Source organism: Rhodococcus sp. NPDC059179, assembly GCF_042754885.1.
Lineage (GTDB): Bacteria > Actinomycetota > Actinomycetes > Mycobacteriales > Mycobacteriaceae > Rhodococcus_G.
Genome location: NZ_JBHZBV010000011.1, coordinates 1 through 56673, shown reverse-complemented (window position 1 = coordinate 56673; position 56673 = coordinate 1). Strand labels below are relative to the sequence as shown.

Here is a 56673-nt window from a genome sequence, read left to right as displayed (position 1 = left end):
CTTCAGGTATGCCTCGGCGACCTTGCGCAGCTCCTCGGCGGTGAACTTCTCGCGCAGCTCGGCAAGCTCCTCGGGCAGCTCGGACGGCAGGCCGGCCAGCTTCTCGCGCAGGTCCTGCACGCCCTCGGTGAGGTCGCCGGTCAGCTTCTCGAAGCGCTCACGGGCGGCGTCGACCGTGAGGGCGTCGTCACCGGTTGCGGTGGCGCGGCTGCGCACCTGGGCGACAACGTCGGCGACGGCCTGGACGACGACATCGCCCGCGCCGACGGCGGCGTACAACGGGGTCTTCACGCTGTCGAGACCTTTGAGATCAGTCATTCTTCGTTCTCCTGTTCGTCGGGCTGGGTATCGAGACGCGGGTTGTTCTCGCGTCGAAACGATTCGTAGATTTCAAGGAGGACCTGCTTCTGCCGCTCCGTGACGGAGGCATCGGAGAGCAGGGCATCCCGCACCGGACTGGCTGGGCGATCTTCGAGAAATCCAGCCCGCATGTACAACACCTCCGCGGATACGCGGAGTCCCTTCGCGATCTGCCCGAGCACCTCTGCCGAGGGCTTGCGCAACCCACGCTCGATCTGACTCAGGTAGGGGTTGCTGACGCCTGCGAGCTGCGAGAGCTGCCGCAACGAAACCTGAGCGGCCTCTCGCTGCGACTTGATGAAGCTGCCGATGTCCTGCGCCGCGGAGCTGACCACCCGCGCGGCCACATCACCTGCGCCGGTGGGTGTTTCGTCGGACATCATGCTCCCTACCTGGTGGGTGCATCCCACGGTACGGGAGAGTGCTAACTATTGCAAGCACCACAGTTAGCACTGAGTTGCGGTCAGGTGAACAGCAGTTGCGAGACCGTGTGGATCGTCAGCCCGGCGAGCGCACCGACCACGGTGCCGTTGATCCGGATGAACTGCAGGTCCCGGCCGACCTGCAGCTCGATCTTGCGGCTGGCCTCCTCCGCGTCCCAGCGCGCCACCGTGTCGGTGATGACCCCGGTGATCTCCTCGGTGTAGTTGGCGGCGACGTACCGCACCCCGCTGTCGAGCCAGCCGTCGACCTTGGTGCGCAGTTCGTCGTCGTCGCGCAGCCGCTCCCCCAAGCGGATCACGGTGTCGCGGGTCTTGGCCCGCAGCGTGCTGTTCGGGTCGTCGACCGACTCGAGGATCATCCGCTTGGCCACCTTCCATGCGGCCTCGGCGGCGCCGGTGACCTCCTTGCGGCCCATGATCTCGGCCTTGACCTTCTCGGCCTTGGCCATGGTCGCCGGGTCGTTCTGCAGGTCGTTCGCGAAGTCGACGAGGAACCGGTTCGCCGCCAGCCGCACCTCGTGCTCCGGATTCGAGCGCACCTTCCAGGTGAACTCCACCAGCTCCTTGTAGATCTTCTCGCCGAGCAGCGCGTCCACGAACTTCGGCGTCCAGGCGGGGCTGTCCCTGTCGATGATCCGGTCGATCGTCTCCTGGCTGCCAAGCGCCCACTGGTGCGCGCGCTCCGCGAGCAGGTCCAGCAGCGGCAGCTGACGGTTCTCCTTGAGCAGCTCCGCGAGCACCTTGCCGATCGGCGGACCCCAGGCCGGTTCGGCGAGCCTGCGGACGATGGTGCTGTCGATGATCTGCTGCACGTCCTCGTCCCGGAGCACGGAGACGAACCCGCGCAGGATCGTCGCCGTCTCGGCCGCCACCCTGCTCGCGTGCGCCGGCTGCGCCAACCAGGTGCCGACACGCAGCGGGATCTGCGCGGCCTCCACCTTCTGCGACACCACGTCAGGCGCGAGGAAGTTCTGCCCGACGAAGCTGCTCAGGTTCGAGCCGAGCTGGTCCTTCTTCTTCTTGATGATCGCGGTGTGCGGGATCGGCAGCCCGAGCGGATGCCGGAACAGCGCCGTCACGGCGAACCAGTCCGCCAGCGCACCGACCATGCCCGCCTCGGACGCGGCCCGCACGTAGCCGACCCATGCAGGCGCGCCCCTGGTCTCCTGCCAGCGGGCCACCAGGTACACCACGGTGGCCAGGACGAGGAACCCCGTGGCGAGGGCCTTCATCCTGCGGAGGTCACGCTTCTTGGCGGCGTCATCGACGGTGAGCAACTGCACCAGGCCCATTGTGCCGAATGTCGCGGCCACGCCGGGGCAATCGTCGGCTCCCGCCCGGGCCCCCGCCTAAACTGTGCAGGAGATCAATCGAACGGATGTGGCGAACCCAGTGCCCAAGAACTCAGTGCCAACAGCACAGGATCCCGACCAGACCGAGGCCGCGACCCAACCCGACAAGACCGAGGCGGCGAAGACCGAGAAGCCGGACGGTCGCAAACGCCGGTGGCGCGAACACAAGATCGCGCGCCGCGAGGAGCTGGTCGACGGCACCATCGCGGCCATCCGGGTGCGCGGACGCGAGATCGGCATGGACGAGATCGCGTCCGAGATCGGCGTCTCGAAGACCGTCCTGTACCGGTACTTCAACGACAAGAACGACCTCACCAGCGCCACCATGATGCGGTACGTGGAGACGGTGCTCGCGCCGCGCATGTACGCGGCCATCGGCGGCGACATGGACGAGTACGAGCTGGTCCGGGTGGCCATCACCGCGTACGTCGAGACCGTCGCCGAGGATCCGGAGGTCTACCTCTACGTGATGGCGAACAGCGCGGGCGGCAACCGCGACGTCGTCGCCGAATCGGAGCGGATGATCGCCGAGCTGCTCTCCACCGTCCTCGGTGAGCGGCTGCGCCAGATGGAGATGGATTCCGGCGGGTCGTTGCCGTGGGCCTACGGGATCGTCGGCGCCGTGCAGCTCGCCACTCACTGGTGGATCTCGAACAAGTCGATGACCGCGGAGAATCTCATCGACTACCTGACGATGATGACCTGGGGCGGCATCACCGGGATCGCGGAGGTAGCCGGCTCCCCGGCCCGGTTCAACACCTCCTCGCACCCGCTGCTGCGAGGAGACGACCCAGACGGCCTCTGAGCAGTCTTGTGTAACCGAAAGTAACAGGTATTCTGGCGGGGTGAGTGACTTCGAGACCGAGCCCACCGAGGACCACGACGAGCCGGACGGTTACTCCGGCAAGGCGCTGGTCACCGTGGGAGAGCACCCCACCCTCACGCTCGATGTCCAACTCGTCGGCCATTTCGAGCCGATCAGTGGCCGCTACCTGTGGCAGGGACGGGTCCGCCGACTGGCGGAGTCGCTGCCCGACGGCGTGACGGCCGCGCCGGGCGCCGAACTGGAGATCGAGACCCCGGAGGGCTCGGGCATCGCGAAGGTGTCCGCGATCGACCTGTGGGGCAGCCACATGATCGAGGGCTTGTCGGGCCGGCCGTTCTCCGCGATGGAGGACACCGAAGGCCTGCTCTGACCGGGCCGGTTTCCCGTCAGGTCCCGACCCCGAGACCCGAACGCAGGAAGTCGACGAGCGGCGCCGCCAGGTCCTCCGCCGTGTCCGTGCCGTGCAGCGGGAACACGGCCGAGGCGAGCAGGATCGAGCCCATCGCCTCGCCTGCCACCTCGAGGTCGACGGCGCCGTGCAGGGCTCCGCTCCGCGCCCCATCGGCGAGGAACCCGACGGCGACGTCACCGAACTGTCCGAACACCCCGAGTAGCCGATCGATCAGGACCGGATCGATGGACGGCGCCTCGAACACCACAAATCGGATCAGTTCCGGTTCCTGCCGCACCAGTTCGTGCAGGCGATCGACGATGAGCCGATACCGGTCGAAGAACTCGTCGAGGTCCGCGGAGCGTCCGAGCGCGTCCTCGACGATCCGCTCCCGAATCAGTTCGAATCCGCGGTCCACGACCGCATCCAACACATCGCGCTTGCTGGTGAAGTAGTTGTAGAACGTGCCGTGACCGACGCCGAGTGCCGCCACGATGTCGGCGACCCCGCAGTGCGCGTAGCCGTCCGCGACGAACACCTGCGCGGCCGCCTGGATCAGCTCGCGGCGCCGCTCGGCGCTGCGCCCGCCCTCGGTTCGGTCGGCGACGCCTTCGCTCACGTCGCGGGTCCGTCCGCAACCGGACGTCGCAGGCCGAACGACACCAGGGCGACGATCGTGTCGGTGTACCGGGCCCGGTCCGCGGCGCCCTGGCCAACGCGCAGTCCGCGCAGCAGTCCGGGCCAGGTCAGGGCGATGATCGAATGCCCGACCGCGTTCGTGTCGAGGTCCTTGCGCAGCAAGCCGCCGAGGATCCCCAGGTCGAGCACCTCCGCGACGAGTCCGGCGAGCACCTGCTCGCCGCGCATGACCCGGCGGCCGAACTCATCCTCGATGGCGCTGGCCTCGACCATCAGCAACTTCAGCACGTTCGGGGAGTCCTCGACCAATCCGAACAGCGCGTCGGCGAGGGACCGAATCCGGGCGATCAGGGACTCCAGCGTCTCCAGCGGCTCCAGCAGCGCGGGCGCGTCGACGACGTCGATCAGTTCCCGCAGGCAGCGGTCCATGACGTGGTCGAGGATCTCGCGCTTGCTGTCGAAATACCGATACATGGTGCCGAGTCCCACGCCCGCACGCTTGGCCAGTTGCGCCGCCGTGGTCGCCTCGTAGCCACGCTCGGCGAACTCCTCGATCGCGGAGGAGAGGATCTGGTCGCGCCTGGCCTCGGACAACCCTGGCTGCGGCGGCCGCCCACGGCGAACGGGGGCCTCCGCGAGCACGACGGGCGGCGCCACATCGGTGTGCGTCGACGACAAACCTGGCTCCTTCGGCGTCACGGAGCCGCCGCGGCCAGGCGACAATGTCACCGGCCGCCGCGGCCAGGCGACAATGTCACCGGCCGTCGCGGCCATGCGACGGTGACGCGGGCTCGGCAACTCACGACAATGCGCCCGCGGCGGCGGACGCATTCAAGGACCGGCCAGTTACCGATCCATGATCAGGATATTACCAACTTCCCGGGTTCAACCGGCGGTCTCGATGACCTCCACCGCCGGTTCGTCGGTCGCGGCGCGGCGCCCGGCAACGGCCCCCGACCTGCTCCCGAGCAGCTCGAAGTCGGAGGGGTCGAGCCTGCGGGTGCGCCACCAGTATTGCCAGGTGAACCCCGGCCAGATGGTGCGATTGACCCCCTTGGCGTCGAGATACCAGCTGACGCAGCCGCCGTTGGTCCACACACCCTTGGACAGCTTGGCCTGGATGTCCGCATTGAATCGGTCCTGCGCCTCCTGGCGCACCGCGATCGCCTCCGCTCCGTTGTCGTCGACCAGTTTCATGGCCGCGAGCGCATAGCGGATCTGCTGCTCGATCATGAACACCACCGAGTTGTGTCCGAGCCCGGTGTTGGGCCCGAGCAGGAAGAAGGCGTTCGGGTAGCCGGCGGCGGTGATGCCCAGGTGGGTCTGGATGCCGTGTTCGTTCCAGTACGGCACCAGCTCCCGGCCGCCGATTCCCGCGACGTTCACGCTGTCGAACCCGTCGGTCACATGGAATCCGGTCCCGTAGATGATCGCGTCCACCTCGCGCACGGCGCCGTCCGCGGCCACCACCGCCGACTCGGTGACCCGCTCGATGCCGTCGGTGATGATCTCCACGTTGGGCTTGGCAAGCGCCGGGTAGTAGTCGTTGGACCCGAGGATTCGCTTGCAGCCGATCCGGTAGTCGGGGGTCAGCTTCCGCCGCAGCACCGGGTCGGAGATGCTGCGTGCGATGTTCTTCTTCGCGATCTTCTCCAGCGGGCCCATCAGGTTGGAGTGCCCGTTGAGGCCGAGCGCCAGCGCTTCCGACGCCCAGTAGATGCCGCCTCGGAAGGCCCTCCTGACCGGCGGCACCCGGTCGAACACCCGGCGCATGCGCTCGCCGATCGAGAAATTCGTGCGGGGTATCACCCAGGCCGGGGTGCGCTGGTAGAGCTGCAACTCGGCGACCTGGTCCACGATCTCCGGCACGAACTGGATGGCGCTGGCGCCGGTGCCGATCACCGCGACTCGCTTGCCGGTCAGGTCGTAGTCGTGATCCCACCGGGCGGAGTGGAACGCGACGCCCCCGAATGACTCGATCCCGGGCAGTGCGGGGACATTCGGGATGTGCAGCGCGCCGACCCCCGAGACCAGGTAGCGCGCGACGTACTCGTCGCCCTCCTCGGTGACGATGTGCCAGCGGTTCTCGGCCTCGTCCCAGTACCCGCCGTTGGTGGTGCGGCCGAAGTGCGTCTTGCGGCGCAGGTCGTACTTGTCGGCCAGACCCAACAGATATTCGAGGATCTCCGGCTGTCCGGACCACACCTTGGACCAGCCCGGGTTCGGCTCGAAGGAAAACGAGTACATGTGCGACGGCACGTCGCAGGCACAGCCGGGGTAGGTGTTCTCCCGCCAGGTGCCGCCGACCTCGCCGGCCTTCTCGAGGACGATGAAGTCCGGGCGACCGGCCTTGAGGAGCTGGATCGCCATGCCCATGCCTGAGAAGCCGGTGCCGATGATGAGCACATCGGTCCGGTGCACCGTCCGCGCCGACTCGACGGCGCGGCTTGCGTCGACGTCACTGGTCACGTGCCCGTCCTCAACTATCCGATACCTACGGTGATAGTAACTCGATGTGACGGCACTCACCATCGCCTCGCGCGGCCGAAACGCAGCAGTCGGAGCAGCGCGAATTCCGCTGCGCCATGACTACAGTCACGACATGGCCAAGCATTCAGAGGAATCGAACGGCACCTGGACGATCCCGGCGGCCGAGGCCCTGCGGGCGACGCCGGACACCAGGGTTGCCGACATCGACACCGACGGCACCCCGGGCTTCGTCGGCAACAAGGCGATCGGCGAGCAACTGCTCGAGGAACGCGGCTCGCGCCTGTCCGCCCTGCAGGAGTTGCTGTACGCGAACGGGCGGTCCGGCGAGACCCGCTCGATCCTCCTGGTATTGCAGGGCATGGACACCGCGGGCAAGGGCGGAATGCTCCGGCACGTGATCGGCCACGTCGACCCGCAGGGTGTCGACCACGCGGCCTTCGGGGTCCCGACCGCGGAGGAAAAGCGGCACCACTACCTATGGCGCATCCGCAAGGCCCTGCCGCGTGGGGGCCAGATCGGCGTCTTCGACCGGTCCCACTACGAGGACGTGCTGGTGGTGCGGGTGCACGACCTGGTCCCACCGGACGTGTGGGAGCCGCGCTACGACGAGATCAACGCGTTCGAGCAGGAACTGGTCGAGTCCGGCACGAAGATCATCAAGGTGGCGATGTTCGTCTCGCTGGAGGAGCAGAAGTCCCGGCTCGCGGAGCGGCTCGAGCGGCCCGACAAGTACTGGAAGTACAACCCGGGCGACGTCACCGAGCGCGGCTTCTGGCCGGACTACCAGAAGGCGTACCAGGCCATGCTCGACCGGACCTCCACCGAGCACGCGCCGTGGTACGTGGTGCCCTGCGACCGCAAGTGGTACAGCAGGCTGGCCGTCACCGAACTGCTCATCGACGCACTCGAGGAGCTCGACTTGAGTTGGCCGCCCGCAGATTTCGACATCGACGTGGAGAAGGCCCGGCTCGCCGAGTCCTGAGCGCCGGCACGAAGGGCTCGACCCTAGGGGAAGTGCGGCGTCTCGCGGCCCAGCTTGTGGTCGTGGTGGACGGTGCCGCCGACGACCACGGCGGCCGTCGTGATCACCAATACCAGTGCCGACCCGGCGACGATGGCCCAACCGGGGTGTCCGGACCCGGCCGCCACCAGGAACATCCCAAGGGTGAGTGCGGTGAGCAGGACGCAGCCGAAGCCGACCCACCCGGCAAAGATGTTCAGGCTCATCGCTGACTCCTCTCGGCCGGCGGCATCCCTGCTGTCGTCACCGCACGGGCCAGCGCTCGCCGCCGGGCAGCGGGAACCGGGGGGTGTGCTGGTGCACCTTGTGGTCGTGCCGCACGGCGCTGCTAACGATGCTCGAACCGATCAGCAGGCACGCAACGCAGACGAGGCCCGCCACGATCGCCCAGCCGGTGAAGCCCGACGCGGCCGCGACCACGGTCAGGGCGAAGGTGAGCAGGGCAACGAGCCCGAGGGCGTAACCGACCCACTCGGAGAACAGACTCAGCTTCTCGGGGAACCGACGCACCTGCCCGGGGAACTGTCGCAGCTGGTCGGAGAACATATTCAGCCTCATGTCGGCGAACAGATTCTGGATCATGTCACTCCTCCTCGTATCGAGGATCGTTCGTTGTGTTCGACGCTACGCCCGCCGAACCGACCGCGACAAGGTCAGAACTGGCCGACCGCCTCCGGATGCTGGGTGAGCTTGCCGACGAGCGCCGCACAGAACCAGTGCAGGTCCGCGGGCCCGCGGCTGGTGATCAGGTTCCGGTCCACCACGACCTTCTCGTTCACGTGGATGCCGCCCGCGTTGATGATGTCGGTGCGCAGGCTCGGCCAGCTGGTCAGCGTCCGGCCATCGACCACGTCCGCCTCGAGCAGCATCCACGGGCCGTGGCCGATCGCGCCGACCGGCTTCCCGACGTGCACGAAATGCCGCACGAACGCGACAGCATGGTCGTCGACCCGTAGCCGATCCGGGTTCATCGTTCCGCCCGGCAGGATCAGGCCGTCGAAGTCGTCGACGTTCGCCCGCGACACCACCAGGTCGACCGGGAACCTGTCGGCGGGCTGCACATCCCCGCGGCATGCCCGGATCTCACCGGGTTCGAGGGAGAGCAGCGCCACCGTGGCGCCCGCCGCCTCGACCGCACGCTGCGGCTCGATCAGCTCGTCCTGCTCGACGCCGTCCGTTGCCAGGATCGCCACCCGATGACCCTTGAGTTGCCCTGTCATGTGCCCAGACTCCTCCGCGCTCGTACCCGCAGCTCCCTGGGCGGCCTCGCTCGCGGCTACTGAAGGTCGGGCGCCGCGAGCACACCCGGGCTTGCTCCGAGTATGGACCTCGCCGGGTGGCACTGCCAGGGTCGGCCGCGACCGTGGCAGGGGCGGTCAGAAGGTCGCTGCGTCGATGACGAAGCGGTAACGCACGTCGCTGCGCACCACCCGGTCGTAGGCCTCGTTGATGCCGTCAGCGGAGATCACCTCGATCTCCGCGCCGATCCCGTGTTGGGCGCAGAAGTTCAGCATTTCCTGGGTCTGCGCGATGCCACCGACCATCGATCCGGCCAGGCTGCGCCGGTTCGCCGCGAGCGAGAATCCGCTGACCCGGATCGGCTTCTCGGGCAGGCCGAGCTCCACCAGCGCACCGCCTATCGCGAGCGTCGACATGTACAGGTCGATGTCGAGGTTCACCGAGACGGTGTTGAGGATCAGGTCGAACCTCGAGCGCAGCGCCTTGAGGGTCGCCGGGTCGCTCGTCGCGTAGTAGTGGTGCGCTCCGAAGCGCAAGCCGTCGTCCCGCTTGCTCAGCGTCTGACTCAGTACCGTCACCTCCGCGCCGAGCGCGGCCGCGATCTTCACCCCGACGTGTCCGAGCCCGCCCATGCCGATGATCGCCACCTGCGTGCCCGGGCCCGCTCCCCAGTGCCGCAGCGGCGAATACAGCGTGATGCCCGCGCAGAGCAGCGGAGCTGCGACGTCCAGTTCGAGACCCTCGGGGATGCTGAGCACGAAGCGCTCGGTGACCACGATGTGGGTGGAATACCCGCCCATCGTGTACTCACCGTCGCCGACACGCGAATTATAGGTCTGCACAACACGTTTGGTGCAGTACTGTTCGTCATTCGAGACGCAGGCGACGCAGGTGCCACACGAGTCGACGAAGCAGCCGACGCCGACGCGGTCCCCGACCCGATGCCGGGCGACGTCGGAGCCGACCGCGGTGACGATGCCGGCGATCTCGTGGCCAGGCACCACCGGATATTGGGTGCCGCCCCACTCGTTGCGTGCGGTGTGGATGTCGGAATGGCAGATGCCCGCGTACTTGATCTCGATGAGCACGTCGAGCGGGCCCAGGTCTCGGCGCTCGATGCTGACCTTCTCGAGCGGTCCATCGGCACTGGATGCGGCGTAAGCAGAAACAGTGAGCATGGCTACATGTCTATCGGCATCCCCGGTGTCGCGCAATGCCGTCGCCGGGACCGGAGTCCCCTTCACCGAAACCGCCCGCAGCCCGGGACGTCTCCCTACGATCACCCTGTTGGACAACTGTCCAAATTGCTGTACGAATCTACGGAGGAAATACATGCACCGACTGCTGGCGATCGGCTTCGCCACCGCAATATTCGGAACCCTGGTCTCCTCGGCGCCCGCGATCGCCACCGCCGACGAAGTCGAGCGACCACCGGCGAGCCAGGTTCACACGGAGGGCCGCTCGCTGGTCGACGGATTTGGGCGCACCGTCCTGCTGCACGGCGTCAACAACGTCGACAAGGATGCCCCGTACCTCAATCCGGGCGACGGGCTCACGATCACCGACCAGGACGCAGACCTGCTCACCCAACACGGGTTCAACACCGTTCGACTCGGAGTCTCGTTTGACGGGCTGATGCCCGAACGCGGCCGGATCGACGACGCGTACCTCGAGCGAATCGCGGGCACGGTCGACATGCTCGCAGCCAGGGGCATCCACGTCCTGCTCGACAACCATCAGGACGGGCTCTCGAACATATGGGGCGGCAACGGATTTCCCGCCTGGTCCATCGAGGCCCGACCCTTTCCCGGCGAGCCGAACCCCGGGTTCCCGATGAACTACCTGATGCCGACCATGAACCTCGGTTGGGACGAGGTCTGGAACAACACCCACGGCGCGCTCGACCACCTCGGCACCGCCCTCGGCGCGCTCGCCGCGAAGGTGAACGGCAAGCCGGGGGTGCTGGGCATCGAGCTGATGAACGAGCCGTGGCCCGGATCGCCGTTCCTGACCTGCTTCCCGAACGGCTGCCCGGAGTTCGACCGGAAGTACCAGGCGGCGATGCAGAAGCTGACCGATCATGTCCGCGGGGCGAATCCGACGGTCCCGGTGTTCTGGGAGCCCAACGTGACGTGGAACCAGTTGATGCCCTCGAACATGGCCAACCCGCCGAAGACTCCCGCACTGGGCGACCAGAACATCGTCTTCGCCCCGCACGACTACTGCATCCCGAGCCAACTGGCGATCTACCTCAACCTGCCGAAGGAGTTTCGGGGGCTGTGCTCCGCACAGCACGACAACACGTGGCGCAACATCGATTCGTTCATGAACCGCGCCGATATCCCGACCGTGGTGACCGAATTCGGTGACGGTGATCCCACCGTGATCGCCAACACCCTCGCGCGCGCCGACGAACGCTTCATCGGATGGCATTACTGGCACTACAGCAGCATCTTCGGGCCCAGTGGCGGGCGCGACCCGTTCCTCGGGGACCTCGGACGTCAACTGGTGCGCACCTACCCGCAGGCGACCGCCGGAATCCCGAAGAAGTTGCGGTTCAATCCCGATGGCGGCGATTTCGAGTACAGCTACTCCCCCAAGGCCTCCGCCCGGCCGACCGAGATCTACGTCTCCGACCTGCACTACCCCGGCGGCTACGTCACCGAGGTACAGGGTGGGCGGGTGACGTCCGCGCCCGGTGCCCGCACGGTGACTGTCGAGGCCGACGACTCGGCGCCCGTCACCGTCCGTATCCATCGCCCCGACTCCACCGGCAACGACCTGCCGGGTGGAACCGGGTCCGCTGAGTCCGGTTCCAGCGGTTCGGCAGGCGCTGTCGAGGGCGCTGGTAGCAGCGGCTCCTGACCGGGCCGACAACGCAGGAGGCTCCGGACCGATCACGGTCTGGAGCCTCCTGTGTCACTTGCCTACTCGGCCGCGGCGGCCGTCTCCGCGCGGCGGCGCAGGCGGCGGGCCGCCGCCACCAGGTTCCGCAGCGAGGGCTCGAGCTGCCAGTAGTGCCGGGTCTTGAGACCACCGTCGGGGTTGGCCCACAGGCGCTCCAGCTCCACCGACTCGGACGCCTCGGTGAGCAGCTCGTCGAGCTCATCGATGTCCGGGATGCGGGCCGAACGGCTCTCGTACACACCGGGACCCACGCCGTGGGTGAGCTTGCGCTCCTTGATGGCGTCGAGCACCCATGTGATCGAGCGGGTCGCCACGATGGCGGTCACGTCGCAGTCCATCCGCTCGATCGCGTCCACCACCGACTTCTGAGTCGTGTAGGTCAGGTGGGTGTGGATCTGCGTCTCCGGCTTGGCGCCGCCCGTCGCCAGCTTGAACGCGTCGACCGCCCAGTCCAGGTACTCCTTGCGTCCGCCCGCCCGCAGTGGCAGCAGCTCCCGGATCGCCGGCTCGTCGACCTGGATGATCGAGATGCCTGCGGCCTCGAGGTCGGCCACCTCGTCGCGGATCGCCAGCGCCAGTTGATCGGCGGTCTCGTGCAACGGCTGGTCCTGCCGGACGAACGAGCGTGCCAGCATGGTGATCGGACCGGTGAGCATGCCCTTGACCGGCTTCTCGGTCAGCGACTGCGCGTAGCCGATCCAATCGACGGTCATGGGCCCCCGCCTGCGCACGTCGCCGTAGAGGATCGGCGGACGGACGCAGCGCGAACCGTAGGCCTGCACCCAGCCGTTGTGCGTGGACGCGAATCCGTCCATCAGCTCGGCGAAGTACTGGATCATGTCGTTGCGCTCGTGCTCGCCGTGCACGAAGACGTCGAGGCCGATGTCCTCCTGCAGCCGGATCGTGCTCTCGATCTCGGCCTGGATGCGCTTGACGTAGTCCGCCCACTCCAGCCGTCCCTGGCCGAGTTCGTAGCGCGCCTGGCGGACGGCATCGGTCTGCGGGAACGACCCCAGCGTCGTGGCGGGCACCTTCGGCAGGTTCAGCTTCTGCTGCTGCGCGAGCCGACGGTCCTCGTACGGCGCCCGGATGCGGTCCTCGGCCTTGATGGCGTAAACCCGTTGCCGCACTTCGTGCTTCTGCTTGAAGTGCACCTTCGTCGGCTTCTTGCGCCAGCGCTCGGACGGGCCCTCGGTCAGCGCCTTGGCCAGCGAGACCACCTCGCCGACCTTCTGCTTCGCGAAGGCGAGCCGGTCCGCGACGTCACCGTCGAGATCCCACTCGGCGAGCACGTCGTAGGGCACGTGCATCAGCGAACAGGACGTGGAGACGACGAGATCCGGGATCACGTCCTTGAGCGAGGAGAGGTAGGTGAGGGTGACGAAGTTGTCCGCCCGCCAGACGTTTCGGCCGTTGACGACGCCCGCGTAGATGCGCTTGCGCTTGAGGCCGGGGATCGCGGCCAGCTCGTCGGCCGCGACCTTGCCGTAGACCAGGTCGAGTCCGAGCGCCTCGACCTTGGTTGCGGCCAGGATCGGCAGGGCCTCACCGAGATTCCCGTACGGGCCGGTGACCAGGATGCGCGGTCGCAGCGGGGCATGGGACAGCGCGGTGTACGCCCGGCCGAGCGCGGCCAGTTCCTCAGGGGTGCGGTCCTGGGTGAAGGCGGGCTCGTCCAGCTGGACGCAGGTCGCCCCTGCCTTGGCGAGCAACTCGAACAGCGCCTCGTACTGCGGCAGCAGCGAATCCAGCAGGTCGAGCACCGAGAAGTCGTCCGCCGCATCGGCGCTCGCCTTCGACAGCAGCAGCAGCGAGAGGGGGCCCAGGATCACCGGACGCAGTTCGATACCGCGGGCCTTGGCCCGTTCGAACTCGTCCATCAGGGCGTCGGCGCGCAGCGTGAACACCGTGCGCTCGTCGAGCTCGGGCTGACGGTAGTAGTAGTTGGTGTCGATGAACCGCACCAGCTCCAGCGGCGGGAAGTCAGGCCTGCCGCGGGCCATGGTGAAGTAGAAGTCGAGTTCGTTCAGCTCACCCTCGAGCGGGGCGAACCGGCCGGGCACGGCGCCGAAGAGCAGCGCGTTGTCCAGCACGTGGTCGTAGTAGGAGAAGGTGTTACCGGGGACCTGCGTCAGGCCGGTCGCGGCCAGCTCGCTCCAGGTCTGCTCCTGGAGCTCTCGACCGACGGCGATCAACTCGGCCTGGCTGGCCTGCCCGTGCCAATACGCTTCGAGTGCCCGCTTGAGTTCGCGTCGTGGCCCGATCCTGGGGTACCCCAGGATGCTGGAGCCGTAGGTGGCGGCGCTGTTGGACATCGTGTCGACCTCTCCCTCGATGCGCTTCGCGCCCGTGAGCGATCGATACCCCTGCTGGGGCGAAAATCGCGCACGGGCGCCGAAGGTGCGTACTGGTGAAGCTACCTAGCTTGCTTTCTTCGTGCTCCGACCGTTGTCGCCGTACTCGTAGAAGCCCGCGCCGGACTTCTTGCCGACCAGGCCGGCCTCGACCATGCGCAGCAGCAGCGGCGGCGCCGAGTACAGCGGCTCCTTGAACTCCTCGTACATCGAGTCCGCGATCGACTTGACCGTGTCCAGGCCGACCAGGTCCGTCAGTGCCAGCGGGCCCATCGGGTGGTTACAGCCGAGCACCATCGCGCGGTCCACGTCGTCCTTGGTCGCGAAACCGGACTCGACCATGCGGATCGCCGACAACAGGTACGGCACCAGGAGCGCGTTGACCACGAAGCCGGAGCGGTCGGCGCTGCGGACGACCTGCTTGCCGAGCACCTGGCTGGCGAACTCCTCGGCCCGCGCGGAGACCGCTGCGCTGGTCTTGAGGGTGGTGACCAGCTCGACGAGCGGGAGCACGGGCACCGGGTTGAAGAAGTGCATGCCGATCACGCGCTCGGGAGCCTTGGTGGCGATGCCCAGCTTCATGATCGGGATCGAGGAGGTGTTGGACGCCAGCACCGCGTTGGGGTCCGTCACGACCTGGTCGAGCTCGGCGAAGATCGCGCTCTTGACCTTCTCGTCCTCGAGGACGGCCTCCACGACGAGCTGCCGGTCGGCGAAGTCGCCGAGGTCGGAGGTGAAGCGCAGCCGCCAGGCAGCCTGCTCCCGCTCACGCTCGGTGATCTTGCCGCTGCTCACGCCGCGGTCCAGCGAGCGCAGGATGCGGGCGCGGCCCGCCGCGGCGAGCTCGCGGGTCTGCTCGAACACCAGAACATCGACATGTGCGCGGGCGCACACCTCGGCGATTCCGGCGCCCATGATGCCTGCGCCGATCACGCCGACGCGCTGAATCTTTTCGTTCGTCACGTCGTATCTCCCTCAACTTGCCTGTGCTCCGGTGACAACAGATTTGGCGAGCACATGGGTAACTCGCCGGGTAGTCCAAAAGCCTCGAACTTCGGAAACCGGCGGCCCGCAACGCAAATTGCGGGCCGCCGATCTGGTACGCCGAAATCAGGAGAGGCGGCTCAGCCCAGTTCTTAGTGGAACTGGCCCTCTTCGGTGGAGCCCTTCAGCGCCGCGGTGGACGTGTTGGGGTCGACCGTGGTGGCGATCTTGTCGAAGTAGCCGGCGCCGACCTCGCGCTGGTGCTTGATGGCGGTGAAGCCACGCTCCTCGGCGGCCTTGAACTCGCGCTCCTGCAGGTCGACGAAGGCGGTCATGCCCTCACGGGCGTAGCCGTGGGCCAGGTCGAACATGCCGTAGTTGAGCGAGTGGAAGCCGGCCAGGGTGATGAACTGGAACTTGAAGCCCATCGCGCCGAGCTCCTTCTGGAACTTCGCGATGGTCGCGTCGTCCAGGTGCTGCTTCCAGTTGAAGGACGGGGAGCAGTTGTAGGCCAGCAGCTGGTCCGGGAACTCGCTGCGGACGGCCTCGGAGAACTTCTTGGCGACCTCGAGGTCCGGCACGCCGGTCTCCATCCAGATGAGGTCGGAGTACGGCGCGTAGGCCTTGGCGCGGGCGATGCAGGGCTCGATGCCGTTCTTGATGCCGTAGAAGCCCTCGGCCGTGCGGGTGCCGTCGAGGAACGGGCGGTCACGCTCGTCCACGTCGGAGGTGAGCAGGGTGGCGGCCTCGGCGTCGGTGCGCGCGATGACGACCGTCGGGACGTCCGCGACGTCGGCCGCGAGACGCGCCGAGGTCAGGGTGCGGATGTGCTGCTGGGTGGGGATGAGCACCTTTCCACCGAGGTGGCCGCACTTCTTCTCCGATGCGAGCTGGTCCTCCCAGTGCGAACCGGCGACACCGGACGCGATCATGGCCTTCTGCAGCTCGTAGACGTTGAGGGCGCCACCGAAGCCGGCCTCGCCGTCCGCGACGATCGGGGCGAGCCAGTTCTCGACCGAGGTGTCACCCTCGACCTTGGCGATCTCGTCGGCGCGCAGCAGCGCGTTGTTGATGCGACGGACAACCTGCGGCACCGAGTTGGCCGGGTAGAGGCTCTGGTCCGGGTAGGTGTGACCCGAGAGGTTCGCGTCGCCTGCGACCTGCCAGCCGGAGAGGTAGATGGCCTTGAGGCCCGCGCGGACCTGCTGCACGGCCTGGTTGCCGGTGAGGGCGCCCAGGGAGTTGATGTAGTCCTCGTTGTTCACGAGGTCCCACAGGATCTCCGAGCCACGGCGGGCCAGGGTGGCCTCCTCGACGACGGAGCCCTGGAGCTTGACGACCTGCTCGGCCGTGTAGTTACGGGTGAGTCCCTTCCAGCGGGGATTGGTGTCCCAATCCTGCTGGATCTCAGCTGCGGTCTTCGGGGTGCCGGTGGTCGACATCGAGGCTCCACTCTCTTGTATCTGCTGGTCCGGTACGGATGTACTGCTTCACATCCTTGCCAGGCCCTTCGTATGTACTCAACGAGAGTGGCACAACCAAAAACTGCCGTCTACCTGTTGCTAATGCCAATCTTGGCTAGGTTTTCAACCAGTGTTGCTAACTTTGCAAATATCTCAACGGCCAAGCGAACGCTTGGCTACCGGCGAGTAGGTCAGCTAGCTACCGGCAAGTAGCTTCCGACCTGCGGGTTGTGTGGGGCACGCGGCCGACGGTGGTCGCATCGACACCGCGGCCTGGTGCACGACAGCCCGCGACGCCGATCACGGTGGACCCGACCCGGTTGTGAGGGCAATCACGTGGCCCGAGCGTTCTTGGTTTCAGGTCGAACGCCTCACTCGCGGCGAAGTCGGCGCCCGACGCCGCGGGCCGCGGATACCGTTTCGCCCATGAGACTGCGATTGGGGCGCCCCGACATCACCGCGTATGCGGACCGGTTCGACGTCACCCCGGCGACCGACGGGCTCTCGGTCACGTTTCTCGGTGTCGCGACCCTGCTGATCGACGACGGCTCGTCCGCGATCATGACCGACGGCTTCTTCACCAGGCCAGCCCTGCCGGGCCTGCTGTTCGGCAGAATCGCGCCCGACCCGACGCGGATCGACGCCGCGCTCTCCCTCGCAGCCGTCACCCGGCTCGACGCCGTCATCCCGGTGCACACCCACTTCGACCACGCGATGGACTCGGCGGTCGTGGCCGAACGGACGGGCGCGCCCCTCGTCGGCGGCGAGTCCACCGCCTCGATCGGTCGCGGGCACGGGCTGCCCGCCGACCGGATTGTGGTCGCCACCTCCGGCGACGCGCTGCGGCTCGGCGGCTTCGAGGTCACCCTGATCGCGTCGGATCATTGCCCACCCGACCGCTACCCGGGCGAGATCACCGAGCCGGTCGTGCCACCGACCCGGGCGTCGGCGTACCGGTGCGGCGAGGCCTGGTCGATCATCGTCCGCCACCCGGTCTCCGGGCGGTCCGTGCTCGTGCAGGGCAGCGCCGGATACGTGCCCGGGTCGCTCGCGGGCCTGCGGGCCGACGTGGCCTACCTCGGGGTTGGGCAGCTCGGGATCCAGTCCGAGGAGTACGTCGAGACCTACTGGCGCGAGACCGTCCGCGAGGTCGGCGCCAGGCGCGCGGTCCTGATCCACTGGGACGACTTCTTCCGGCCGCTGTCGAAACCGCTGCGCGCGCTCCCCTACGCGGGCGACGACCTCGACCGCACGATGGCGCTGCTCAGCCGGCTGGCCGACGAGGACGGCGTGACGCTGAGCTTCCCGACCGTCTTCGCCCGCGAGAACCCTTGGGCCTGAGCCTGGCAGTCACCTCTGGGCGGTCACCGCCGCTTCCTGCGCTTCCAGGCTGGCCGACGGAGTGCGGAGGGAGGCCACAGCACCCGCGTACAACGAGCCCTTGATCTCGCCGAGCGTGCGTCCGCGGGTGTGCACCAAACCCTGTGCACGACCGACCGCCTTGGGGAGCACGTCGTCGCCTGCCGCTACCTCGTCGACGAGTCCGTTGGCCTGCGCCTCGGTCCCGCCGTATCGGCGACCGCTCGTCAGCGCGGCATGCGCCGCCCGCGCAGGCAGCCGCGCGGTCAGCAGTTCGAGAACACCTGGGGTGTAGCTGATGCCAACCGTGATGCCCGGCAGACAGAAAAACCCCCGGTCACCGCGCATCACCTGATGGTCGTGCGCAGTGGCCAGGATCGCGCCGCCGCCGAAGGTGTGGCCCGGCATCGCGGCGACTGTCGCCATCGGAAAGGTCAGTATCCGCGCGAAGAGCGCGTGCACGCGATCCATGTAGGGATTGAGCTGTTCCAGGTTCTGGGCGAGCCAGACGGTGTCAAGGCCGGTGGAGTAGAACTTGCCGACCGCCGTGGTGACCAGTGCGGCCGGACCCTGACTCGCTTCGACCTCGTCGAGCAGCGCCTCGATCTCATCGAGCCACTGCGGATGAAACGCGTTCTCCTCGTCCCGTTCACCCTCGGTTCCGAGGTACAGGACGAACACATCTCCGGAGCGCTCCAGGTAAGGCATGGCGAGACGATAGCGCCGGATCGGCGCCCCGTGGGCACCGCGGGGCGTCAGACCGTACTCCGCACCGGCAGAGTCCGGGCAGGCGTCGAAACCAGCAGCACACCGACGGCGGTCACGGCCGCGCTCATTGTGGCCGCGAGACCCGCGGTCATCGCCGGGCCGAGTGGCGCCTGCAGCGCGCCGGCAATCATGTAGCCGACCGGCATGCACACGTTGGCGAGGGTCGCACCCAGTCCGGCGACGCGGCCGAGCATCGCTTCGGGCACCTGCGTCGCCACGAGGACGTCCGCCCAGACGCTGCCCACTCGAATCGCGGCGCCGACGAGGAGTGCCACCACGGCCATGACGGAAAACGGCGGATAGAGGCTCAATGCCACGAGGCCGACGCAGATCGCCCCCTGCGCCAGCAACGCCGACTGCGCTGTGCGAGTAGGAATCCGCTTTCCCAGCAGGCTCGTGCCGACAATCCCACCGAGTGCGAACAGGGCCATGATGTACCCCTGAGCGCCCGCGAACCATCGCTCGCTCGACCCCGCGTTGACGATCAGGAGCCAGGCCGGGACCGGTAGCGCTGTTTGTGCCGCAGACACAAGGATCACCGTCCGCAGCCAATGGCCTTCCTTGAGGTACCGGAAACCCTCACGCGTGTCCTGAACAAACCCCGTGGACGGGTCGGTTCTCGTCGGACTCGGGGCAACCGCAGATGCGAAAGCGGCACCCACGGCAACGGCAGCGACGAGCAGCAGTGCTGACACCGTGGGTCCGGTGGCCGAGATCAGCAGCGCCGCTGCCGCGGGCGAAACCACTTGCACGGTGAGGCTCAGCGAATGCCAGGTCGCCAGCTGACCGGCCCGATCGTCGCGTGGAACAGAAAGATAAATTGCCGTTGTTGCGGCCGGCTGCGACAGCCCGCAACACACGCCCAATGCGATCATGACGGGCAGAATTTGAGGTCCGCCCGCAGACGCCGGAAGTATGGCAATCAGCGCACAACGACCGGCATAGGTCGAAAGAATGATTGCCCGTTTGTCGATCCTGTCCGCCAATGTGCCTGCAATGATCCCCGCTCCGAGAATTCCAACGCATCGGGCGCCGAATGCCAGCGAAAGGAGCGCCGCTCCTCCCCCGGCAGAAATAACCAGCCCGGCGGTGATCACCACGATAGCGGAATCTGCGACAGGGCCTGCGAGGAGGAAGGCGAACCCCAGCCTGGACCGGAGTTTTCCCCGCATCACGTGTCTTCCGGGATGTCGAACCTCATCGAGAATCCCTCGGGGGTGAGAGTTCTGCGCTCGTTCACTTCCAGTTCGGCGCCCGACAGCTGAATTCGCATCTCGGAATTCCGCACGATCCCACCCAATACGGTCGACAGCTCCCGTTCGGCAAACTTCGCGCCCACGCACCATCGCGGCCCACCGCCGAACGGTATGAACTCGCCGCGCTGCGGCGCGGCGTCGATCCACCGCTCCGGCCTGAACTCGCCGCCGGTCGGCGCGAAGGTGGGCGATACCCGGTGGGTAACCCAGCTCGACACCATCACCACGCTGCCCGCCTTCATTTCCCAGTCCCCGAAAGGGATGTCCTCGGCCGCGTCACGTCCCAGCATCCACGATGGAGGCCACAGCCGGAGCGTCTCCGACACAACGCGCGTGAGCGCGCCGGTACTGTCGTCTCCTCGCAGCTGCTCCTGGACGGCGCGGTGTCTCCCGAGCTCGACCATTCCCCACAGGACGGCTGACGCCGGTACGCCATGCGCAGCCAAGAGTGTCGAAATAATCATCTGGACAACATCTTTGGACGGAAGGTCGGCGTGCCGCAGGTCGTCGCACAATCCGTCCGAGCCCGGCGCCTGCGCCAGCTTCGCCACGGCCGACTCGAGACTGCGCAGCGCCCTGCGGACTCGCAGATCGGACGGTCGCCAGCGCAACCACCTGGGGAGGACGAAGGGACTCGCTGTGATCGGGAATAGTGCATCGAGAAGTTCTTGTGCGAGAGAAGGGATCTCGTCAAAGTTTCGAGTTCCGAAGCAGTACCGACTGATGGACGCGGCCGTGAGGATCTGCAAGGTGTCGATCAGTTCTCGATCACCGACCGCCCGCCCCAGCCAACTCCGAACGATCGCGTCTGTGTCGTGTGCCAGTTCGATCTGGTGGTCTTCGAGACGTTCACGCGATGCCAATGCCGCGGAGGCCGCCTTACGCGACTTCATCCACCGCTGCACCGATTCGGATCCGAGGTCGCCCGACACCTTGGCTCTGAGGAAATTCTGTGTCGACAAGAACTTGCGATTCGACCCGACGAGCACGTCGTGCACCTCGCGGTGACCCGACACCAGGAAAGTTCCCGGCCAGAGTTCGACTATCGGTCCGAGTTCTGCGGCGTCGAGCAGAAAGGACAGTCGCCCGCGATCGTACGTTTCCGCCAATTCCGCTCGCGATGACCCGAGGAGTGGTGGCCGCGCCATTTACATCTCCTAATGAAAGTGCGGGCGGGCGAAACAAAAGTCGACCGCCCGCACTATCGAACATTGTCAGGACCATTCGTACATGCCCGGCGCTTTTCGCGGCACAAAGCCGACGAGCGCGGCGACGGTGAACTTGATTCGACGCATTTCCAATCCCCTCCTTTCTGTTCTCGATCTGACATGAATAAGATTGAGCCATTGGCGCGGGGGCCAGAAGGTACCCAAGGTGTGGGATGCACCCACCCATGGCAGCTGGATCCGTCAGGCCTGGCACCTCGCGGCGGCGCAACGCGCCGAGCAGCACGGAGGTTCGATCGGTGAGCTAGGCGAGAACGGTCGCCGGTTCGCCGCGAGTTTCACAGGTAGAGAACGGAATCCGCGCAGGGTGACGATCCCGGCAATGTCGGCCGCCGGGCGGGGTGAGGGTCGGGAACTCGGTCTGAGGTCGCCAAGCGGGGGCGACTACCGCGTCATCCGCCCGTAGGTCAGCGCGACGTCCCACGGCGCGATGCCCCAGGACTCGACGGCGGTGACCGCGAAGATCCCCGCCGCCGCGATGGTGTCCTCCGACGCGGGCGAGGACACCGACGTGCCTGGCCTGCCGTCCTCGGGTACCTCCGGCCAGACCCCGGTGTCCCGCGGCACCGGCGCGGTCTCGATGACCGACACCCGTTCGCCCTCGTCGTCGATGACCCCGAAGAAGCAGTACGGCTCGTGCGGCGCGTCCCAGCCGCCGAGCTCGGCCACCCAGAACTCGCCGCGCTCGACGGCGGACACCGCCGCCGCGGCCAGGAAGTGATCGAGGTCGGTCCAGGGGTTGCGTTCGGGGCGGACCGGCTCGCCGAGCCGGAACACCCGCGCCGGGATGTTCTCCGCGGACTCGGGGAAGCGTCCCTGCACCAGCAGGGTGCCGGCCTCGGCGTCGAGGAGCACCGCCTCCCGAAACCGCTCGTCGGGCATCGAGGTACGCGCGATCAGTCCGCGCCCGAGCAGTTCGCTCAGCCCGTCCGGGTCGTCGACGCTCCACAGCGCGCTGTCGGTGTCCGTCCAGGTGCGCACCAGGCCACCCGCGACCGGGCTGATCATCGCCGTGGTCAGGGTCGCCCCGACCTCAAGGCCTCCGGTCGCGTCGTTCGTCATCCGCCCAGTGTCGCAGCCCGATCCCAACCTGGCCCCGCCGAGTGCGCACCTAGCGGCGCCGCACTCGGGCGATGCGCCGGTAGATGCACTCTCGGCGTACGCGGAGCCGGCCTCACCGCCCGACGCTGCTGCAACCCGGCGGCACCGGCACCCCGGCGAGCCGGTCGTCGATCCACCGGTGCGCGATCGGTGCGCCGGACGCCGCCGCGGTGACGTGCTCGCCGGTGTACTCCTCGAGACGTACCCGTGCGCCGCGCGCACACCAGTCGTCATAGAGCCGTTCGGCTCCCTCGCGCGGAATCCACGGGTCCTGTTGTCCCTGATAGATGAACACCGGCGCGGTCGGGGCCCGCCCGGCCATCCTGGTCTCGTCCAGCACCCGTCGCGCGATCGGGTGATTCACCACGTCGGGCACATCCGACATCGCCTGCACGGGGATGGGTGCCACCACCCCGGGTGCCGCCAGCTGCGCGAAGCACAGGTCCTTGGCGAGCATCCCCAGCCGCCAGCCGTTGTCGCTGAAGAGCCCGAACAGTTCGGGGTACTCGCGTGCCAGCCCCAGCACCGCAGCCAGCAACACGGTCGACGCCCCGTTGCGACCGTTCATCGAACCCAACAGGATCCGGTAGTCGGCGGGGGTGCCGCCGAACGCGGCGCCGACCAGGTTCAGCTCCGGCGCATAGGTGGGTGCCAGCTTCGCGGCCCATCCGGAGGCGATCGCGCCGCCGGAGTAGCCGGTCACCGCGATCCGGGAGGCCGGGGACAGCCCGAGCGCGGGGGTGCGCACCGCCGCCCGCAGCGCGTCCAGCACGGCGTGACCGGCCATCCGTCCGGCCGCATAGGCCTGCCTCGGACCCTCGTGGTCGGTCACCACCACCGCGTAGTTCCTGGCCAGGAAGTCCTGCACCGCACCGATTTCCATCATCTCCCCACGCGGCAGCGTCGAGGACGGCGCACAGGCCTGCCCGAGCGAGTCGATCGCGGGGTTGTAGGCGACCACCGGTCGCGCCCCGGGCCCCGTCCAGGCCGCGGTCGGCACGATCACGGTGGTTGCCACCGGCACCGGATTGTTCTTCGAGTCGGTCGACCTGACGAGAAGTTGGGTGGACACGGCGGCGCTGCTCAACCGCCCGACGATCACCGCTCGACTGGCGAGCACGGTGCCAGGACCGCGGCCGCCGAAGCCGGGCGGCGGGTCAAACCACCGATCGCCGAGCGGCGTGGCTGCGAGCGCGGCCGGATGCCGTGGCGGAGCGGCCAGGTCCGCGATCGGATCAGCCCCGACGGCGGGCACCGTGGAGAACAGAAATAGCCCCGCGACGACCGCCAACAGCCATCCGCGGGGACGCAGGATGCCCATGTCCTCGCGCCTCTTCTAACCCGGATACACCAGGGTATAGCCAGTTTGCTAATACTGCGAACCGGTTGTTGCCAAGCCTCGACACCCCTCGTAGCCTGTAGAAATGGCGAAGACCTATGTGGGCGCGCGACTGCGTCAGCTGCGGACCGAGCGGGCCATGAGCCAGGCCGCACTGGCCCAGAAGCTGGAGATCTCGGCGAGCTATCTCAACCAGATCGAGCACGACGTGCGTCCGCTCACCGTCCCGGTGCTGCTGCGGATCACCGAGGTGTTCGGCGTGGACACCACCTTCTTCTCCTCGCAGGACGACACCCGGCTGATCGCCGAACTGCGGGAGGTCGCGCTCGACCAGGAGATGGGCATCGACGCCGACGCCCAGGAACTCGCCGAGATGGTCTCCGCGCATCCGAGCCTGGCCAAGGCCGTCGTCAACATGCACCGCCGCTACCGCAACACCACCCTGCAGCTCGCCGCGGCGACCGAGGACCGGTACAGCGACGGCAGCGGCAGCGGGTCGATCACCATGCCGCACGAGGAGGTGCGGGACTACTTCTATCAGCGGCAGAACTACCTGCACGAGTTGGACACCGCCGCGGAGGAGCTCACCTCTCGGATGCGTTTCCACCGCGGTGATGTCGCGGGCGAGATCGCCCGGCGACTCGAGACCGTGCACGACGTGCAGATCGTGCAGCGCATCGACCTCGGTGAGGGCGTGCTGCACCGCTACGACCCCGAGTCCCGCGTGCTGGAAATCTCCCCGCACCTGTCCGGCGGGCAGAAGGTGTTCAAGTTCGCCGCCGAGCTGGCCTACCTCGAGTGCGGGGACCTGCTGAACAAGATGGTCGACGAGGGCAACTTCACCTCCGAGTCGTCCCGCTCGCTGGCCATTCTCGGCCTCGCCAACTACTTCGCCGCGGCAACCGTGCTGCCGTACACCCAGTTCCACGACGTCGCCGAGGACTTCCGCTACGACATCGAGCGGCTGTCCGCCTTCTTCTCACAGAGCTACGAGACCATCTGTCATCGACTCTCCACCCTGCAGCGACCGAAGCTGCGCGGGGTGCCGTTCTCCTTCGTCCGCGTCGACCGGGCGGGAAACATGTCGAAACGGCAGTCCGCCACCGGGTTTCACTTCTCCTCCAGCGGCGGCACCTGCCCCCTGTGGAACGTCTACGAGTCGTTTGCGTACCCGGGCAAGATCATGACCCAGATCGCGCAGATGCCGGACGGGCGTAGCTACCTGTGGGTGGCGCGGACCGTCGAGCGGCGCGCCGTGCGGTACGGCCAACCCGGCAAGACCTTTGCCATCGGCCTCGGCTGCGAGCTGCGGCACGCGCACCGGACGGTGTACGCAGACGGCCTCGACCTGGACAACCAGGCGGCGGCCACCCCGATCGGCGCCGGCTGCCGGGTGTGCGAGCGGATGAACTGCCCGCAGCGCGCCTTCCCGCCGCTCGGCAAGGAGCTCGACATCAACGAGCACCGCAGCTCGGTGTCGCCGTACCTCATCCGCTGACCGACGCCACCCGCCGCCCTCGTCACCCACCCATCGCGTCACCCACCCACCGCGCCGAGCGTGCACCTTCCGTCGCGTCACCCGAGTGGCGGCGACGAGAACTGCACACTCGACGGGCTACGCGCGCGCGACGACCCGCGCGGCGGCCAGCGACTTCACCTCGCCCTTGGCGACCTTGCCGCCGGGCGCCATCGGCAACTGGTCCACGGTGACGACGTGCTCGGGGATGTACTCGCGGGTGACGCCGCTGCCGGTCAGCCAGTCGGACAGCTCCGCGGGCGACAGCTCCGAACCGTCCTTGGTGACGACGACCGCGCAGACCTTCTCACCGAAGAGCTCGTCCTCGACGCCGACGACGGCGACCAGTGCGACGGCCGGATGCGCGCGCACGAACTCCTCCACCTCGACGGCGGAGATGTTCTTCCCACCACGAATGATGATGTCCGCCTTGCGTCCGACCACCCGCACCCGGTTGTCGCGGTCGATCTCGACGATGTCGCCGAGCAGCATCCAGCCGTCGTCGGTGTACAGCTCGCGGTTGGCGTCGTCGTCATCCCAGTAGCCGTGGCACATCAGCGGGCCGTTGACGCCCGGCTGGCCGCGGCGCAGGTCGCCCCGCACCTCCGCGCCTGCATCGTCGAACACCCGCACCTGCATGTTGTCGATGACGTGCCCGCAGGTACGCAGCCGGGTCTCGGGGTCGTCCTCGACCGTGGTGACGCTCACCGCGCCGGTCTCGTTCGAGCCGTAGAACTGCAGCACCGCGGCCCCGGTCCGCTCCTCGAACGCGAGCGCCTCGGAGTACGGCACCGCCTCACCGCCGGTGAACATCGCCCGCAAGCCGCCGAGATCCGCGGTGCGCCCGTGCTCGGAGCGCAGCAGCATCTTGAACTGGGTGCTGACGCAGTTGAGCACCGTCACCCGCTCGCTGACCAGCAGGTCGATCATGGTGTCGACCTGGAAACGCTCCATCACCACGTTCGGTGCGCCGAGCAGCGCGGGCAGGAAGTGTGAGGTCCACAGCCCGAAACCGAAGGGCGCAGGCACCGCCCCGAAGAACACGTCGCTGCGGGTGATCCTTCCGGCCGCGGCCGCCACTCGGGAGAAGGCAATCCAGCGTTCCTCGGTCTGGGTGACCAGCTTGGGCAGCCCGGTGGTGCCGGAGGTGGAGTTGAGCATCGAGACGTCGGAGATGGAGAACTGCGGGCTGGTGGCGGCGAACGGACGCTCGATGACCGGCACCCGGCGCCGCGCGCCGGGCCCGTCGGCCACCTGCACGTCCACGCCGCCCCACTCGTCGAGGAACACCACGTTGTCGGGAATGCCTGCCCGGGTGGACAACTCGTCGATCAGCTCGGCGGTGGCCTGGCCCCGCAGGGTGACGGCGGTGATCAGCGTCCGGCAACCCGCCCGGCCCATCAGGTGAGCGAGTTCCTTGATGCCCGAACGCGATCCGATCCCGACCGCGATGCGCCCGGCCCGGTACGCGCCGCACAGCGCCGCGTGGAAGACCATGGTGTCCGGCAGGTAGAGCGCGACCGGCGCGTGCTCGTCCGGGAGCGCCGCAAGCGCCGCCGCGACGCGGTCCGCCGCGGCGTCGTACTCGGCCCAGGTCACGCGCGCGCCGGGGCTGACGAAGGCCACCGCGTCGGGCGTCGTCAACGCCCAGTGCCGCACCATCTCGCTGATGCTGACGCCCAGGAATTTCTCCGGGGCGGTGGTGAACTCGCCGACCTCGATACCGGCGGTCGTCGTCTGCTGGTCCATTCGGTCAGATCCCCCTTGCGGCGTCGACGACGCCCATTGACTGCTTGTAGGCGGCGTCCAGTTCGGCGGCGGAGTCGCAGGCGACGATGATCTCGCCGCGCTGCATCACGTAGCCGCGCTCGACGATCGGCCCAAGCGCTGCGAGCGACGGCTCGGCGATCAGGACGGTCACCCCCTCCGCGGCGAGGTCCGCGACCAGAGTCCGCAGTTGCCCCACGATCTTCGGCGCGAGTCCGGTCGTCATCTCGTCGAGCAGCAGCACCTTCGGCGTCGCCAGCAGCGCCCGGCCGAGCACGAGCATCTGCTGCTCGCCGCCGCTGAGCACGCCCGCGAAGGAGTGCGCGCGCTCGCGCAGCACCGGAAACCGGTCCAGCGCGGAGTCGACGGAGTCCTTGCTCAGTCCGAGCAGGTCCGCACCCACCCGCAGGTTCTCGAGCACCGACATCTTCATGAACAGCTGCCGCCCCTGCGGCACATAGGCGAAGCCCTCGCGCGCCCGACGTGCCGCGGGCAGGGTGTCGACCCGCCGTCCGTCGACGGTGACAGTGCCGGTGGCGCGGGTGGAGCCGTAGACCGCGCCGAACAGGCTGGTCTTGCCCGCTCCGTTGGGACCGACCACCGCGGTGACGGTGCCCGTCGGGGCCGTGAAGGCGGCCTCGTTGACCGCCACCGCCGAGCCGTAGCGCACGCAGAGGTCGCGCACCTCGAGCGTTGTCATGAGATCTCCTCTCCCGCACCGAAGTACACCTCACGCATGGCGTCGCTCGCCAGGCATTCCTCGGGACTGCCGTGGAATGCCACCGCACCGAAGTTGAGCAGGACCACGGTGGTGGCGAGCTCGGCGATGAGGTCGACGTTGTGGTCGACGAGGACCACCCCGCGCCCCTGCTGTTGAATCTGACGGACCGCCCCGGCGATGGCCGCGATGCCGTTGTGGTCAGCGCCCGCGAACGGCTCGTCGAGCAGCAGCACCTGGGGGTCGGTGGCCATCGCCCGCGCCACCTCGACCAGCCGCTGCCCACCCAGGCTCAGGTCGCCGCAGTTGCTGGTGGTGTCGGTGATCGAGTACTCGGCCGCGACGGCGCGCGCCCGACGGTCCGCCACCGCCGGGTCCTCGAACGGGCCCTTGAGCGCCCACCACAGCGAGTGCAGCGGCGAGCGCATCCGATGTCCGTAGATGCCGGGCACGATGTTCTCGACCGCGGTCAGCTCGAGCGCCAGCTGCGGATGCTGGAAGGTGCGCGAGAGCCCCTGACGCGCACGCCGGTCGCTGCCTCCGGTCAGGGCACGACCGGCCAGTCGCACGCTGCCCGCATCGGCCTGCTGCGTGCCGAAGATGCAGTCGACGAGGGTGGTCTTGCCTGCGCCGTTCGGCCCGACGAGGCCGATCACCTCGCCCGGCGCGACGGTGAAGGAGACGTCGTCGACCGCGCGAAGTCCACCGTAGGACTTGGTCAGCCCCCGGACCTCGAGCAGCGCGGTCCCGATACCCTGGCTCACAGCTGACCCCTTTCGTGCGTGTTCGATCGCGGCCTCAACCGCGTCAGTGCGGACGCGGCCCAGCCGATGACCCCACCGGGGGCCGCGATCAGGATCACCAGCACCGCGAGAGCCAGCAGCAGTTCGCCGCTGCCCTGGTAGCCGGGCATGTTCAGCGTCACCACCACCACGATCACCGCGCCGAGCGGGGCACCCCACGCCGAGTTCCGGCCGCCGATGATGGGCATGAAGATGGCGAGGAAAACGATGCTGAGGGTGAAGGTCTCGGGCGTGACGGCCTGGACGGACACCGTGAACAACGAGCCACCGGTGGATGCGATGGCGGCGCCGATCGCGAGGGCGACGACCGTCAGGTGCGCCGGGTTGACGCCCGAGGAGCGGGCGAGGTTCTTGTTGTCCCGCGAGGCCCGCAATGTCAGCCCCCACACCGACTTGCGCAGCCGGTCGACCACCACCGCGATCAGACACACGAACACGATCGCCAGCACCACGAGCGTGTAGCGCGGTGGCTGCCAGCCGAACATCGTCACCGCCTCGACGCCGGAGATTCCGGCGGATCCGCCGGTGAAACCGGGCCCGTCGATCAGCCAGTGCTCGAACGCGATGCCGAACAGCAACGTCACCGCCGCGAGGTAGAACCCGGACAGCTTCTGGGTGGCCAGGCTCAGCACCACCGCGACCACCGCCGCGACCAGCGCGCCGATGATCCAGCCCCACCACATCGACAGTCCGGTGCGCACCGAGATCAGCGCCACTCCGTAGGCGCCGATGGCGGCGTACGCGCTGTAGGCCATCGACAGCGACCCCGCCATCACGAACGGGATGTACATCCCGAGGGCGATCAGGGAGTAGGTGGCGGCCAGGAACACCAGGTCCTGCCGGTAGAGGCTCGGCCCCATCCATGCCAGCACGACAGCAACCACGATGACGGTGATGGCGGCCTCGACCGCGATCGGGTGGATCGCCCGCCTGCCTGCGCGGACGGCACCGGCGTCGGGCGTCCGGCCGGTGTCGGACGAACGTGTTGTGACGGTCATCAGACGCGCACCTTCCTCGAGAACACGCCCTCCGGCCGGAAGGCGAAAAAGACAAGCGCGAGAACGAGAATCGCCGTCTGCGCGGCGCTCGCACCGAAGTAGAACGGCGCGAACACCTGGACGAAGCCGAGCAGCATGCCGCCGATCAGGGGTGCCCAGCTACGGCCGGTACCGCCGATCACCAGGGCCAGGAAAGCCGTCAGCGTCCAGGAGAGACCACTGGTGAACTGCACACCGGCCTTGGGCGCGAACAGCAGTCCCGCGATCGCGGCGATGACGCCTGCGGCCGTGAACGCCACCAGCCGAACCCGGGCCACCGGCAACCCGAGCACCCGCGCGGCGTCCGGGTTGTCGCCGACCGCGCGCAGCAGGCGACCGGTCTGCGAGGTCTGCAGCCAGATCCCCACCACCGCGAACACCAGCAGGGTGCCGCCGATCAGGGTGACGGAGGCACTGTCGACGGTGGCGCCTGCGACGGTGAAGGGCTCGGCGTCGAAGAGCTTCTGCCCGGGCAGCGGCGTGCGCCCGAAGATCGTGCCGGAGAGCTGCTGCACCGCGAACAGCACCGCGGTCACCGCGACCAACGCCGGCAGTTCCCCACGGCCGGAACGCTTCTGGACCTGTTGTACGACCAGCTTCTCGGTGACCACCGACAGCATCACGGCCACGGCCACACCGAGCGCGAGGGCAAGCCACAGGGGCACACCGTAATTGACCACCACCGCGCTGCACGCCATGGCGGCGGCCATCGCATACGGCCCCATGGCGAAGTTGAAGAAGTCTGCTCCCACGACGACCAGGTACATGCCAAGGGCGATCAGGGAGAAGAAGGCGCCGATCTCGACGGCGGCGAGCCAGAGTTGTGCGTCAGTCATCTGCGGACTCCTTCGTCAGCTGCACGGCGGTTGGTAGGAATCCCAGGGGCCACTGGGTCGGTTGTCCGGACCGAAACCGACCAGAACCAGGCCGCACAGGCTGTCCGGCGCCAGGTGGTCCCCGGCGCTGAACGACAGGGTCAGTCGCTCCTGGCCGAAGGACGCGGGCAGGCCCGAGACCTGTCGCAGGCCGTCGCGCACCTTGTTGCGATCGGTGTGGTCGCCTGCGATCTCGATGGCGCGGGCGAGCATCATCACCGCGTCGTACGCCTGAGCGTCGTAGGCGGTGAGGATGTAGTCGGGGCCCTTGACCGCGCGCAGCTTCGCGGTGAGCTCGGCCGTGCGCGGGTTGCCGGAGCTGAGGCTGCCCATGTAGACCATCCCGTTGAGCGCGCCGGGGTCGGCCAGCGCCCAGGACTTGGGCTGGTTGCCGATCGAGGCGAGCGAGAATCGCTGGGCGTCAGGGGCGACCTTGGCGAGGGTGTTGTGCGCGAGGATCTCGAAGTGTCCGCCGATGCTGGCCACCAGGATGGCGTCGGGGTCGGCCCCGACCACCCGCGAGGCCTGTGCGGTCAGGTCGGCTGCGTCGACCGGGGCCTTCTCGACCGCGGTCACGGTCGCGCACTTCTCCAGTGCCGGCCGCAGCGTCTTGATGATGCCGTCGATCGAGGCACTGGCGTCGCCGAGGATCCCGAGCGTCTTGTAGCCCAGCTTCTCGAAGGCCCCGCAGTACACCTCGGCGTACTGCTTGAGGGAGTTCGGGATCATGAACGAGTAGTCGTTGCCCGGCGCCGAGGCGAAGGCGTCGCTCAGCACCACCGGAGCGATGGCGGGGATCTGCGACTGCGTCAGCACCGACTTGGCCTGCAGCACAGAACCACTGCCGGTGGCGAGCAGCACCGCGCTCGCACCCTGGTCGACGAGCTTGCGGATGATCGACGGGGTCTTGGTCGGGCTGCTCTCGTCGTTCTCCACGGCGAGTTCGACTCGCTTGCCGTCGATCCCGCCCTTCTCGTTGAGCAGGTCGACCGCGATCCGGACGGTCTGCCCGGCGATGGTGCTGTAGGACGCCCCCGGCCCGGTCGAGTCCTCGTCGAGGCCGATCACGATCGTCTCCGGCGACATCGCGGTCACCGACGCGCAGCCCGTCAACCCCAGGGCCGCGGCCACCACCAGCGGTGCGGCCTTTCCGATTCTCACAGTCGACTCCTGTCGTCGCCACGAACCTTCACCCGTTAGGCGAATCAATCAAGCGCTTGATTGAGCGCTTGGCGTGAGCGAGTATGCCGTGGGTCACATGGGAAGTCAAAGCCGAGGTCCGCCGACGCAGCGGACGGGCGGGTAGGCAGGCAGCGGCAGGTGGGGCTGGGCCTGATGCGGCTTCTGCGCTAGTCGCGGCCGTGCTGGAGCGCTCGCACGGCGTCCTTGAGCTCGCGGATGTCGCGCCGCAGGTCGGCCAGCTCGTCACCGCCGGAACCGGCGCCCTCGCCGCCGACGCCCTCGGGTTCGGTGCCCGCGGGTTCGGCGGTCACCGCATCCGCGTCAGCATCGACCTGGCGCGGCACGGCGAGCCGACCGGCACCGCCTGCGCTGGCGAACCCGTCCAGGAACACGGCGATCAGTTCGTGGCGCAACTGCTCAGCGGACGCGCGCAGGGTGGCCCGGCACAGGCGCACCGTCGACCACACCGACTCACGGATCATTCGGTGGAAGTGCTCGGGGTCGATGTCGTCGCGCAACTCCCCCTCGGCCACACCGAGTCCGATCGCCGACCGCCAGAAGTCGTGGGCCCGTCCGACCGCGACCGCGATCCGGCTCTCCGGCGGCTGCGCGGAAAGCCAGCCCTCGTTCTGGTAGATCTCGGTGGCGAACGGATGGTCCGACGCGGCGGCGAACGACTGCGAGATCATCTGCGAGAGCCGTTCCCGCGCTGACAGCGCCGGGTCGGCCGTCGTCTCGTAGCGCTCGTTGAGGTCGTCGAGGAAGGTCACCACGATCTCGAGCGCAATCGCGTCCTTGGAGCCGAAATAGTGGTACAGGCTCCCGGACAGGATGCCGACCGCATCGGCGATGTCCCGGACGGTGGTGCCGGCAACACCCCGCTCGCAGAACAACTGCGCGGCGTGAACGAGAATCTCGTCGCGGCGGGCGGTGCTCATCGGTCCCCCTCATGGCGCCGCCACGGTTGGACGTCTCGCCGGGCGACACCGTTCGGTCCGACGCCGCCGATCGAACGCTTGATTGATCGTTCGGGAGCGTACACGTGCCGTCCCGGCACAGTGATCCTTCGAAGGATTCGCCTGCGCGGGGGCGCCTGCGATGGCGGTGTTCACGCGACCGTAATCCGGGACACAAACAAGTCACGCAGTGACATTCAGCCGCAATAACTCACCCATATCGTCTGCGCTCACACGAATACAGCCCTGTATACGCGCCGCGGATACAGGGCGTGTTCGCTGTGCGGCCCGCACTGCTCGGACGGCCGCCTCCCCGACGAAGGAAAGGCTCGTACATGTCCAACTCTCGTAGGACCACGATCTCCAAGCGCGCCCTCGTGGCCCCGGCGGCCCTCGCCGCGGTCGGCCTGGTGCTCACCGGGTGCGGCAGCAAGGCGGGCGACGACACCGCCGCGGCCGGCTCGGCCGAGTCCTGTGTGGACACCTCGGGCGACACCATCAAGGTGGGCTCGCTGAACTCGCTGTCCGGCACGATGGCGATCTCCGAGGTCACCGTCCGCGACTCGATCGCGCTGGCCGTCGAGGAGATCAACAACTCCGGCGGCGTGCTGGGCAAGAAGATCCAGATCGTCGCGGAGGACGGCGCCTCGGAGCCGACCGTCTTCGCGGAGAAGGCCGAGAAGCTGATCAGCAGCGACTGTGTCGCAGCGGTTTTCGGTGGCTGGACCTCCTCGAGCCGCAAGGCCATGCTGCCCGTGTTCGAGGACAAGAACTCGCTGCTCTACTACCCCGTCCAGTATGAGGGCCTCGAGGACTCGAAGAACATCTTCTACACCGGCGCCACCACCAACCAGCAGATCATCCCGGCCCTCGACTACCTGAAGGAGAAGGGCGTCAAGTCGCTCTACCTGGTCGGTAGCGACTACGTGTTCCCGCAGACCGCGAACCGCGAGATCAAGGCCTACGCCGCCGCCAACGGCATCGAGATCAAGGGCGAGGACTACACCCCGCTCGGATCGACCGACTTCTCCACGATCGTCAACAAGGTCCGATCGGCCGACGCCGACGCGGTCTTCAACACGCTCAACGGCGACTCCAATGTCGCGTTCTTCCGCGAGTACACCAACGCAGGCCTCAAGGCCGCCGACATGCCCGTCGTCTCGGTCTCCATCGCCGAGGAGGAGGTCGCAGGCATCGGTGCGCAGAACATCGCGGGCCAGCTCACCGCGTGGAACTACTACCAGACCATCGACACCCCGGAGAACAAGAAGTTCGTCGACGCATACAAGGCCAAGTACGGCGCCACCAAGCCCACCTCGGATCCGATGGAGGCCGCCTACACCTCGGTCTACCTGTGGAAGAACACGGCGGAGAAGGCCAACTCGTTCGCCGTCGAGGACATCCAGAATGCCGCTGACGGAGTCACTTTCAACGCTCCCGAGGGTCTCGTGACGATCGACGGCGACAACCACCACATCACCAAGACCGCCCGCATCGGCGAGATCCGGCCCGACGGCCTCATCTACACCGTCTGGGACTCGGGCAGCCCGATCGAGCCGGACCCGTACCTGACCAGCTACCCGTGGGCCGAGAGCCTGGCCAGTAAGTAGCCGACCCGAAGCCGACGACAGAGAGTAGAGAGGACGGACATTCGATATGGATGTCGTGATCGGACAGTTGTTCACAGGCCTGAGTATCGGGTCGATCCTGCTGCTGGCAGCGCTGGGACTGTCGCTGACCTTTGGCCAGATGGGCGTGATCAACATGGCCCATGGTGAATTCATCATGGCCGGGTCATATACCGCCTACGTTGTGCAACAAGTGTTCTCGACGGCAGGGGTGTCCCTGCTCGTCTCTCTGCTCGTCGGCTTCCTCGTCGGAGGAGCCATGGGCGTGCTGCTCGAGGTGACCCTCGTGCAGCGGATGTACCACCGCCCGCTCGACACCCTGCTGGTGACCTTCGGCGTCGGATTGATCCTGCAGCAGCTCGCCCGCGACATCTTCGGGGCGCCGGCGGTCAACGTGGTCTCTCCGGAATGGCTGGCCGGCGGCGTCGACATCCTCGGCGCCGTCGTCCCGAAGACCCGCATCTTCATCCTGGTGCTCGCCATCGTCTGCGTCGCGGTGCTGTCGGTCGCGCTCAAGACCACCCCGATGGGACGGCGGATCCGAGCCGTCGTGCAGAACCGCGACCTCGCCGAGACCAGCGGAATCTCGAGCCGCAGAACCGATATCACCACGTTCTTCATCGGCTCGGGCCTCGCCGGGGTCGCGGGCGTGGCACTGACCCTGATCGGGTCGACCAGCTCCACGGTCGGCCAGTCCTACCTGATCGACGCGTTCCTTGTCGTGGTTGTCGGCGGCCTGGGACAGGTCAAGGGCGCGGTGATCGCGGCCTTCGCCCTCGGAATCCTCAACTCCTACATCGAGTACTCGACGACCGCCTCGATCGCGAAGGTCATCCTGTTCGTGATCATCGTCGTCTTCCTCCAGGCGCGCCCGCAGGGCCTGTTCGCCGTGAAGACAAGGAGCTTGGTATGACCGGCTACCTCACCACTCGCTGGCGACCGCTGGCCGGGTTCGCACTCGCGGCCCTGGTGCTGTTCGGCCTCGCGCCCGCGGTGCTCAGTGACTTCCGGCTGAACCTGCTCGGCAAGTTCCTCTGCTTCGCGATCGTCGCCGTCGGCATCGGATTGGCCTGGGGCCGAGGCGGAATGCTCACCCTCGGGCAGGGCGTCTTCTTCGGTCTCGGCGCCTACATCATGGCGATGCACCTCAAGATCGCGGACGCCGAGCTCAAGGGCAACGACGTGCCGGACTTCATGCAGATCGCCGGTATCCGCGAACTGCCCGGCTACTGGACGCCGTTCACGTCGCCGCTCGTCACCATCCTCGCCATCCTGGTGGTGCCCGCGCTGGTCGCGTTCGTGCTCGGCCTCGGCGTGTTCAAGCGCCGGGTCAAGGGCGCCTACTTCGCCATCCTGTCCCAGGCGCTCGCCGCCGCGTTCGCGATCCTGCTCGTCGGTCAGCAGACGATCGGAGGCAGCAACGGGCTCAACAGGTTCCGCACCTTCTTCGGATTCAATCTGAACGACCCCGCGAACAAGCGGATGCTGTTCTTCATCGCCGCGGGGGTGCTGCTGCTGGTCGTCGCGTTGACCCGGCAGCTGATGTACAGCCGCTACGGCGAACTGCTGGTCGCGGTCCGCGATCAGGAGGAGCGGGTCCGCTTCCTCGGCTACGACCCGGCGAACATCAAGGTCGTCGCCTACGTGGTCGCCGCGTTCTTCGCAGGCATCGCCGGCGCCCTGTTCGTGCCGATCGTCGGCATCATCTCCCCCGCCGACGTCGGCATCGTGCCCTCGATCGCGTTCCTCATCGGCGTCGCGATCGGCGGCCGCGCCACCCTGCTCGGCCCGGTGCTCGGCGCGATCGGCGTCGCCTGGGCGCAATCCACCCTGTCCGAGAATTTCCCGTCCGGCTGGATCTACGCCCAGGGTCTGCTGTTCATCGTCGTGGTCGGGTTCTTCCCCGCGGGCGTCGCCGGACTGATCGCCCTGATCCGGCGCCGCAAGCCGCGCGAGGACGCCCCCCGCGACGAAACCCCCGACGCCCTACCCGAACTCGAGGTGGCCCGATGACCAGCGCGACAGTGCCCGTGTTCGGCGGCAACGCCGGAATGTCCAGCCAGTACCTCGAGGTCCGGGACCTGCGGGTGACGTTCGACGGGTTCACCGCCGTCGACGGGGTGGACCTGACCCTGATGCAGGGCGACCTTCGATTCCTCATCGGCCCCAACGGGGCAGGCAAGACCACCCTGGTCGACGCGATCACCGGCCTGGTGCCCGCGACCGGCTCGGTCACCAAGTCCGGGGTCGAGCTGATCGGCAAGAAGGTACACAAGATCGCTCGACTCGGCGTCGGCCGAACCTTCCAGACCGCAAGCGTCTTCGAGCAGCTCAGCGTCCTGCAGAACCTGGACATCGCGGCGGGCGCCGGCCGCTCCGCGTTGACCCTGCTGCGCCGCCGCGGCTCCGTCAGCCCACAGATCGAGGAGGCGCTCGAGATCACCGGCCTCGGCCACCTCCGCGACAAGCAGGCGGGCATCCTCGCGCACGGACAGAAGCAGTGGCTCGAGATCGGCATGCTGCTGGTCCAGAATGCCGACGTGCTGCTGCTCGACGAACCCGTCGCAGGCATGAGTCACGACGAACGCGAGGAGACCGGAAACCTGTTGCGGCGCATCGGCGGTGAGCGAACGGTGGTCGTGGTCGAGCACGACATGGACTTCATGCGCGCGTTCGCAACCTCCGTCACCGTGCTGCATGCGGGCAAGGTCCTGGCCGAGGGAACGGTGGAGGAGGTCCAGGCCGACCCGAAGGTGCAGCAGGTGTACCTCGGTACCGCCTCGGCCACCGAGGTGGCCGAAACCACCGTCACGAAGGAGACCGAAAATGCTTGAGTTGAGGGATGTTCACGCCGGATACGGGCGGACCGAGGTCATCCACGGGGTGACCGCCCTGGTGCCGGCCGATGGCGTGGCCGCGGTGATGGGCCACAACGGCGCGGGCAAGACCACCCTGCTCCGCGCCGCGGTCGGGCTGCTGAAGATCAACTCCGGCCAGGTGCTCTTCGACGGCGAGGACATCAGCAAGCTTCGCCCCAGCGCCCGGGTGGCCCGCGGCCTGGCGTACGTCCCGCAGGGGCAGCAGTCCTTCGGGCAGCTCACCACGGCGGAGAACCTGCAGGTCGTGGCCGACGGGCGTAAGCGCGGTCGGGCGCTGATCGACGAATCGCTCGACCTGTTCCCGGCACTCAAGGGCCTGCTCACCCGCCGCGCCGGGCTGCTCTCCGGCGGTCAGCGCCAGCAACTGGCGATCGCCCGCGCCCTGATCACCGAGCCGCGGATGCTCATCCTCGACGAGCCGACCGAGGGCATCCAGCCGTCCGTCGTCGCCGAGATCGAAAGCACCATCGTCGAACTCACCGGACGAGGCGGCCTCGGGGTGCTGCTGGTGGAGCAGCACATCGGCTTCGCCCTGCAGGCGGCGCAGAGCTACTACGTGCTCGAATCCGGACGGATCACCTCCACCGGCGAGGGCGGTCGCGGCGTCCGTTCGCCCGGCGCCGAGAACGCTGTCCGCGCGGCGATGGCCATCTGACCGTGGCCGCGAAATCGCGGGTGCGTCAGGAACATTCACACCTGGGCGAGCAGGTGTACCGGGCGCTTCGCGACGACCTGGTCTGCGGACGGTTCAGCCCGCTCGACCGGCTGGGCGAGGAACGCCTCGCCGAGCTGTACGGCGTCTCCCGCACCCCGGTGCGGGAGGCGCTGGCCAGGCTGCTGTCGGAGGAGCTCGTCGCCCGCGAGGACGGTGGACTGTTCCCGTATCGACCGAGATTCGAGGACCTGCACGGCCTGTACGAGCTCCGCATGACCGTAGAGCTGAGGGGTATCGACCGGGTCATCGAGGACCGTCGGCTCTCGCACGCGCCGGACATCCTGCGCTCCGAGCTCGAGCGCTGGGTTCGGATGCGGGCGGATCCACCCACTCCCGGGCCCGATTTCATCGCGAGCGACGAGGCCTTCCACGCCGCGCTGCTGCGGGCCTCGGGAAACCACGCGTTGGCCGAGGCACTGGACTCGGTGCACAGCAAGCTGCGCCCGGTCCGTCGGCTCGACCCGTGGACCCCCGAACGCGTCCGCGCCACCATCGACTCGCATCTGAAGATCGTCCGCGGCCTGCTCGCCGGGGACCTGGGTCCCGCGGCCGGGGAGCTGCAGCTGCACATCCGCCGCTCGAGGGACCTCGTCGTCGAGCGCACCGGCCAGGCGATGGCCAGTTCCGCGATGGCGCGCGCGATCCGCGAGTAGCCGCCCGCCGAGAGTGCACCTTCCGTCGCCCGCACCCGGGCGATGCCCCGACAAGTGCACAGTCGACGGCGTCGGCCGGACCTTCAATGTCCGTCGCGCGTGGGTCGGCCGGTGTAGCGTCTTCCTACCGTTGGGTAAGAACGCAGAGGGTGTGGAACGCGATGGCAAAAAGTCTCGAGGAGGGGCTGGCTGGGCGCCGCGTCCTGATCACCGGCGCGGCCAGGAGCATCGGCGCCGCCCTTGCCAAGCGGTTGCACGAACACGGCGCGAAGGTCGGCCTCCTTGGCCTCGAGCGCGAACTCCTCGAGCAGGTGGCGACGGCGTGCGGGAACGCCCCCTGGCGCTACTGCGACGTGCGCGACCACGCCCAGGTCGACGCGGCCGTCGCGGGGATCGCCGACGAACTCGGCGGGCTCGACGTGGTGATCGCCAACGCAGGCGTCGGGGCGCAGCTGCCGATGCTCGGCGGCGACCCGGACGTCATGCAGCGCATCGTCGACGTCAACCTGATGGGCACCTACTACACCCTGCGCGCGGCGGGCGAACACATCGGACACCCCGATGGGTACGCGCTCATCATCACGTCCGGCGCCGTCGGGGCGCAGCTCCCCCTGCTCGGCGCGTACAGCGCGACGGCCGCAGCGGTCGAGGCGCTCGGCAACACCCTGCGGGTGGAGATGCGGCACCTCGGCACCCGCGTCGGCGTCGGGTACCTCGGCGAGATCGACACCGACATGATCACGATCGGCTTCGACACCGCCGCAGCCGACAAGATCAAGTGGTCGGGCATGTTCACCGCCATGTCCCCGCTCGAGGTCGCGATCACCGCCTTCGAGAAGGGAATCGCGAGCCGCCGCAAGCGAATCTACGCACCCGGCTGGGTCGGCGGGCTGCTGCACTTCCGGATGGCGGCGCAGCGGATCGTCGAGCTCCGGCCGCAGCCGCACATGGCGCAGGCCCTGTCCATCGCCCGGACCGAGCACACCCGGTACACCACCGAGCAACCCGAGCTGCCGCGCCGACTGTCGGAGCGCGCCCGATGAGCGCGCGGATCACCCCGGGCCGGCTGCGCGAGCTGGGCCCGATCAACTGGGTGCTGTGGCGCGGGCTCTCGGTCGGCGGCGGCACCCGCGACGCGCAGCTGTTCAGCACCCTCGGCCGCACCAAGGGAACCTTCCGCGGCTGGCTTCACTTCTACGCGGGATTGCTGCCCGGCGGCCGGATCTCCCGGCACGAGACCGAGCTGATCATCCTGCGGGTCGCGCACCTGCGGGAATCCGACTACGAGATGGACCACCACATCCGGCTCGGGCGTCGGGCCGGGGTGACCGCCGAGCTGCTCGAGCGGGTGCTGGCCGGACCGTCGGACCCCGGCTGGGGCGAGCGGCACCGGGCGATGCTCACCGCGGTCGACGCCCTGGTCACCACGAAGGACCTCGACGACGACGCCTGGTCCGCGCTGGCCGCGCACTTCGACGAGCGCGGGATGATCGAGTTCGTGCTGCTGGTCGAGCGATACGACATGCTGGCCACCGTCATCAGCACCCTGCGCATCGACCGGGACACCTTCCGTACCTGAGTCGCCCCGCCGAGAGTGCAGTTACCGACGCATCCGCCCAGGAGCCGCGTCGGTAGGTGCACTCTCGACACTCGGGGCGAGCGGAGGAGTGTTCACACGATCGGCCCGCTGGCAACTTTTGGCGGCCCGGTTGTGACGATGCCAACCCGACCTGCGGTTTTGATTGACCGCCCCGCGCGGGCGTCGGTAGCGTCCGTCCCTTCGGCCTCGACGTTCGTCAGTGCCACCGACGAGTAGGAATCCCATGTCAACAGGCGTCCAGGACTCCGCCCGTCCCGGCACCCCCGTCGGGACCGACAATCCGAATCACGAGCGGCGCTGGCTGGTGCTGTGCATCGTCGCGCTCGCGCAGCTGACCGTGGTCCTCGACGGGACCATCGTCTCGATCGCCCTGCCCGACGCCCAGCTCGAGCTCGGTATCAGCGACTCGGACCGGCAGTGGGTGGTCACCGCGTACGCCCTCGCGTTCGGTGCGCTGCTGCTGCTCGGCGGCCGTGTCGCCGACTACTGGGGCCGCAAGCGCTCGTTCATGGTCGGCATGGCCGGCTTCGCGGTCGCGTCCGCGATCGGCGGCTTCGCCCAGACCGGCATGCAGCTGTTCGCCGCCCGGGCCCTTCAGGGTGTGTTCGCCGCGTTGCTCGCCCCCGCCGCGCTGGCCATCCTCACCACCACCTTCATCGGCGAGAAGGAGCGTGCGAAGGCGTTCGCCGTGTTCGGCGCGATCTCCGGCGGCGGCGCAGCCATCGGCCTGCTGCTCGGCGGCTTCCTCACGCAGTACGTGGACTGGCGCTGGTGCCTGCTGGTGAACATCCCGGTCGCGATCTTCGCGATCGCGGTCACGGCTCCGATCGTCCGGGAGACCAAGGCGCACGGCGACACCAGCTACGACATCCCCGGCACCGTGCTCATCGCGATCGGCCTGGGCTCCCTGGTCTACGGCTTCACCCAGGCGGAGAAGCACGGCTGGGCGTCGATACAGACCGTCGCCTTCATCGGCCTCGGACTGGTCGCGCTTGCGGCCTTCGTGCTGGTCGAGAAGCGCTCGAAGAACCCGCTGCTGCCACTGTCGGTGCCGTGGCACCGCGACCGCGGAGCCGCGTTCATCGGCTCGCTGCTGGTGGGTGCCGCGCTGCTCGGCGGCACCCTGTACCTGACCTTCTACCTGCAGATCGTGCTCGGCTTCAGCCCGGTCGCCGCCGGCTTCGGTTCGCTGCCGATGGCGATCTTCATCGTGCTCGCCGCGGGCATCTCGGCCCAGCTGAGCACCAAGATCGGGCCGAAGCCGTTGATGATCGCCGGTCCGCTGGTCGCCGCGGTCGGGCTGGCGCTGCTGACGCAGATCGAGGTGGACAGCTCGTACTGGACGCACGTGTTCCCCGGCCTGGCCACCTTCGGGTTCGGCCTCGGCCTGCTGATGGTGCCGATGCAGAACCTGTCGCTGATCGGCGTCAAGGATCACGACGCGGGCGCCGCGAGCGCGCTGGCCAACGCGACGATCCAGATCGGCGGGGCGCTGGGCACCGCGCTGTTCACCACGATCTACGTCTCCGCGAAGTCGGCGTGGGGCTCAACCAACGCCGCCCCGACCCCGCCCGCGGGTGTCCCGGCCGACGCGATCCCGGCGGACCTGGCCACGGCTGTGCCGCCGACCGCGGAGGAACTGGCTGCGCTGCCCGCTCCGGTGCAGGAATTCATCGGCGCGGTCAAGGAGCACGCGTTCGGCGCCGAGGTCGCCGGGTACGCGCACGTGTTCGGCTGGGCCGCGGCGCTGATCGTGGTGATCGCGCCGCTGGTGGTCGTGCTGGTCCGCGCGAAGAAGGGCGATCTGCCCGACGAGGCCCCCGTCGGGATGCACTGAGGCGGCTCCGCCACCTGTGAGTCCTTCTGGCCCACTGAGGGACCAGAAGGACTCACAGGCGCGCAGCGCCTACGCGCAGGACCTCGACGACCGGGGTGGACGCGCGGCCGATGAGTGCCTGCAGGTCGCCACTGGTGGTGTCCAGCGCGCCGGCCTTGATCCCGGCGTCCGCGCTGGCGAGCATCTCCGCGATCGGTGCGGGCAGTCCCGCACCTTCGAGCGCTGCCTGGAACTGCACTGTCGGAAGGTCCTGGTAGACGACGGTCTTGCCGGTCGCCTCGGACATCTTCGCCGCCAGCTCGGCGAGGGTTAGCCGCTCGTCGCCGCCGAGCTCGTAGACCTTGCCCGCCTGACCGTCGGCAAGCAGTACGACGGCGGCCGCCTCGGCGTAATCGACGCGCGCCGCAGCCGCGAGCCTTCCTTCGCCGCCTGCACCGGCGAGGACGCCACGCTCGGCGGTCCCGGGGAGGTCAGTCGTGTAGTTCTCCCAGTACCAGCCGTTGCGCAGCAGCGCGTGGTCGATGCCCGACGCGCCGAGCAGCTCCTCGGTGGCCTTGTGCTCCGGCGCGAGGCTGACGGGACTGTTCTGCGCGTCGAGCACAGAGGTGTACGCGACGAACCCGACGCCCGCCTCCTTCGCGGCATTGATGACGTTGGTGTGCTGCGCGACGCGCTGGCCGACCTCGCTACCGGAGATCAGCAGCAGCTTGTCGACGCCTGCCAGCGCGGCCGTCAAGGCGTCGCGGTCCGCGTAGTCGGCCTGGCGCACCTGCACGCCCCCGGCGGCGAGGTCAGCGGCCTTGGCGGGATCCCGGACGATGGCGACCAGGTCGCCTGCCGACGCCCCGCGCGTCAGCAGCGCGTCGATGGCCAGGCGGCCGAGATGTCCGGTGGCCCCGGTGATGGCGATGGTCATGTGAGCTCCTTCAGCGAGAAGTTGTTGACGTTTCAACTCCCATAGTGCACTAATTATTCGTAAGTGCAACCGCAACAGTTAGCGCTGCGGGTATGCTGGTGCCGTGACCACCGCCGATGAGCAGCAGCCGACCCTCGAGGCCGACGTCTTCGCGCGCGGCTGCACCTCGAGATCAGTCCTGCAGACCGTCACCGGCCGCTGGGGCGCACTGGCACTGGCGGCCCTCGCCGACGGGACCCACCGCTTCGGCGAACTGCGCCGCCGCGTCGACGGCGTCAGCGAGCGCATGCTCTCGCAGACCCTGCAGGCCCTCGAGCGCGACGGGCTGGTGCACCGCGAGGTCCTCGAGGCGATCCCGCCGAAGGTCGAGTACAGCCTCACCCGGCTGGGCACCGAGGTGGCCGAGCGACTGGTCGGCCTGATCGAGCTGGTGGAGTCCCGGATGCCCGAGGTCATCGACGCGCAGTCTCGATACGTCGAGCGCTGAGCCCCGGCACCCCGCCCGGACACCGACCCCCGCAAACGCAGAAAGGGGCGTCCGGCAATTGCCGGACGCCCCTTTCTGCGTTTGCAGATCTAGAAGTTGATCATGTGCCCTGCGAGGCCGTGGATGGCCTCCTGCAGCGCCTCGCTCAGCGTCGGGTGCGTGTGCACGTTACGCGCGAGCTCGTTGACCGTCAGGTCCCACTTCTGGGCGAGGGTGAGCTCGGGCAGCAGCTCGGAGACGTCGGGGCCGATCAGGTGGCCGCCGAGCAGCTCGCCGTGCGCGGTGTCGGCGATGAGCTTGACGAAACCGTTCGGGTCGGCGAGGCCGTGCGCCTTGCCGTTGGCCGTGAACGGGAAGGTCGCGACCTTGATGTCGGAGCCGCGCGCCGTGGCCTCCGCCTTGGCCTGCTCCTCGGTGAGACCGAAGCTCGCGACCTGCGGCTGACAGAACGTGGCACGCGGCATCATCCGGTAGTCGCCCAGCTCGAGGGTCTCGGCGTTGCCGATGGTCTCAGCCGCCACCACACCCTGCGCCTCGGCGACGTGGGCGAGCTGAAGCTTCGCGGTGACGTCACCGATGGCGTAGATGCCGGGCACGTTGGTGCGCATCCGCTCGTCGATGGCGATGGCGCCGCGGTCGGTGAGCGCGACGCCGGTGCTCTCGAGGCCGTAGCCAGTGACGTTCGGCGCGAAGCCGATCGCCTGCAGCACCTTGTCCACCACGACGGTCTCGACCTGGTCGCTGCCGTTCTTGGCCATGGTGACGGTGACGCCCGCGGCGCCGTTGTCGGTGACGGACTGCACGCCGGTCGAGGTCTTGATGTCGATGCCGTACTTCTTGTACCGCTTCGCGATCTCCTTGGAGACGTCCGCGTCCTCCATCGGCAGCGCGCGGTCGAGGAACTCTACGATCGTGACCTTCACGCCGTAGTTGTGCAGGACGTAGGCGAACTCCATGCCGATGGCGCCCGCACCGACGATGAGGATCGAGCCGGGCAGCTCGCTGGTGAGGATCTGCTCCTCGTAGGTCACCACGTTCGCGCTGACGGCGGTGCCGGGCAGCATCCGGGTGGTGGTGCCGGTCGCGATGATGACGTTGTCGAAGGTGACGGTCTCGCTGGTCCCGTCGGACTTGGCCACCGAGATGGTCTTGGCGTCGGTGAAGGTGCCGCGACCGTCATACTCGGTGATCTTGTTCTTCTTCATCAGGAAGTGCACGCCCTTGACGCGGCCGTCCGCGACGGAACGGCTCCGCGTGAAGGCGGCCCCGAAGTCGAAACTCACCTCTCCCGAGATGCCAAAGGTCTTGGCTTCGTTGTGGAAGATGTGGGCGAGTTCCGCGTTGCGGAGGAGCGCCTTGGACGGGATGCAGCCCACGTTCAGGCAGACACCGCCCCAGTACTTCTCTTCGATGATGGCGGTTTTCAGTCCGAGTTGTGCCGCGCGGATAGCAGCGACGTACCCACCGGGACCGGCCCCGAGAACAACGACGTCATAGTGTGAGGTCACGGTTGCTCAGGGTAGACCCGCCGCGATTCGCTGTCCCGGCATGGTCGGGTTACCCGCCGGTAGCACGTGCCGACGCTCCCCTGGAACGGACGAACCCTACCAGCGGCTCCAATTGATGCAGTAGCTAACGACCGACCGGTCGGGTAGAAAGAAACAGGCACAGTACCCGAACAGGCCGAGCATCGACGTCGGTTTGCGCGAGCCCCGTAACGCCAGGGATCCGCGAACCGACGAATCAACAGTGAAGGTTTCTCGCATGCGTCCTCAGACATCCCGCCGCGGCCGCCTCGTTGCGGCGGCCGTCGCGCTCTCCGTGCTGCCCATGCTGGCCAGCCCCGCCATCGCGCCCGCCGCGCCGGCCGCCGCGGAGTCGGAGTCTGGGTCGAAGCTCGAACGGATCGAGAAGAACTCCGACCGCAAGGTGACCGCGCACGTCTACTCGGCGGCTATGGACGAGGTGATCCCGGTCGAGGTGATCACCCCCGCCGACACCAGCGCGCCCCGCCCGACCCTGTACCTGCTCAACGGCGCTGGCGGCGGCGAGGACCGCGCCACCTGGCAGAAGCAGACCGACATCATGGACTTCTTCGCCGACAAGAACGTCAACGTGGTCACCCCGATCGGCGGCGCCTTCAGCTACTACACCGATTGGCAGAAGGACGACCCGAAGCTGGGCCGCAACAAGTGGACCACCTTCCTGACCAAGGAACTGCCGCCGATCATCGACGCGTCCTTCGACACCAGCGGCGTCAACTCGATCGCGGGCATCTCGATGGCGGGCACCTCGGTGCTCAACCTCGCGATCGCGGCCCCGGAGCTGTACAAGAGCGTCGGCGCCTACAGCGGCTGCGCGGAGACCAGCACCGAGGCGGGCCAGTTCTACATCCGCACGGTCATCGAGTCCCGCGGCGGCGCCAAGGCGACGAACATGTGGGGCCCGCTCGACGGCCCCGGCTGGGCAGCCAACGACCCTGTCGTCAACGCCGAGAAGCTGCGTGGCCTCAAGCTGTTCGTCTCCTCCTCCACCGGCCTGCCCGGCGATCATGACAACCTGGCCAACCCGGCTGTGAACGGCAAGGTCGACGTCCTGGCCAACCAGATGTTGGTCGGCGGACTCATCGAGGCCGCGGTCAACCAGTGCACGCACAACCTGCAAGGCCGGCTCGGCCAGCTGGGCATCCCGGCGACCTTCGACTTCCGCCCGGCCGGCACCCACTCCTGGGGCTACTGGCAGGACGACCTGCACGAGTCGTGGCCGATGCTCGCCGAGTCCCTCGGACTGTGACCCTCGGCGTCTGACATGAGAAGGGCCCCGCACCGGTTGGTGCGGGGCCTTTTTCATGCCCTAGGCGGCGCGCAGCTGGCGCTTGAGGATCTTGCCGACCGAGTTCTTCGGTAGGGCGTCCGCGAACACCACGTCTTTAGTGGATTTGTAGGACGCCAGGTGCTCGCGGCCGTACGCGATCAGGTCCTCCGCCGCGAGGGTGCTCCCGGGCTCGACCACGACGTGCGCGACCGGCACCTCACCCCACCTGGCATCGGCGCGTGCGACGACCGCGACCTCGCGCACCGCCGGATGCCGAGCCAGTACCCGCTCGAGTTCGACGGGGTAGATGTTCTCGCCGCCGCTGATGATCATGTCCTTGAGCCGGTCCTTGAGGTGCAGGAAGTTCCGCTCGTCGACCAGCCCGATGTCGCCGCTGCGGTACCAGCCGTCGATCAGCGCGGACGCGGTGGCATCCGGATTGTTCCAGTACCCGGTGAACACCATCGGCCCGCGGCACCACACCTCGCCGGCGGTGCCGGCAGGCACGTCCCGACCGGTGTCGGCGTCGACGATCTTGATCTCGCCGAACATCATCGCCCTGCCCTGGGTGGCGGCGGCGTCGATGCCCATCTCGCGGGTCCAGTAGGTCAGCGCGCCGGAGAACTCAGTGATGCCGTAGACCGCCTGGACGGTGATCCCGGCCCGCCCGGCCGCCTCGATCAGATCCACCGACACCGGCGACCCGCCACAGGTGACATTGACCAGACTGGACGCGTCCACCTCGGTCGCGGCGGCCACCGCGAGCAGCGCCTGCAGCATCACCGGCACCGCCATCATCGTGGTGATGCGCTCTCGGGCGATGGTGTCCCACACCACGACCGGGTCGAAGTCGGGCAGGTACACACAGGGGGTGCCCTGCACCGTGTTGGTGACCACCGGGTTGAACCCGCCGATGTGGAACATCGGCGCCACCAGCAGGAACCGATGTCCGCCGTGCCACTCCAGCGTCGCCGCGCAGCCCTGCGCCGACCACAGCAGGTTTTCGTGGGAGATCATGGCGCCCTTGGGTTTCCCGGTGGTACCCGAGGTGTACATGATCACCACCGGATCGTTCGGCGCCGGCGCGGGCACCGGCTCGAGCGGCTGCCACGGCCGGGCGGTCACCTCGCGATAGTCCACAGTGGAGTCGTCCGCGGCATCCGGTGCTGAGCACACCCGCACCGCAGGCACACCCTCCAATGCCGCCACGACCGAGGCGAATTCGTGGTCGTAGACGAAGGCGGCCGGGGTGGCGTCCTCGAGGACATACTGCAGTTCCGGCGCGGGCAGCCGCCAGTTCAGCACCACCGCAATCGCGCCGAGCCGCGCCGCCGCGAACACCGTGGTGGCGTGGAACTCGCCGTTCTTGGCGAGCAGGGCGATCCGATCCCCCGCCCCGACGCCTGCGGCCCGCAGGTACGCGGCGAGCAGGTCGACGCGGCGGTCCACCTGTGCGAAGGTGTACCGGTAGTCCCGGCCGATCCACGCCTCCTTGTCGGGGGTGAGGTAGGCGCGGCGGGACAGCAGCTGTCCGAGTGTGCGTTCCATGATGCTCCGATATCTCGTGTGCCCTAAGTGGGGTCAGGCGACCGGGACGGGGACGACGCGGTCGATGATCGGGGTCAGGTCCAGACCCGTTGGCAGGGTGCCGTAGACGGTGCCCCAGTCGCCTGCGAGCCGGGTGGCGAGAAAGGCATCGGTGACCGCCGGGTTCCCGGACCGCACCAGCAGCGAGCCCTGCAGCGCCAACGCAAGTCGGCCGACCACGACGCGGGAGCGATACTCGAGGTCGCCGAGGTCGGCGAACTGCGCCTTGAGCGCGGCGACGTAGGCGTCGTACCGGGCGTCCACGCCTGCGGCGGCGTCGAGCTCGTCGAAGAACACCCCGAGCACCTCGGGCTGCTTGGCCAGCGCGCGCAGGGTGTCCAGGGCCGCGACGTTGCCGCTGCCCTCCCAGATCGACCCGAGCGGAGCCTCGCGGTAGAGGCGCGGCATACCGGACTCCTCGATGAAACCGTTGCCGCCCAGGCACTCCAGCGCCTCCGCGGCATGGCCCGGTCCCCGCTTGCACACGTAGTACTTGGACACCGCCAGGCCTAGGCGCCGCAGCAGCCCGGCCCGCTCGTCGCCGCGCAGCGCGGCGTCGGTCTGCGATGCCAGCCACAGCGCGACCGTGGTGGACGCCTCCGCCTCGACGGCGAGGTCGGCGATCACGTTGCGCATCAACGGCTTGTCGATCAGCAGACCTCCGAACGCGCTGCGGTGCGCGGCGTGATGGGCGGCCTGCCCGACAGCCTCACGCATCAGCGCGGCAGAGCCGAGGGTGCAGTCCAGGCGGGTCATGTTGACCATCTCGATGATGGTCCGGACACCGCGGCCCTCCTCGCCGAGCCGCCAGCCCAGCGCGTTGTCGTACTCGACCTCGCTGCTGGCGTTGGACTTGTTGCCCAGCTTGTCCTTGAGACGCTGCAGCGCAATCGAGTTCATCGTGCCGTCCGGCAGCACGCGCGGCAGCACGAAGCAGGTCAGCCCGCCGGGCGCCTGCGCCAGGGTGAGCAGGATGTCCGACATCGGCGCCGAGGTGAACCACTTGTGCCCGACGATCCGGTAGCTGCCGTCCCGCTGCGGTGTGGCGGTGGTGGTGTTGGCCCGTACGTCCGAGCCGCCCTGCTTCTCGGTCATCGACATGCCCGCGATCAGGCCCCGCTTGAGCGCGGTCGGGGCGACGGACGGGTCGTACTGGTCGTTCCCGAGCAGCGGCTCGAACTCGGATGACAGCTTCTCGTCCGCGCGCAGCGCCGGGACGGCGGCATAGGTCATCGAGACAGGGCAGCCGTGCCCGGCGTCGGTGACCTGCCAGGCGGTGAACTTCGCGGCCCGGATCAGATGCGCGTTGTCGCGCTTGTCGCGCCACGGTACGCCGTGCAGACCGAACTCGACCGCGTGTCGCATCAAGTCGTGGTAGGCGGGGTCGTAGTCGACACGGTCGACCCGGTGGCCGAACCGGTCGTGGGTGCGCAGGATCGGCGGGTGCGCCTCCGCGCGGTCGCCGAGCTCCTTGGCGTACGCGCTCCCGGCGAGGGTGCCGACCTCGTGGACCTCGGCGAGCGCGTCGGCGGCGCCAGCGGCCGTCAGGATCTCGTCGAACAGCGGGTGCCCGGCGGTGTCATAGTCGATCAGCAGCGGAACCTGATTGGTCACCTCATGCGTCTTCACTTCTTGTCCTTCACTTCCTCGCGCATGGTCAGCTCGGCGAACTGGGCGCGGTAATCGTCGTAGGCCCAACGCAATTCGTCGGCGGGCCAGTTCTCGGGGAGCAGTTCGTCGGGCAGCGCCGGGTCGGTGCGCAGGTGCCGCACCGCGGCGGCCGCGGCCATGAATCGCTGCTGGGAGTGCTCCGGCGCCGACAGAGCGGCGAGGATGAGCCTGGCCTCGGCGGCCCAGGCGTCGAGGTCCCACAGTTGCTCGACCAGCGCGGCGGCGTCCTCGGGGACCGCGGCGAACCGGTGCACCTCGCCCAGCGGGGGCAGGTCGTGTCCGGTCAAGTTGGCCGGGCGCATCCACACCCCTTCCCGCAGCTCGGCGTACCGGTGCTCGGCGAGGGTGGTACGCAACACGCCGCGAGCCGCGGCCTCGCGGCCGGACACCACGACGACCACCATGTCCCAACGGCCGTCGAACGGGACTCGTCGCGGGTTGACGAGCGCCTCCTGCAGGACCTGGCGGTCCAGGTGCCGCGCACCGAGCAGGTACATCGAGTTCGCCGAGACCAGGTCGCCCGCCGCCACCATCCGGGAGAGCGCGGCACGCGTCGTCGACGGCGCGATCCCGACCAGCTCCCCGATGCGAATGATCTCCCGCCCCGACATCCGCGCCGGACGCGTGCCGAGCAGCAGGCTCAGCACCACCGACCGCGCGGTCATCGGCGGAGTGAGCTCGGCGAGCGTACGAACCGGCATGAAACCTCCTCGCTGCATGTTACAGATTCACAACAGCTGTCTAAGATTTGTAGCACTCCGGCAGGCGGATGGGAACCCCCGGCCGGCGCCTGGTCCCCCGCTTGCGCGCGGATCCGCACGTCAGGGGTATCAATGAACAATGGCTTCCGACCCGCACGACCCCTACCTCTGGCTCGAAGAGGTCACCGCCGAGCCCGCGCTGGACTGGGTGCGCGAACGCAACGACCGCACCACCGGCGAGTTCGCCGACGACGACGGGTTCGCGGACCTACAGGCACGGATCCGGGCGGTGTTCGACACCGATGCCCGCATCCCGTACGTCCGGCTCCGCGGCCAGTACCTCTACAACTTCTGGCGCGACTCCGAGCACGTGCGCGGCCTCTGGCAGCGGACGACGATGGACGAGTACCGCACCGACGCCCCGAACTGGGAGGTGCTGGTCGACGTCGACGACCTGGCCGAACGGGACGGCGAGAACTGGGTGTGGTCGGGCGCTCAGGTGCTCCGCCCCGGCCAGGAACGGGCGCTGATCAGCCTCTCGAGGGGCGGCGCCGACGCCACCGTGACCCGCGAATTCGACCTGGAGCGGCGCTGTTTCGTCGAACCGGCCGACGGCGGGTTCTTCCTGCCGGAGGCCAAGACCGACGTCGGCTGGATCGACGTGGACACCGTGTATGTCGGCACCGACCTCGGACCGGGCTCGCTGACCGACTCCGGCTACCCACGGATCGCCAAGCGCTGGACCCGCGGCACCGGCATCGACGAGGCCGTCACCGTGTTCGAGGGCGAGCCGGCCGACGTCGCGGTGTCGGCCTGGTACGACCGCACCCCCGGATTCCAGCGCAGCTTCGTCGAACGGTCCATCGACTTCTACAACTCCCGACGCTTCCAGCTGATGGACGACGGCGCCCTGGTGCGGATCGAGACACCGGAGGACGCCGGGCTGTCCGTGCACCGGGACTGGCTGCTGATCCGCACCAGGTCGCCCTGGTCCGTCGCAGGCCAGGAGTACCCGGCCGGCACCCTGCTGGCCGCCCGGTACCAGGACTACCTCGCCGGATCTCGTGACCTGACAGTGCTTTTCGCTCCCGACGCACACACCTCCCTCGAGCAGTACGTGTGGACCAGGAACCACCTGCTGCTGGTCACGCTGTCCGACGTGCAGACCCGGCTGCGGGTGCGCACGCCCGGTCCCGACGGCTGGACGGACGTTTCCCTCGATGGGATCTCCGAACTCACCACGACCGACGTCCTCGACGTGGATCCGGTCGAGGGCGACGAGTTCTTCCTCAACTCGAGCGGCTACACGACGCCCGCGACGCTGCTGCACGGCACCGTCGGCGAGCCGGTGGAGGTCCTCAAGCAGGCGCCGTCGTTCTTCGACGCCGAGTCGCTCACCGTCGCCCAGCATTTCGCGGTGTCCGAGGACGGCACCCGGATCCCCTACTTCGTGGTGCGCGACCGCGAGGCCGCCCCCGGACCGACATTGCTGTACGGCTACGGCGGTTTCGAGAACTCGATGACCCCGTCGTACAGCGGCGCGACCGGCCTGGCCTGGCTCGAGCGTGGCGGCACCTACGTGGTGGCCAACATTCGCGGCGGTGGCGAGTACGGACCCGAGTGGCACACCCAGGCACTGAAGGCCGGTCGGCACAAGGTATTCGAGGACTTCGCGGCCGTCGCTCGCGATCTGGTCGAGCGCGGGATCACCACGCCCGACCAACTCGGCGCGCAGGGCGGCAGCAACGGTGGACTGCTGATGGGCGTCATGCTCACCCGGTACCCCGAGCTGTTCGGCGCCATCGTCTGCCAGGTGCCGCTGCTGGACATGCGCCGCTATCACCTGCTGCTGGCAGGCGCCTCCTGGATGGCCGAGTACGGCGACCCGGACGAGCCGGCCGAGTGGGAGTACATCTCCCGGTACTCGCCGTACCAGAACACCGACGCGGACGCGTCGTACCCGCCTGTCCTGATCGCCACCTCCACCCGCGACGACCGGGTGCACCCCGGCCACGCCAGGAAGATGGCCGCGCGACTCGAGGAGCAGGGGCACCGCGTCTGGTACTACGAGAACATCGAGGGCGGACACGGCGGCGCCTCCGACAACGCGCAGCTGGCGTTCAAGACGGCCCTGACGTTCACGTTCCTCTGGGCGCAGCTGACGCGCTGACGCGAACTGTGCGCGTGTTTCACCCCGATCGGGGTGCAACACGCGCACCGGCGGCGGGGCCGCTAAGCGAGACCACCCGGATGAGGGCGCGCAGGTCTCCCCCGATCCACCCGAACAGTTGGTACACACCGATGAACGCGACGATGCCACCCACGCACAGCGCGCGGACCGTCGCGTTGACCGCGTTGCCCGGATCGGCCCCGACGAAGCTGAGGCCGGCGACCCCGACCAGCGGAACCGACGCCGCCACCGCGAGGTAGCGCGTGATAATCCGGCCGAGCGCCCGCAGATCGCGGCCGTCGGCGCTGCCGATCTCCCCGTGCGACAACAGGATCGGGTACACGCAGCGCACCGCGTAGAAGGTCAGGATGAAGAACGGGTAGGCGACGGCGACCGCCCCGCAGACCGCCAGCGACGCGATCAGGTGCGAGTAGGCCGAGGACGGGATGCCGCCCGCCGCGACCTGCAGGGCGATCGGATAGGCGACGCCTGCCACCACCCACAGCGCGAAGGAGACCACCACCGCCCGGTGCCCCAGGTTCAGGGTCGCGGTGCGCGCCCTGCCGAGGATCTCGGGTTCGTACCGCTGTCCCCTCCGCAATCCGCGCGGCACGATGAGCGCGAGCCGACACCAGTAGAGGATCAGGATCGCGCCGAGCGGAAACGCCAATCCCCCGATCACCAGGTGCACCAGCTCGAGATGGTCCTGGGCCTCGGGCGAGAGGCCGGAGATGATCAGCACCCTGTTGTAGTAATAGTTGTAGCCCGCGGCCAGCAGGTTGGGGATCCCGATCGCGGCCAGCAGGATCGGAAGCGACCACCGCGACAGCGCCCCACGCCAACTCCCCGGGCGCGGGTCGACGAGGTCGCGGGCGTGCGGATCCAGGCACAGCGCGAACTGGCGCGCGAGCTTGCGGCCGCTCGACCAGCGATCGTCGGGGTCGAAGGCGAGGGAGGTCATCAGGACCCGGCTCAACGCGGCCGGACAGTCGGCCGGAACCGTCGCCCTCGCCGCCGGATTCACCCCGCGGCGCCGGATCGCGAGCACCTCGTCCGGCGACGGCTGCGCCCCGCCCGCGGGGGCGTCGTCGAACGGGCGGACACCGGTCAACAACTCCCACAGCATCACCCCGAGCGCGTAGATGTCGCTGCGGGTGTCGATGGGCGCCGCCGTAGAAGCCGACTCCGGGACGGTCGAGCCCGCGGATACCGCAGCCAGCTGCTCGGGCGCCATGTACGCGACCGACCCGCCGACGAAGCCGGCCCGGCCCGCCGGGTCGACGGCGTCGCTCGAGCTGACGTTGAAGTCGGCGAGCTTCGGGACACCCTCGACGCTCAGCAGCACGTTGGCCGGCTTGACGTCGCGGTGCAGGACGCCGTGGGCGCACGCGTACTCGAGCGCGTCGGCGAGCCGCAGGCCGATCCACGCGACGGTCTCCGGCCACGACAGCGCCGCGATCTCGGCGCGCACGCTCGACTCGCTGGGCCGTACCTCCCCCTTGCGCGCGAGGACCTTGTCGATCGTGTCGATCAGGAGTTGACCGGTGCGTTGCTCCGGCGGGGTCGCCCGGACGACCTTGACCACGTCGAGGAGCGTGCCGCCGGGCACGTACTCCATGACCAGCACCCGCACCTGCCGGTCCTCGATCAGCCGCTGATCGAAGACTCGGACGATGTACGGGTGGTCGAGCTGAGCGAGGGTCTGCGGCTCGGTGCCGACATTGCGCGAGATCTTCAGCGCCACCGGACGCTGCATCGAGAGCTGGCGGGCCAGGAACACGCGGGCGAACGCGCCGTGCCCGAGCTCGGCCACCAGATCGAAGTCGTCGAGCTGCTGCCCCACCGCGAACTCGGCGTTCTCGGGCAATTCGATCGGGGTGGACGCGCCGGGCCCCCAGGACATGTCGTGCTCGAGCAACCATTCGAATCGGTCGGCCTGCTGCGGGAAGTGGAGCAGGTACTCGTTCGGCTCGACCGTCGCCCCGCTCGCGCGGCGTACCCGGAACTCGTCGTACACGAGTTCGGGCGGCAGCGGCTCCGCCAGCAGCTCGGGGAACTCGAGGCAGTAGTCGGCGATCCGTTTCGGCTGGCCGCCCCGCAGCCACCGGTACTCGAGATCGACCCTGACCAGGTCGATCAGTGCCGCGCGACGGATCGCCGCCGCGTCAGGCAGGTAGTCCGTCAGGTCGGCGGGGGCGCGTGTCGCCTCCCAGTCGGCGGCCAGGCGCCGCACGCCGCTGTCGACGACCAGCCCCCGTTCCGGGTGTGAGCCGGTCGTGTCGGAGGACGCGGTCGGGCTCCCGTGCATGCCGATGTCGGGGGCAAGCTCGGTCAGCGGCCCGCTTGCGATCGTCTCATCGCTCGTCGGGCGAACGGGTTCATTCATGGCGGATCGGTTTCGGACCTCCCGCAGGGCGCGGGCTTGCTCGAGATGCGGTCCCATCAAGGGTATCCCCGCCGAGCGTGCAGTTATCGGGGCATCGCCCGAGTGGAATGACGACAACTGCGCACTCGGCGGGTCAGGCGCGGTCGTGCAGCCACTCCACGACCCGCCCGACGGTGCTGTCCGGGCTCCGGATCCAGCCGTTGTGCCCCAACGGCTCCGGCTGATGCCAGACGGTCAGATCCGACTTCGGCATCTTCGCGACCAGATTCTTGATCGCCTGCCGCGGCGCCAGGTCGTCGGCCTCGACGGAGATCGACAGCACCGGGAGGGTGAGCCGGCCGATCCGCTCCTCGTAGTCGATGTCCGCGCCGGTCGGCTCGATGGTGCCGGTCCGCGCGAACCTGGACCAGTCCGCGATCAGCACCTTCGACTGCCGTCCGAAACCGCCGACGTCCAACCGGTCGCCAGGCCAGAACCCGGCGACGTTCGCCGTCACCGACATCGCCGCCGAACCGGCCAGCAGCGCGGCGCCGCGGACCGCGCCGTGCCCGCGGTGGTACGGCGAACCCGACGCCACCAGGATCAACCCGCCGAGCCGTCCCCTGACCCTGGCCGCGTACATCACCCCCAACTGCCCGCCCATACTGTGGCCGAGCAGGTACGGCGTGCTGTCCTGGAACCGCTCCCGCGCGACCTCGAAGACCGCGGGATAGTCGACGGACGCCAGTTCCTGGTAGCCGTAGCTGCTGTTGGCGCCCGGCCGGGGCCTGCTGTCGCCCTGGCCACGGAGTTCCCCGACCACGACATTGAAACCGCTCGCGACCAGCGCCTCGGCGACCGGGGCGTAGAACCCGCCTGGGACGCCGAGCCCCGGGAAGATCACCACCACCGGCGCGGCCGGGCGGCCCGCGAACAGCCGGACCGGGATGGTGGTGCCGTCGGGCATCTGGATCGCAATGGTGTCCACACTCCAATCCTGCATCGCGCGGGCGCGGGCCGATAGGGTTCGGACATGGCAACCGCTGATCCGTTGTTCCTGCCCGCAGGCACCGTGTTCACCCCGGACGACTTGATCTTCTACGCAGACCGCGGTCGCCGCAGCCTCGACCAGGCGCTCGTCGAGGCCGATCTCCTTGTCAGCTGCCCACATTCGGGTGCCGCGATCCCCGAGGAGCTCGGCGAGTTCCTCGCACCCGAGTTCACCCGACGCCTGCAGTTCGACTTCACCGACTGCTCGACCAGCCCGGTGGTGCGTCGCTGGGCCGAGATAGATTCCCGGATCGTCTACGTGGAGAACCCGCATCCGCGCATGGTTCGCGACCCGAACCGCGAGCGCCCCGAGGACCTGTACGCCACCCTGCGTGAAGCCTTTGCCCGGGTGCGCTCGGCCGGCCCGGGCAACAAGGCGGACCTGACCGGGGTGGACGCCATCCGCCCGGTGACGTTCTCCTTCTACCCGCTGCTGCGCGTGCCGAGCGACGACGCGGGCCTGCACCGACTCGCGGACACCTTCGCCGAGGTCGCCGCCCGCGGGCTCGACGTCTACGAGCAGACCCGGGACGATCTCATCGAGCGCATGGTGGCCCTCGCCCTCGAGCGCGCCGAGAAGTCCACCGGGCCGGTCGAGTTCACCACGCTCTCCTTCCACGACACGATGAACCACACCACCACCCGCGACGGCGCGGTGAACGTCGAGCGCGCCGAGGCCGACCGACTGCCCGACGTGGTGGCGCTGTCGAACCGCGGCGACGCGCAGGGCGATCCGCGTGGCGACAACCCGGTGAGCATGGCGCCGCAGGCGGTCCGGGCGCTGGCCGAGGCGCACCGGGCGGGATTCGAGGTGGACGATCCGGCCGCCGTCATGTTGAACCAGCCGTACCTCGGCAGCCACGAGATCATCACCGCGGGTGCGCGATTCCGCGAGCTCGAGCCGCGGGCCGCCGCCGCCGGGGTCACGCTCGGCGCGGTCCAGGCAGAGTTCCGGCGCGAGTTCCTGCTCGGCCCCGACCTCACCGCCGAGCTGATGCGGCCGGGCGTGGGGTGGCCCGAACCCGACGCCGATCGGGTGGACATGCTTGCGCGTGCGTGCAAGGCCAGCTGGGACGGGTACCGGGCCCGCCGGTAGCCGACGGCGGGGGGGGGGGGGCGCGGGGCGGGGCGGGCCGGGCGGCGGGCGGGGGGCCCCCCCCCCCCCCCCCGCCCCGCCGACGGCCCTCCCAGTGACGATGCCCACCCCGGAAGTGGCGCGGGTCTGACG

51 protein-coding genes (1 of these 51 only partly in view) are annotated in these 56673 nt (G+C 68.5%); 19 read left to right on the top strand and 32 right to left on the bottom strand.

The features are described 5' to 3' along the window. From ACFXMV_RS18610 to ACFXMV_RS18600, 3 genes are all read right to left on the bottom strand, one after another. Positions 1–318 carry the 5' end (the start) of a heparin-binding hemagglutinin gene (locus ACFXMV_RS18610; protein WP_378499581.1) on the bottom strand. The gene continues 477 nt to the left of window position 1, outside the view, so 318 of the gene's 795 nt are visible here — the first part of the coding sequence; the start codon lies at positions 316–318; its stop codon lies beyond the left edge, outside the window. Then, the gene (locus ACFXMV_RS18605; protein WP_378499580.1) at positions 315–743 is read right to left on the bottom strand and encodes a helix-turn-helix domain-containing protein; all 429 of its coding nucleotides are present in this window, start codon (positions 741–743) and stop codon (positions 315–317) included. The genes ACFXMV_RS18610 and ACFXMV_RS18605 overlap by 4 nt, the downstream gene beginning before the upstream one ends. A gap of 80 nt (positions 744–823) precedes the next feature. Then, on the bottom strand, positions 824–2095 hold the full coding sequence (locus ACFXMV_RS18600) for a DUF445 domain-containing protein (RefSeq protein ID WP_378499582.1): 1272 nt from the start codon (positions 2093–2095) through the stop codon (positions 824–826). A gap of 100 nt (positions 2096–2195) precedes the next feature. On the opposite strand from ACFXMV_RS18600, the gene ACFXMV_RS18595 reads away from it, so the two are divergent. Together ACFXMV_RS18595 and ACFXMV_RS18590 are read left to right on the top strand one after the other, a co-directional pair. Then, entirely contained in the window at positions 2196–2960 is a 765-nt protein-coding gene (locus ACFXMV_RS18595) for a TetR/AcrR family transcriptional regulator (protein ID WP_378499579.1), read from the top strand. A gap of 40 nt (positions 2961–3000) precedes the next feature. Then, a complete protein-coding gene (locus ACFXMV_RS18590) occupies positions 3001–3351 on the top strand; it encodes a DUF4873 domain-containing protein (protein ID WP_378499578.1) in 351 nt (116 codons plus the stop codon). 16 nt (positions 3352–3367) lie between these two features. On the opposite strand, the gene ACFXMV_RS18585 is transcribed toward ACFXMV_RS18590, so the two are convergent. From ACFXMV_RS18585 to ACFXMV_RS18575, 3 genes are all read right to left on the bottom strand, one after another. Beyond that, complete coding sequence (locus ACFXMV_RS18585; protein WP_378499577.1) at positions 3368–3991, bottom strand: TetR/AcrR family transcriptional regulator; 624 nt, start codon at positions 3989–3991, stop codon at positions 3368–3370. Then, positions 3988–4689, bottom strand: a complete 702-nt coding sequence (locus tag ACFXMV_RS18580) for a TetR/AcrR family transcriptional regulator (RefSeq protein WP_378499576.1) — start codon at positions 4687–4689, stop codon at positions 3988–3990. Before ACFXMV_RS18580 ends, ACFXMV_RS18585 begins: the two co-directional genes overlap by 4 nt. A 207-nt stretch (positions 4690–4896) precedes the next feature. Further along, positions 4897–6480 (bottom strand): flavin-containing monooxygenase, encoded by a 1584-nt coding sequence (locus tag ACFXMV_RS18575; protein WP_378499575.1) that lies wholly within the window; start codon positions 6478–6480, stop codon positions 4897–4899. Positions 6481–6613: 133 nt separating this feature from the next. Here ACFXMV_RS18575 and ACFXMV_RS18570 point away from each other — a divergent pair, with 133 nt between their 5' ends. After that, positions 6614–7483, top strand: a complete 870-nt coding sequence (locus ACFXMV_RS18570; protein WP_378499574.1) for a polyphosphate kinase 2 family protein — start codon at positions 6614–6616, stop codon at positions 7481–7483. A gap of 23 nt (positions 7484–7506) precedes the next feature. Here the strand turns inward: ACFXMV_RS18570 and ACFXMV_RS18565 are convergent, their stop codons facing one another. The 4 genes from ACFXMV_RS18565 to ACFXMV_RS18550 form a co-directional block, all read right to left on the bottom strand. Beyond that, entirely contained in the window at positions 7507–7728 is a 222-nt protein-coding gene (locus ACFXMV_RS18565; RefSeq protein ID WP_378499573.1) for a hypothetical protein, read from the bottom strand. A 37-nt stretch (positions 7729–7765) separates the two neighbouring features. Next, the gene (locus tag ACFXMV_RS18560; RefSeq protein WP_378499572.1) at positions 7766–8104 is read right to left on the bottom strand and encodes a hypothetical protein; all 339 of its coding nucleotides are present in this window, start codon (positions 8102–8104) and stop codon (positions 7766–7768) included. Positions 8105–8175: 71 nt separating this feature from the next. After that, positions 8176–8742 (bottom strand): type 1 glutamine amidotransferase domain-containing protein, encoded by a 567-nt coding sequence (locus ACFXMV_RS18555; protein ID WP_378499571.1) that lies wholly within the window; start codon positions 8740–8742, stop codon positions 8176–8178. Positions 8743–8898: 156 nt separating this feature from the next. Beyond that, the gene (locus ACFXMV_RS18550; protein ID WP_378499570.1) at positions 8899–9939 is read right to left on the bottom strand and encodes an NAD(P)-dependent alcohol dehydrogenase; all 1041 of its coding nucleotides are present in this window, start codon (positions 9937–9939) and stop codon (positions 8899–8901) included. A gap of 154 nt (positions 9940–10093) precedes the next feature. On the opposite strand from ACFXMV_RS18550, the gene ACFXMV_RS18545 reads away from it, so the two are divergent. Continuing rightward, positions 10094–11626: a cellulase family glycosylhydrolase gene (locus ACFXMV_RS18545; RefSeq protein ID WP_378503443.1), complete on the top strand. Its 1533-nt coding sequence runs from the start codon at positions 10094–10096 to the stop codon at positions 11624–11626. Between the two features lie 62 nt (positions 11627–11688). Here ACFXMV_RS18545 and metE read toward each other — a convergent pair whose 3' ends face one another. The 3 genes from metE to aceA all read right to left on the bottom strand — a co-directional run bounded on the left by metE (position 11689) and on the right by aceA (position 16448). Then, entirely contained in the window at positions 11689–13983 is a 2295-nt protein-coding gene (gene metE, locus ACFXMV_RS18540) for a 5-methyltetrahydropteroyltriglutamate--homocysteine S-methyltransferase (protein WP_378503442.1), read from the bottom strand. Positions 13984–14088: 105 nt separating this feature from the next. Next, complete coding sequence (locus tag ACFXMV_RS18535; RefSeq protein WP_378499614.1) at positions 14089–14985, bottom strand: 3-hydroxybutyryl-CoA dehydrogenase; 897 nt, start codon at positions 14983–14985, stop codon at positions 14089–14091. Between the two features lie 173 nt (positions 14986–15158). Then, positions 15159–16448, bottom strand: coding sequence for an isocitrate lyase (gene aceA / locus ACFXMV_RS18530; RefSeq protein WP_097210198.1), 1290 nt, complete (start codon positions 16446–16448; stop codon positions 15159–15161). A 447-nt stretch (positions 16449–16895) separates the two neighbouring features. On the opposite strand from aceA, the gene ACFXMV_RS18525 reads away from it, so the two are divergent. Beyond that, a complete protein-coding gene (locus tag ACFXMV_RS18525; RefSeq protein ID WP_378499615.1) occupies positions 16896–17810 on the top strand; it encodes an MBL fold metallo-hydrolase in 915 nt (304 codons plus the stop codon). 9 nt (positions 17811–17819) lie between these two features. On the opposite strand, the gene ACFXMV_RS18520 is transcribed toward ACFXMV_RS18525, so the two are convergent. The 5 genes from ACFXMV_RS18520 to ACFXMV_RS18500 form a co-directional block, all read right to left on the bottom strand. Beyond that, a complete protein-coding gene (locus tag ACFXMV_RS18520; protein WP_378499616.1) occupies positions 17820–18536 on the bottom strand; it encodes an enoyl-CoA hydratase/isomerase family protein in 717 nt (238 codons plus the stop codon). Positions 18537–18583: 47 nt separating this feature from the next. Continuing rightward, complete coding sequence (locus ACFXMV_RS18515) at positions 18584–19768, bottom strand: MFS transporter (RefSeq protein WP_378499617.1); 1185 nt, start codon at positions 19766–19768, stop codon at positions 18584–18586. Continuing rightward, positions 19768–21000, bottom strand: coding sequence for a cytochrome P450 (locus ACFXMV_RS18510; RefSeq protein ID WP_378499618.1), 1233 nt, complete (start codon positions 20998–21000; stop codon positions 19768–19770). Before ACFXMV_RS18510 ends, ACFXMV_RS18515 begins: the two co-directional genes overlap by 1 nt. Before the next feature lie 462 nt (positions 21001–21462). Then, on the bottom strand, positions 21463–22140 hold the full coding sequence (locus tag ACFXMV_RS18505) for a hypothetical protein (RefSeq protein ID WP_378499619.1): 678 nt from the start codon (positions 22138–22140) through the stop codon (positions 21463–21465). Positions 22141–22252: 112 nt separating this feature from the next. Then, positions 22253–23500 (bottom strand): lipase family protein, encoded by a 1248-nt coding sequence (locus ACFXMV_RS18500; RefSeq protein ID WP_378502308.1) that lies wholly within the window; start codon positions 23498–23500, stop codon positions 22253–22255. A gap of 103 nt (positions 23501–23603) precedes the next feature. On the opposite strand from ACFXMV_RS18500, the gene ramB reads away from it, so the two are divergent. Continuing rightward, complete coding sequence (gene ramB / locus ACFXMV_RS18495; protein ID WP_378503441.1) at positions 23604–25016, top strand: acetate metabolism transcriptional regulator RamB; 1413 nt, start codon at positions 23604–23606, stop codon at positions 25014–25016. Positions 25017–25133: 117 nt separating this feature from the next. Here the strand turns inward: ramB and ACFXMV_RS18490 are convergent, their stop codons facing one another. The 7 genes from ACFXMV_RS18490 to ACFXMV_RS18460 form a co-directional block, all read right to left on the bottom strand. Then, the gene (locus ACFXMV_RS18490) at positions 25134–26783 is read right to left on the bottom strand and encodes a class I adenylate-forming enzyme family protein (RefSeq protein WP_378499709.1); all 1650 of its coding nucleotides are present in this window, start codon (positions 26781–26783) and stop codon (positions 25134–25136) included. A gap of 4 nt (positions 26784–26787) precedes the next feature. After that, positions 26788–27501 (bottom strand): ABC transporter ATP-binding protein, encoded by a 714-nt coding sequence (locus tag ACFXMV_RS18485; RefSeq protein WP_378499708.1) that lies wholly within the window; start codon positions 27499–27501, stop codon positions 26788–26790. Further along, the gene (locus ACFXMV_RS18480; protein ID WP_378499707.1) at positions 27498–28283 is read right to left on the bottom strand and encodes an ABC transporter ATP-binding protein; all 786 of its coding nucleotides are present in this window, start codon (positions 28281–28283) and stop codon (positions 27498–27500) included. Before ACFXMV_RS18480 ends, ACFXMV_RS18485 begins: the two co-directional genes overlap by 4 nt. After that, a complete protein-coding gene (locus ACFXMV_RS18475) occupies positions 28280–29320 on the bottom strand; it encodes a branched-chain amino acid ABC transporter permease (RefSeq protein ID WP_378499706.1) in 1041 nt (346 codons plus the stop codon). The genes ACFXMV_RS18480 and ACFXMV_RS18475 overlap by 4 nt, the downstream gene beginning before the upstream one ends. Beyond that, a complete protein-coding gene (locus ACFXMV_RS18470) occupies positions 29320–30195 on the bottom strand; it encodes a branched-chain amino acid ABC transporter permease (RefSeq protein WP_378499705.1) in 876 nt (291 codons plus the stop codon). The genes ACFXMV_RS18475 and ACFXMV_RS18470 overlap by 1 nt, the downstream gene beginning before the upstream one ends. A 15-nt stretch (positions 30196–30210) precedes the next feature. Next, the gene (locus tag ACFXMV_RS18465; RefSeq protein WP_378499704.1) at positions 30211–31395 is read right to left on the bottom strand and encodes an ABC transporter substrate-binding protein; all 1185 of its coding nucleotides are present in this window, start codon (positions 31393–31395) and stop codon (positions 30211–30213) included. 188 nt (positions 31396–31583) lie between these two features. Further along, entirely contained in the window at positions 31584–32354 is a 771-nt protein-coding gene (locus tag ACFXMV_RS18460) for a TetR/AcrR family transcriptional regulator (RefSeq protein WP_378499703.1), read from the bottom strand. A 353-nt stretch (positions 32355–32707) separates the two neighbouring features. Here ACFXMV_RS18460 and urtA point away from each other — a divergent pair, with 353 nt between their 5' ends. From urtA to ACFXMV_RS18415, 9 genes are all read left to right on the top strand, one after another. Then, complete coding sequence (urtA, locus tag ACFXMV_RS18455; protein ID WP_378499702.1) at positions 32708–33982, top strand: urea ABC transporter substrate-binding protein; 1275 nt, start codon at positions 32708–32710, stop codon at positions 33980–33982. 46 nt (positions 33983–34028) lie between these two features. Further along, positions 34029–34913: an urea ABC transporter permease subunit UrtB gene (gene urtB, locus ACFXMV_RS18450; protein ID WP_378499701.1), complete on the top strand. Its 885-nt coding sequence runs from the start codon at positions 34029–34031 to the stop codon at positions 34911–34913. Beyond that, positions 34910–36013 (top strand): urea ABC transporter permease subunit UrtC, encoded by a 1104-nt coding sequence (urtC, locus tag ACFXMV_RS18445; RefSeq protein ID WP_378503440.1) that lies wholly within the window; start codon positions 34910–34912, stop codon positions 36011–36013. The genes urtB and urtC overlap by 4 nt, the downstream gene beginning before the upstream one ends. Beyond that, positions 36010–36834 carry an urea ABC transporter ATP-binding protein UrtD gene (urtD, locus tag ACFXMV_RS18440; protein WP_378500476.1) on the top strand — a complete coding sequence of 275 codons (825 nt, stop codon included), beginning with the start codon at positions 36010–36012 and terminating at the stop codon, positions 36832–36834. Before urtC ends, urtD begins: the two co-directional genes overlap by 4 nt. Further along, a complete protein-coding gene (gene urtE / locus ACFXMV_RS18435; RefSeq protein ID WP_378500477.1) occupies positions 36827–37534 on the top strand; it encodes an urea ABC transporter ATP-binding subunit UrtE in 708 nt (235 codons plus the stop codon). The genes urtD and urtE overlap by 8 nt, the downstream gene beginning before the upstream one ends. A 2-nt stretch (positions 37535–37536) precedes the next feature. Continuing rightward, the gene (locus ACFXMV_RS18430) at positions 37537–38247 is read left to right on the top strand and encodes a GntR family transcriptional regulator (RefSeq protein WP_378500478.1); all 711 of its coding nucleotides are present in this window, start codon (positions 37537–37539) and stop codon (positions 38245–38247) included. A gap of 161 nt (positions 38248–38408) precedes the next feature. Next, a complete protein-coding gene (locus ACFXMV_RS18425) occupies positions 38409–39290 on the top strand; it encodes an SDR family NAD(P)-dependent oxidoreductase (RefSeq protein ID WP_378500479.1) in 882 nt (293 codons plus the stop codon). Next, positions 39287–39826, top strand: coding sequence for a carboxymuconolactone decarboxylase family protein (locus tag ACFXMV_RS18420; protein WP_378500480.1), 540 nt, complete (start codon positions 39287–39289; stop codon positions 39824–39826). Before ACFXMV_RS18425 ends, ACFXMV_RS18420 begins: the two co-directional genes overlap by 4 nt. 244 nt (positions 39827–40070) lie before the next feature. Further along, a complete protein-coding gene (locus ACFXMV_RS18415; protein ID WP_378500481.1) occupies positions 40071–41684 on the top strand; it encodes an MFS transporter in 1614 nt (537 codons plus the stop codon). Positions 41685–41736: 52 nt separating this feature from the next. Here ACFXMV_RS18415 and ACFXMV_RS18410 read toward each other — a convergent pair whose 3' ends face one another. Further along, the gene (locus ACFXMV_RS18410) at positions 41737–42600 is read right to left on the bottom strand and encodes an SDR family oxidoreductase (RefSeq protein ID WP_378500482.1); all 864 of its coding nucleotides are present in this window, start codon (positions 42598–42600) and stop codon (positions 41737–41739) included. Positions 42601–42703: 103 nt separating this feature from the next. Here ACFXMV_RS18410 and ACFXMV_RS18405 point away from each other — a divergent pair, with 103 nt between their 5' ends. Then, entirely contained in the window at positions 42704–43087 is a 384-nt protein-coding gene (locus ACFXMV_RS18405; RefSeq protein WP_378503439.1) for a winged helix-turn-helix transcriptional regulator, read from the top strand. An 89-nt stretch (positions 43088–43176) separates the two neighbouring features. Here ACFXMV_RS18405 and lpdA read toward each other — a convergent pair whose 3' ends face one another. Then, positions 43177–44595 (bottom strand): dihydrolipoyl dehydrogenase, encoded by a 1419-nt coding sequence (gene lpdA / locus ACFXMV_RS18400; RefSeq protein ID WP_378503685.1) that lies wholly within the window; start codon positions 44593–44595, stop codon positions 43177–43179. A gap of 256 nt (positions 44596–44851) precedes the next feature. Here lpdA and ACFXMV_RS18395 point away from each other — a divergent pair, with 256 nt between their 5' ends. Then, on the top strand, positions 44852–45880 hold the full coding sequence (locus tag ACFXMV_RS18395) for an alpha/beta hydrolase (RefSeq protein ID WP_378499527.1): 1029 nt from the start codon (positions 44852–44854) through the stop codon (positions 45878–45880). A gap of 60 nt (positions 45881–45940) precedes the next feature. On the opposite strand, the gene ACFXMV_RS18390 is transcribed toward ACFXMV_RS18395, so the two are convergent. The 3 genes from ACFXMV_RS18390 to ACFXMV_RS18380 are packed head-to-tail and all read right to left on the bottom strand — an operon-like array spanning position 45941 to position 49860. Continuing rightward, a complete protein-coding gene (locus ACFXMV_RS18390) occupies positions 45941–47449 on the bottom strand; it encodes a class I adenylate-forming enzyme family protein (RefSeq protein ID WP_378503684.1) in 1509 nt (502 codons plus the stop codon). A gap of 33 nt (positions 47450–47482) precedes the next feature. Continuing rightward, positions 47483–49117 carry an acyl-CoA dehydrogenase family protein gene (locus ACFXMV_RS18385; RefSeq protein WP_378499529.1) on the bottom strand — a complete coding sequence of 545 codons (1635 nt, stop codon included), beginning with the start codon at positions 49115–49117 and terminating at the stop codon, positions 47483–47485. Then, positions 49114–49860: a PaaX family transcriptional regulator C-terminal domain-containing protein gene (locus tag ACFXMV_RS18380; protein WP_378499530.1), complete on the bottom strand. Its 747-nt coding sequence runs from the start codon at positions 49858–49860 to the stop codon at positions 49114–49116. Before ACFXMV_RS18380 ends, ACFXMV_RS18385 begins: the two co-directional genes overlap by 4 nt. A 139-nt stretch (positions 49861–49999) precedes the next feature. Between ACFXMV_RS18380 and ACFXMV_RS18375 the strand changes: the two genes are divergently transcribed. Further along, positions 50000–52030: a prolyl oligopeptidase family protein gene (locus ACFXMV_RS18375; RefSeq protein WP_378499531.1), complete on the top strand. Its 2031-nt coding sequence runs from the start codon at positions 50000–50002 to the stop codon at positions 52028–52030. Between the two features lie 19 nt (positions 52031–52049). Here ACFXMV_RS18375 and ACFXMV_RS18370 read toward each other — a convergent pair whose 3' ends face one another. After that, positions 52050–54416 (bottom strand): protein kinase, encoded by a 2367-nt coding sequence (locus ACFXMV_RS18370; protein ID WP_378499532.1) that lies wholly within the window; start codon positions 54414–54416, stop codon positions 52050–52052. Positions 54417–54549: 133 nt separating this feature from the next. Further along, positions 54550–55383 carry an alpha/beta fold hydrolase gene (locus ACFXMV_RS18365; RefSeq protein ID WP_378499533.1) on the bottom strand — a complete coding sequence of 278 codons (834 nt, stop codon included), beginning with the start codon at positions 55381–55383 and terminating at the stop codon, positions 54550–54552. A gap of 45 nt (positions 55384–55428) precedes the next feature. Here ACFXMV_RS18365 and ACFXMV_RS18360 point away from each other — a divergent pair, with 45 nt between their 5' ends. After that, positions 55429–56541 carry an N-formylglutamate amidohydrolase gene (locus ACFXMV_RS18360; protein ID WP_378503683.1) on the top strand — a complete coding sequence of 371 codons (1113 nt, stop codon included), beginning with the start codon at positions 55429–55431 and terminating at the stop codon, positions 56539–56541. Positions 56542–56673: the final 132 nt, after the last annotated feature.

Excerpts from the sequence above, each read along its gene's own strand:
- ACFXMV_RS18605 (WP_378499580.1), bottom strand. The coding sequence starts at position 743 with ATGATGTCCGACGAAACACCCACCGGCGCAGGTGATGTGGCCGCGCGG.
- ACFXMV_RS18600 (WP_378499582.1), bottom strand. The coding sequence starts at position 2,095 with ATGGGCCTGGTGCAGTTGCTCACCGTCGATGACGCCGCCAAGAAGCGT.
- ACFXMV_RS18570 (WP_378499574.1), top strand. The coding sequence starts at position 6,614 with ATGGCCAAGCATTCAGAGGAATCGAACGGCACCTGGACGATCCCGGCG.
- ACFXMV_RS18565 (WP_378499573.1), bottom strand. The coding sequence starts at position 7,728 with ATGAGCCTGAACATCTTTGCCGGGTGGGTCGGCTTCGGCTGCGTCCTG.
- ACFXMV_RS18560 (WP_378499572.1), bottom strand. The coding sequence starts at position 8,104 with ATGATCCAGAATCTGTTCGCCGACATGAGGCTGAATATGTTCTCCGAC.
- ACFXMV_RS18555 (WP_378499571.1), bottom strand. The coding sequence starts at position 8,742 with ATGACAGGGCAACTCAAGGGTCATCGGGTGGCGATCCTGGCAACGGAC.
- ACFXMV_RS18550 (WP_378499570.1), bottom strand. The coding sequence starts at position 9,939 with ATGCTCACTGTTTCTGCTTACGCCGCATCCAGTGCCGATGGACCGCTC.
- ACFXMV_RS18545 (WP_378503443.1), top strand. The coding sequence starts at position 10,094 with ATGCACCGACTGCTGGCGATCGGCTTCGCCACCGCAATATTCGGAACC.
- metE (WP_378503442.1), bottom strand. The coding sequence starts at position 13,983 with ATGTCCAACAGCGCCGCCACCTACGGCTCCAGCATCCTGGGGTACCCC.
- aceA (WP_097210198.1), bottom strand. The coding sequence starts at position 16,448 with ATGTCGACCACCGGCACCCCGAAGACCGCAGCTGAGATCCAGCAGGAT.
- ACFXMV_RS18525 (WP_378499615.1), top strand. The coding sequence starts at position 16,896 with ATGAGACTGCGATTGGGGCGCCCCGACATCACCGCGTATGCGGACCGG.
- ACFXMV_RS18520 (WP_378499616.1), bottom strand. The coding sequence starts at position 18,536 with ATGCCTTACCTGGAGCGCTCCGGAGATGTGTTCGTCCTGTACCTCGGA.
- ACFXMV_RS18515 (WP_378499617.1), bottom strand. The coding sequence starts at position 19,768 with ATGCGGGGAAAACTCCGGTCCAGGCTGGGGTTCGCCTTCCTCCTCGCA.
- ACFXMV_RS18510 (WP_378499618.1), bottom strand. The coding sequence starts at position 21,000 with ATGGCGCGGCCACCACTCCTCGGGTCATCGCGAGCGGAATTGGCGGAA.
- ACFXMV_RS18505 (WP_378499619.1), bottom strand. The coding sequence starts at position 22,140 with ATGACGAACGACGCGACCGGAGGCCTTGAGGTCGGGGCGACCCTGACC.
- ACFXMV_RS18500 (WP_378502308.1), bottom strand. The coding sequence starts at position 23,500 with ATGGGCATCCTGCGTCCCCGCGGATGGCTGTTGGCGGTCGTCGCGGGG.
- ramB (WP_378503441.1), top strand. The coding sequence starts at position 23,604 with ATGGCGAAGACCTATGTGGGCGCGCGACTGCGTCAGCTGCGGACCGAG.
- ACFXMV_RS18490 (WP_378499709.1), bottom strand. The coding sequence starts at position 26,783 with ATGGACCAGCAGACGACGACCGCCGGTATCGAGGTCGGCGAGTTCACC.
- ACFXMV_RS18485 (WP_378499708.1), bottom strand. The coding sequence starts at position 27,501 with ATGACAACGCTCGAGGTGCGCGACCTCTGCGTGCGCTACGGCTCGGCG.
- ACFXMV_RS18475 (WP_378499706.1), bottom strand. The coding sequence starts at position 29,320 with ATGACCGTCACAACACGTTCGTCCGACACCGGCCGGACGCCCGACGCC.
- ACFXMV_RS18470 (WP_378499705.1), bottom strand. The coding sequence starts at position 30,195 with ATGACTGACGCACAACTCTGGCTCGCCGCCGTCGAGATCGGCGCCTTC.
- ACFXMV_RS18460 (WP_378499703.1), bottom strand. The coding sequence starts at position 32,354 with ATGAGCACCGCCCGCCGCGACGAGATTCTCGTTCACGCCGCGCAGTTG.
- urtA (WP_378499702.1), top strand. The coding sequence starts at position 32,708 with ATGTCCAACTCTCGTAGGACCACGATCTCCAAGCGCGCCCTCGTGGCC.
- urtB (WP_378499701.1), top strand. The coding sequence starts at position 34,029 with ATGGATGTCGTGATCGGACAGTTGTTCACAGGCCTGAGTATCGGGTCG.
- urtC (WP_378503440.1), top strand. The coding sequence starts at position 34,910 with ATGACCGGCTACCTCACCACTCGCTGGCGACCGCTGGCCGGGTTCGCA.
- urtD (WP_378500476.1), top strand. The coding sequence starts at position 36,010 with ATGACCAGCGCGACAGTGCCCGTGTTCGGCGGCAACGCCGGAATGTCC.
- urtE (WP_378500477.1), top strand. The coding sequence starts at position 36,827 with ATGCTTGAGTTGAGGGATGTTCACGCCGGATACGGGCGGACCGAGGTC.
- ACFXMV_RS18425 (WP_378500479.1), top strand. The coding sequence starts at position 38,409 with ATGGCAAAAAGTCTCGAGGAGGGGCTGGCTGGGCGCCGCGTCCTGATC.
- ACFXMV_RS18420 (WP_378500480.1), top strand. The coding sequence starts at position 39,287 with ATGAGCGCGCGGATCACCCCGGGCCGGCTGCGCGAGCTGGGCCCGATC.
- ACFXMV_RS18415 (WP_378500481.1), top strand. The coding sequence starts at position 40,071 with ATGTCAACAGGCGTCCAGGACTCCGCCCGTCCCGGCACCCCCGTCGGG.
- ACFXMV_RS18410 (WP_378500482.1), bottom strand. The coding sequence starts at position 42,600 with ATGACCATCGCCATCACCGGGGCCACCGGACATCTCGGCCGCCTGGCC.
- ACFXMV_RS18395 (WP_378499527.1), top strand. The coding sequence starts at position 44,852 with ATGCGTCCTCAGACATCCCGCCGCGGCCGCCTCGTTGCGGCGGCCGTC.
- ACFXMV_RS18390 (WP_378503684.1), bottom strand. The coding sequence starts at position 47,449 with ATGGAACGCACACTCGGACAGCTGCTGTCCCGCCGCGCCTACCTCACC.
- ACFXMV_RS18380 (WP_378499530.1), bottom strand. The coding sequence starts at position 49,860 with ATGCCGGTTCGTACGCTCGCCGAGCTCACTCCGCCGATGACCGCGCGG.
- ACFXMV_RS18375 (WP_378499531.1), top strand. The coding sequence starts at position 50,000 with ATGGCTTCCGACCCGCACGACCCCTACCTCTGGCTCGAAGAGGTCACC.
- ACFXMV_RS18370 (WP_378499532.1), bottom strand. The coding sequence starts at position 54,416 with ATGAATGAACCCGTTCGCCCGACGAGCGATGAGACGATCGCAAGCGGG.
- ACFXMV_RS18360 (WP_378503683.1), top strand. The coding sequence starts at position 55,429 with ATGGCAACCGCTGATCCGTTGTTCCTGCCCGCAGGCACCGTGTTCACC.